This is a genomic window from Algoriphagus ornithinivorans, from assembly GCF_900115305.1.
GTDB classification, from domain to species: domain Bacteria; phylum Bacteroidota; class Bacteroidia; order Cytophagales; family Cyclobacteriaceae; genus Algoriphagus; species Algoriphagus ornithinivorans.
Genome location: NZ_FOVW01000008.1, coordinates 115,344 through 172,108, shown reverse-complemented (window position 1 = coordinate 172,108; position 56,765 = coordinate 115,344). Strand labels below are relative to the sequence as shown.

General features: G+C 39.6%; 60 protein-coding genes, 1 tRNA gene and 2 pseudogenes (2 of these 63 cut by a window edge). 42 read left to right on the top strand and 21 right to left on the bottom strand.

Annotated features, from left to right (window positions below):
• From BM073_RS13850 to BM073_RS13845, 3 genes are all read left to right on the top strand, one after another.
• Nucleotides 1-911, top strand: partial view of a hypothetical protein gene (locus tag BM073_RS13850; RefSeq protein WP_091654915.1) — the 3' portion only. Its footprint begins 253 nt before the window's first position; the window shows 911 of its 1,164 coding nt (coding positions 254-1,164); its start codon lies off the left edge, out of view; the stop codon is at nucleotides 909-911.
• Nucleotides 886-1,080: a hypothetical protein gene (locus BM073_RS17975; RefSeq protein ID WP_139217500.1), complete on the top strand. Its 195-nt coding sequence runs from the start codon at nucleotides 886-888 to the stop codon at nucleotides 1,078-1,080. The genes BM073_RS13850 and BM073_RS17975 overlap by 26 nt, the downstream gene beginning before the upstream one ends.
• Before the next feature lie 224 nt (nucleotides 1,081-1,304).
• Nucleotides 1,305-2,300, top strand: a complete 996-nt coding sequence (locus BM073_RS13845) for an adenosine kinase (RefSeq protein ID WP_091654914.1) — start codon at nucleotides 1,305-1,307, stop codon at nucleotides 2,298-2,300.
• 83 nt (nucleotides 2,301-2,383) lie between these two features.
• Here BM073_RS13845 and BM073_RS13840 read toward each other — a convergent pair whose 3' ends face one another.
• A complete protein-coding gene (locus BM073_RS13840) occupies nucleotides 2,384-3,115 on the bottom strand; it encodes a nitroreductase family protein (RefSeq protein WP_091654913.1) in 732 nt (243 codons plus the stop codon).
• A 91-nt stretch (nucleotides 3,116-3,206) separates the two neighbouring features.
• Between BM073_RS13840 and BM073_RS13835 the strand changes: the two genes are divergently transcribed.
• From BM073_RS13835 to tnpA, 3 genes are all read left to right on the top strand, one after another.
• Nucleotides 3,207-4,694 carry a DUF5687 family protein gene (locus BM073_RS13835; RefSeq protein WP_091654912.1) on the top strand — a complete coding sequence of 496 codons (1,488 nt, stop codon included), beginning with the start codon at nucleotides 3,207-3,209 and terminating at the stop codon, nucleotides 4,692-4,694.
• Nucleotides 4,691-5,386: an ABC transporter ATP-binding protein gene (locus tag BM073_RS13830; RefSeq protein ID WP_091654911.1), complete on the top strand. Its 696-nt coding sequence runs from the start codon at nucleotides 4,691-4,693 to the stop codon at nucleotides 5,384-5,386. Before BM073_RS13835 ends, BM073_RS13830 begins: the two co-directional genes overlap by 4 nt.
• Nucleotides 5,387-5,547: 161 nt before the next feature.
• A complete protein-coding gene (tnpA, locus tag BM073_RS13825) occupies nucleotides 5,548-5,985 on the top strand; it encodes an IS200/IS605 family transposase (RefSeq protein WP_091654910.1) in 438 nt (145 codons plus the stop codon).
• 414 nt (nucleotides 5,986-6,399) lie between these two features.
• Here tnpA and BM073_RS13820 read toward each other — a convergent pair.
• The 3 genes from BM073_RS13820 to BM073_RS13810 all read right to left on the bottom strand — a co-directional run bounded on the left by BM073_RS13820 (nucleotide 6,400) and on the right by BM073_RS13810 (nucleotide 7,713).
• Nucleotides 6,400-6,483, bottom strand: a tRNA-Leu gene (locus BM073_RS13820).
• A gap of 156 nt (nucleotides 6,484-6,639) precedes the next feature.
• Nucleotides 6,640-6,939 carry a putative quinol monooxygenase gene (locus BM073_RS13815; protein ID WP_091654909.1) on the bottom strand — a complete coding sequence of 100 codons (300 nt, stop codon included), beginning with the start codon at nucleotides 6,937-6,939 and terminating at the stop codon, nucleotides 6,640-6,642.
• 3 nt (nucleotides 6,940-6,942) lie between these two features.
• On the bottom strand, nucleotides 6,943-7,713 hold the full coding sequence (locus BM073_RS13810) for an SAM hydrolase/SAM-dependent halogenase family protein (RefSeq protein ID WP_091654908.1): 771 nt from the start codon (nucleotides 7,711-7,713) through the stop codon (nucleotides 6,943-6,945).
• A gap of 103 nt (nucleotides 7,714-7,816) precedes the next feature.
• Between BM073_RS13810 and BM073_RS13805 the strand changes: the two genes are divergently transcribed.
• From BM073_RS13805 to BM073_RS13740, 15 genes are all read left to right on the top strand, one after another.
• A complete protein-coding gene (locus BM073_RS13805; RefSeq protein WP_091654907.1) occupies nucleotides 7,817-8,806 on the top strand; it encodes a PhoH family protein in 990 nt (329 codons plus the stop codon).
• A complete protein-coding gene (locus BM073_RS13800; RefSeq protein WP_091654906.1) occupies nucleotides 8,775-9,209 on the top strand; it encodes a GNAT family N-acetyltransferase in 435 nt (144 codons plus the stop codon). The genes BM073_RS13805 and BM073_RS13800 overlap by 32 nt, the downstream gene beginning before the upstream one ends.
• Nucleotides 9,210-9,237: 28 nt before the next feature.
• A complete protein-coding gene (locus BM073_RS13795) occupies nucleotides 9,238-9,807 on the top strand; it encodes a DUF3575 domain-containing protein (protein WP_091654905.1) in 570 nt (189 codons plus the stop codon).
• An 83-nt stretch (nucleotides 9,808-9,890) separates the two neighbouring features.
• A complete protein-coding gene (locus BM073_RS13790) occupies nucleotides 9,891-11,816 on the top strand; it encodes a ComEC/Rec2 family competence protein (RefSeq protein WP_091654904.1) in 1,926 nt (641 codons plus the stop codon).
• Nucleotides 11,817-11,881: 65 nt separating this feature from the next.
• The gene (locus BM073_RS13785; RefSeq protein ID WP_091654995.1) at nucleotides 11,882-12,658 is read left to right on the top strand and encodes an enoyl-CoA hydratase/isomerase family protein; all 777 of its coding nucleotides are present in this window, start codon (nucleotides 11,882-11,884) and stop codon (nucleotides 12,656-12,658) included.
• A complete protein-coding gene (locus BM073_RS13780) occupies nucleotides 12,659-14,572 on the top strand; it encodes a RecQ family ATP-dependent DNA helicase (RefSeq protein ID WP_091654903.1) in 1,914 nt (637 codons plus the stop codon).
• A gap of 1 nt (nucleotide 14,573) precedes the next feature.
• Complete coding sequence (locus tag BM073_RS13775) at nucleotides 14,574-15,167, top strand: hypothetical protein (protein WP_091654902.1); 594 nt, start codon at nucleotides 14,574-14,576, stop codon at nucleotides 15,165-15,167.
• Nucleotides 15,167-15,718: an NUDIX hydrolase gene (locus BM073_RS13770; protein WP_091654901.1), complete on the top strand. Its 552-nt coding sequence runs from the start codon at nucleotides 15,167-15,169 to the stop codon at nucleotides 15,716-15,718. The genes BM073_RS13775 and BM073_RS13770 overlap by 1 nt, the downstream gene beginning before the upstream one ends.
• Nucleotides 15,719-15,722: 4 nt before the next feature.
• Nucleotides 15,723-16,163 carry an acyl-CoA thioesterase gene (locus BM073_RS13765; protein ID WP_091654900.1) on the top strand — a complete coding sequence of 147 codons (441 nt, stop codon included), beginning with the start codon at nucleotides 15,723-15,725 and terminating at the stop codon, nucleotides 16,161-16,163.
• A 32-nt stretch (nucleotides 16,164-16,195) separates the two neighbouring features.
• Nucleotides 16,196-16,909 (top strand): tetratricopeptide repeat protein, encoded by a 714-nt coding sequence (locus tag BM073_RS13760; protein WP_245756427.1) that lies wholly within the window; start codon nucleotides 16,196-16,198, stop codon nucleotides 16,907-16,909.
• Nucleotides 16,910-17,872: an L-threonylcarbamoyladenylate synthase gene (locus BM073_RS13755; protein ID WP_091654899.1), complete on the top strand. Its 963-nt coding sequence runs from the start codon at nucleotides 16,910-16,912 to the stop codon at nucleotides 17,870-17,872. It begins immediately after the preceding gene.
• A 111-nt stretch (nucleotides 17,873-17,983) separates the two neighbouring features.
• A complete protein-coding gene (locus BM073_RS13750; protein WP_091654898.1) occupies nucleotides 17,984-19,183 on the top strand; it encodes a phosphoglycerate kinase in 1,200 nt (399 codons plus the stop codon).
• Nucleotides 19,184-19,610: 427 nt separating this feature from the next.
• On the top strand, nucleotides 19,611-19,754 hold the full coding sequence (locus tag BM073_RS18135) for a hypothetical protein (protein ID WP_175557920.1): 144 nt from the start codon (nucleotides 19,611-19,613) through the stop codon (nucleotides 19,752-19,754).
• Nucleotides 19,751-20,209 carry a hypothetical protein gene (locus tag BM073_RS13745; protein ID WP_091654897.1) on the top strand — a complete coding sequence of 153 codons (459 nt, stop codon included), beginning with the start codon at nucleotides 19,751-19,753 and terminating at the stop codon, nucleotides 20,207-20,209. Before BM073_RS18135 ends, BM073_RS13745 begins: the two co-directional genes overlap by 4 nt.
• A complete protein-coding gene (locus tag BM073_RS13740) occupies nucleotides 20,209-20,763 on the top strand; it encodes a hypothetical protein (RefSeq protein ID WP_091654896.1) in 555 nt (184 codons plus the stop codon). Before BM073_RS13745 ends, BM073_RS13740 begins: the two co-directional genes overlap by 1 nt.
• 68 nt (nucleotides 20,764-20,831) lie before the next feature.
• Here BM073_RS13740 and BM073_RS13735 read toward each other — a convergent pair.
• A pseudogene (locus BM073_RS13735) lies at nucleotides 20,832-20,984 on the bottom strand (translation elongation factor Ts); the annotation flags it as partial.
• On the opposite strand from BM073_RS13735, the pseudogene pgk reads away from it, so the two are divergent.
• Together pgk and BM073_RS13725 are read left to right on the top strand one after the other, a co-directional pair.
• A pseudogene (gene pgk, locus BM073_RS13730) lies at nucleotides 20,983-21,171 on the top strand (phosphoglycerate kinase); the annotation flags it as partial. The pseudogenes BM073_RS13735 and pgk sit on opposite strands and share 2 nt — an antisense overlap.
• 527 nt (nucleotides 21,172-21,698) lie before the next feature.
• Nucleotides 21,699-22,316 (top strand): hypothetical protein, encoded by a 618-nt coding sequence (locus BM073_RS13725; RefSeq protein ID WP_091654894.1) that lies wholly within the window; start codon nucleotides 21,699-21,701, stop codon nucleotides 22,314-22,316.
• Nucleotides 22,317-22,400: 84 nt separating this feature from the next.
• Here the strand turns inward: BM073_RS13725 and tsf are convergent, their stop codons facing one another.
• The 9 genes from tsf to BM073_RS13680 form a co-directional block, all read right to left on the bottom strand.
• On the bottom strand, nucleotides 22,401-23,231 hold the full coding sequence (gene tsf, locus BM073_RS13720) for a translation elongation factor Ts (RefSeq protein WP_091654893.1): 831 nt from the start codon (nucleotides 23,229-23,231) through the stop codon (nucleotides 22,401-22,403).
• A 179-nt stretch (nucleotides 23,232-23,410) separates the two neighbouring features.
• Nucleotides 23,411-24,172: a 30S ribosomal protein S2 gene (rpsB, locus tag BM073_RS13715; protein ID WP_091654892.1), complete on the bottom strand. Its 762-nt coding sequence runs from the start codon at nucleotides 24,170-24,172 to the stop codon at nucleotides 23,411-23,413.
• Between the two features lie 39 nt (nucleotides 24,173-24,211).
• The gene (gene rpsI / locus BM073_RS13710) at nucleotides 24,212-24,598 is read right to left on the bottom strand and encodes a 30S ribosomal protein S9 (protein ID WP_091654891.1); all 387 of its coding nucleotides are present in this window, start codon (nucleotides 24,596-24,598) and stop codon (nucleotides 24,212-24,214) included.
• 11 nt (nucleotides 24,599-24,609) lie between these two features.
• Entirely contained in the window at nucleotides 24,610-25,053 is a 444-nt protein-coding gene (gene rplM, locus BM073_RS13705; RefSeq protein ID WP_091654890.1) for a 50S ribosomal protein L13, read from the bottom strand.
• Nucleotides 25,054-25,220: 167 nt separating this feature from the next.
• Nucleotides 25,221-25,931, bottom strand: a complete 711-nt coding sequence (locus tag BM073_RS13700; protein WP_091654889.1) for an RluA family pseudouridine synthase — start codon at nucleotides 25,929-25,931, stop codon at nucleotides 25,221-25,223.
• Between the two features lie 103 nt (nucleotides 25,932-26,034).
• Entirely contained in the window at nucleotides 26,035-26,526 is a 492-nt protein-coding gene (locus BM073_RS13695; RefSeq protein ID WP_091654888.1) for a hypothetical protein, read from the bottom strand.
• A 151-nt stretch (nucleotides 26,527-26,677) separates the two neighbouring features.
• Nucleotides 26,678-27,748, bottom strand: a complete 1,071-nt coding sequence (locus tag BM073_RS13690; RefSeq protein WP_091654887.1) for a sensor histidine kinase — start codon at nucleotides 27,746-27,748, stop codon at nucleotides 26,678-26,680.
• Nucleotides 27,749-27,751: 3 nt separating this feature from the next.
• On the bottom strand, nucleotides 27,752-28,444 hold the full coding sequence (locus BM073_RS13685; RefSeq protein ID WP_091654886.1) for a response regulator transcription factor: 693 nt from the start codon (nucleotides 28,442-28,444) through the stop codon (nucleotides 27,752-27,754).
• Nucleotides 28,445-28,591: 147 nt separating this feature from the next.
• On the bottom strand, nucleotides 28,592-29,380 hold the full coding sequence (locus tag BM073_RS13680; RefSeq protein ID WP_091654885.1) for a DUF3108 domain-containing protein: 789 nt from the start codon (nucleotides 29,378-29,380) through the stop codon (nucleotides 28,592-28,594).
• A gap of 173 nt (nucleotides 29,381-29,553) precedes the next feature.
• Here BM073_RS13680 and recA point away from each other — a divergent pair, with 173 nt between their 5' ends.
• Entirely contained in the window at nucleotides 29,554-30,582 is a 1,029-nt protein-coding gene (recA, locus tag BM073_RS13675; RefSeq protein ID WP_091654884.1) for a recombinase RecA, read from the top strand.
• 342 nt (nucleotides 30,583-30,924) lie between these two features.
• Here the strand turns inward: recA and BM073_RS13670 are convergent, their stop codons facing one another.
• Complete coding sequence (locus BM073_RS13670; protein ID WP_091654883.1) at nucleotides 30,925-32,172, bottom strand: ABC transporter permease; 1,248 nt, start codon at nucleotides 32,170-32,172, stop codon at nucleotides 30,925-30,927.
• 125 nt (nucleotides 32,173-32,297) lie between these two features.
• Between BM073_RS13670 and queA the strand changes: the two genes are divergently transcribed.
• The 5 genes from queA (at nucleotide 32,298) to BM073_RS13645 (ending at nucleotide 37,064) form a co-directional block, all read left to right on the top strand.
• Nucleotides 32,298-33,347: a tRNA preQ1(34) S-adenosylmethionine ribosyltransferase-isomerase QueA gene (gene queA, locus BM073_RS13665; RefSeq protein ID WP_091654882.1), complete on the top strand. Its 1,050-nt coding sequence runs from the start codon at nucleotides 32,298-32,300 to the stop codon at nucleotides 33,345-33,347.
• Nucleotides 33,348-33,454: 107 nt separating this feature from the next.
• Nucleotides 33,455-34,129: a 2-C-methyl-D-erythritol 4-phosphate cytidylyltransferase gene (locus tag BM073_RS13660; RefSeq protein WP_091654881.1), complete on the top strand. Its 675-nt coding sequence runs from the start codon at nucleotides 33,455-33,457 to the stop codon at nucleotides 34,127-34,129.
• A gap of 303 nt (nucleotides 34,130-34,432) precedes the next feature.
• Nucleotides 34,433-35,272: a LiaF transmembrane domain-containing protein gene (locus tag BM073_RS13655; RefSeq protein WP_091654880.1), complete on the top strand. Its 840-nt coding sequence runs from the start codon at nucleotides 34,433-34,435 to the stop codon at nucleotides 35,270-35,272.
• Nucleotides 35,273-35,298: 26 nt separating this feature from the next.
• Nucleotides 35,299-36,339, top strand: a complete 1,041-nt coding sequence (locus BM073_RS13650) for a sensor histidine kinase (RefSeq protein WP_091654879.1) — start codon at nucleotides 35,299-35,301, stop codon at nucleotides 36,337-36,339.
• A complete protein-coding gene (locus tag BM073_RS13645; RefSeq protein WP_091654878.1) occupies nucleotides 36,336-37,064 on the top strand; it encodes a LytR/AlgR family response regulator transcription factor in 729 nt (242 codons plus the stop codon). Before BM073_RS13650 ends, BM073_RS13645 begins: the two co-directional genes overlap by 4 nt.
• Before the next feature lie 79 nt (nucleotides 37,065-37,143).
• On the opposite strand, the gene BM073_RS13640 is transcribed toward BM073_RS13645, so the two are convergent.
• Together BM073_RS13640 and BM073_RS13635 are read right to left on the bottom strand one after the other, a co-directional pair.
• Nucleotides 37,144-37,365: a DUF2795 domain-containing protein gene (locus BM073_RS13640; RefSeq protein WP_026952747.1), complete on the bottom strand. Its 222-nt coding sequence runs from the start codon at nucleotides 37,363-37,365 to the stop codon at nucleotides 37,144-37,146.
• A gap of 77 nt (nucleotides 37,366-37,442) precedes the next feature.
• The gene (locus BM073_RS13635; protein WP_091654993.1) at nucleotides 37,443-38,690 is read right to left on the bottom strand and encodes a DUF349 domain-containing protein; all 1,248 of its coding nucleotides are present in this window, start codon (nucleotides 38,688-38,690) and stop codon (nucleotides 37,443-37,445) included.
• Between the two features lie 130 nt (nucleotides 38,691-38,820).
• Here BM073_RS13635 and ettA point away from each other — a divergent pair, with 130 nt between their 5' ends.
• The 5 genes from ettA (at nucleotide 38,821) to BM073_RS18130 (ending at nucleotide 43,276) form a co-directional block, all read left to right on the top strand.
• On the top strand, nucleotides 38,821-40,500 hold the full coding sequence (ettA, locus tag BM073_RS13630) for an energy-dependent translational throttle protein EttA (RefSeq protein WP_091654877.1): 1,680 nt from the start codon (nucleotides 38,821-38,823) through the stop codon (nucleotides 40,498-40,500).
• 1,242 nt (nucleotides 40,501-41,742) lie between these two features.
• Entirely contained in the window at nucleotides 41,743-42,396 is a 654-nt protein-coding gene (locus BM073_RS13620) for a CPBP family intramembrane glutamic endopeptidase (RefSeq protein WP_091654875.1), read from the top strand.
• A gap of 91 nt (nucleotides 42,397-42,487) precedes the next feature.
• Nucleotides 42,488-42,682 (top strand): hypothetical protein, encoded by a 195-nt coding sequence (locus BM073_RS17970; RefSeq protein WP_139217499.1) that lies wholly within the window; start codon nucleotides 42,488-42,490, stop codon nucleotides 42,680-42,682.
• 10 nt (nucleotides 42,683-42,692) lie between these two features.
• Entirely contained in the window at nucleotides 42,693-43,106 is a 414-nt protein-coding gene (locus tag BM073_RS13615; RefSeq protein ID WP_091654874.1) for a hypothetical protein, read from the top strand.
• On the top strand, nucleotides 43,103-43,276 hold the full coding sequence (locus tag BM073_RS18130) for a hypothetical protein (RefSeq protein WP_175557919.1): 174 nt from the start codon (nucleotides 43,103-43,105) through the stop codon (nucleotides 43,274-43,276). Before BM073_RS13615 ends, BM073_RS18130 begins: the two co-directional genes overlap by 4 nt.
• 99 nt (nucleotides 43,277-43,375) lie before the next feature.
• On the opposite strand, the gene BM073_RS13610 is transcribed toward BM073_RS18130, so the two are convergent.
• Both BM073_RS13610 and BM073_RS13605 read right to left on the bottom strand, forming a co-directional pair.
• A complete protein-coding gene (locus tag BM073_RS13610; protein ID WP_091654873.1) occupies nucleotides 43,376-44,620 on the bottom strand; it encodes a metallophosphoesterase in 1,245 nt (414 codons plus the stop codon).
• Between the two features lie 228 nt (nucleotides 44,621-44,848).
• The gene (locus tag BM073_RS13605) at nucleotides 44,849-48,061 is read right to left on the bottom strand and encodes a T9SS type A sorting domain-containing protein (RefSeq protein WP_091654872.1); all 3,213 of its coding nucleotides are present in this window, start codon (nucleotides 48,059-48,061) and stop codon (nucleotides 44,849-44,851) included.
• Between the two features lie 293 nt (nucleotides 48,062-48,354).
• On the opposite strand from BM073_RS13605, the gene BM073_RS13600 reads away from it, so the two are divergent.
• The gene (locus BM073_RS13600) at nucleotides 48,355-49,665 is read left to right on the top strand and encodes a pyridoxal phosphate-dependent aminotransferase (protein WP_091654871.1); all 1,311 of its coding nucleotides are present in this window, start codon (nucleotides 48,355-48,357) and stop codon (nucleotides 49,663-49,665) included.
• Nucleotides 49,666-49,741: 76 nt separating this feature from the next.
• Here BM073_RS13600 and BM073_RS13595 read toward each other — a convergent pair whose 3' ends face one another.
• Nucleotides 49,742-50,092: a four helix bundle protein gene (locus BM073_RS13595; RefSeq protein ID WP_091654870.1), complete on the bottom strand. Its 351-nt coding sequence runs from the start codon at nucleotides 50,090-50,092 to the stop codon at nucleotides 49,742-49,744.
• 48 nt (nucleotides 50,093-50,140) lie between these two features.
• Complete coding sequence (locus BM073_RS13590; RefSeq protein ID WP_245756426.1) at nucleotides 50,141-51,076, bottom strand: zinc dependent phospholipase C family protein; 936 nt, start codon at nucleotides 51,074-51,076, stop codon at nucleotides 50,141-50,143.
• 212 nt (nucleotides 51,077-51,288) lie between these two features.
• Here BM073_RS13590 and rpsT point away from each other — a divergent pair, with 212 nt between their 5' ends.
• The 7 genes from rpsT to rny all read left to right on the top strand — a co-directional run.
• A complete protein-coding gene (rpsT, locus tag BM073_RS13585) occupies nucleotides 51,289-51,543 on the top strand; it encodes a 30S ribosomal protein S20 (protein ID WP_091654991.1) in 255 nt (84 codons plus the stop codon).
• Between the two features lie 97 nt (nucleotides 51,544-51,640).
• Nucleotides 51,641-52,336, top strand: a complete 696-nt coding sequence (gene radC, locus BM073_RS13580) for a RadC family protein (protein ID WP_091654869.1) — start codon at nucleotides 51,641-51,643, stop codon at nucleotides 52,334-52,336.
• A 178-nt stretch (nucleotides 52,337-52,514) separates the two neighbouring features.
• Nucleotides 52,515-53,132, top strand: coding sequence for a DUF1684 domain-containing protein (locus tag BM073_RS13575; protein WP_091654990.1), 618 nt, complete (start codon nucleotides 52,515-52,517; stop codon nucleotides 53,130-53,132).
• A gap of 111 nt (nucleotides 53,133-53,243) precedes the next feature.
• Nucleotides 53,244-55,658: a phenylalanine--tRNA ligase subunit beta gene (gene pheT, locus BM073_RS13570; RefSeq protein ID WP_091654989.1), complete on the top strand. Its 2,415-nt coding sequence runs from the start codon at nucleotides 53,244-53,246 to the stop codon at nucleotides 55,656-55,658.
• A 4-nt stretch (nucleotides 55,659-55,662) separates the two neighbouring features.
• The gene (locus BM073_RS13565; RefSeq protein WP_091654868.1) at nucleotides 55,663-55,947 is read left to right on the top strand and encodes a hypothetical protein; all 285 of its coding nucleotides are present in this window, start codon (nucleotides 55,663-55,665) and stop codon (nucleotides 55,945-55,947) included.
• Nucleotide 55,948: 1 nt separating this feature from the next.
• Complete coding sequence (locus tag BM073_RS13560) at nucleotides 55,949-56,233, top strand: cell division protein ZapA (RefSeq protein ID WP_091654867.1); 285 nt, start codon at nucleotides 55,949-55,951, stop codon at nucleotides 56,231-56,233.
• A gap of 73 nt (nucleotides 56,234-56,306) precedes the next feature.
• On the top strand, nucleotides 56,307-56,765 hold the start of the coding sequence (gene rny / locus BM073_RS13555; RefSeq protein ID WP_091654866.1) for a ribonuclease Y. The gene runs 1,107 nt beyond the window's last position; only the first 459 of its 1,566 coding nucleotides appear in the window; it begins with the start codon at nucleotides 56,307-56,309; its stop codon lies beyond the right edge, outside the window.

The window sequence follows — 56,765 nt, the reverse complement described above, 5'->3', positions numbered from 1 at the left end:
CGGGTGGAGTAGGTTTTTTCGAATGCATAGAAGATCAGAATGCGGCTTTTTTGTTGTTTGATACAGCCAAAGAATGGCTTCAAAGCGAAGGGATGGAGGCGATGGATGGACCTATCAACTTTGGAGAGCGGGACAAATGGTGGGGATTGTTGATAGATGGCTTTTCTGAGCCTAATTACAATATGCCTTGGAATTTCAGCTATTATCAGAAGTTTTTCGAAGATTATGGGTTTAAGCTTTATTTCAAGCAATTCACCTATATGCGACCTGTTCAGAATGTGGGTTTTGATGAAAAAATGATCAAACGAGCCAATCAGGTCATTGCAAACCCTGATTACAGCTTCCGGTATATCAAAGGAAAGGAACTCCAAGAGAAAGCCCCCGAGTACTTTATGACGGTCTACAACAAAGCTTGGGCTCGCCATATGGGGAAATCTATTGCATTGAAAGAGGCTCAGTTGATGTTTGGAAAAATGAAACCAATCATTGATCCAAGATTAATCTACTTTGCTTTTTACAAGGAAGAACCTGTCGGTTTCTTTATCCAAATCCCTGAAATCAATCAGATTTTCAAGCATGTGAATGGAAAAATGGACTTGCTTGGTAAGCTGAAGTTTCTTTGGTATAAAACCTTTTCTCCGCCTAATAAAATGTTGGGTTTGGTCTTTGGTGTAGTGCCAGAACATCAAGGCAAAGGTGTTGAAAGCGCGATGATTATCAGCTATGATAAAATGAGTGGAAAAGCTTCCTTCCCGTATAAAACCATAGAGATGAATTGGATAGGAGATTTTAATCCAAAAATGATGCGTGTTTGCGAGCAACTATTAGCGGATATATACAAAACACATCACACTTATAGATACTTGTTTGACAGAGAAAAGCCATTTGAGAGACATCCTATATTTGATTGAAAAAAAGTCCGATGCTGGATGTCTGATGACCGATGTCAGGCTGAGCGGAGTCGAAGCCTTTTCTACTTTGAAAAAAGATTTAAGAAATACGATTTACGAGGTTTCCTTGAACTTCAATTCAGATTTTCAGCTTAAGCTTGAAAAGTATGATTATCGAATGTCAGGCTGAGCGCCTGCCTGACGTCAAGTCAGGGAGTCGAATGTCAGGCTGAGCGCCTGTCTGACGGCTAGTCAGGGAGTCGAAGCCTTGTCTTCCTTGAAAATACGATTTACAAATTACGAGGCTTGTGAGAACCTCAATCGTTATCTTTAGGACTTGAGGTTTTAATATCGAATAATGAATTAAACCAACATTATAACCTTTAAACATTACAACTTACCAACTAATTATAAATGAAAAAATACGATGTAACTGGCATTGGAAATGCCCTAGTAGATATTGAATTTAAAGTAACAGATCAGTTTTTTACAGATAATAGCGTAGAAAAAGGCTTGATGACTTTGGTGGATGAAGAGCGTCAAAACCACTTGATGAAAGTGATCAATCATGCAGAAGCAAAAAAGCAAGCCGGAGGTTCTGCTGCCAATACAGTCGTAGCAGTTAGCCAATTTGGAGGAAAATCTTATTATAATTTCCGAGTAGCAGCTGATGAATTGGGGCTTTTTTATTTGAAGGATTTAATTGACTCCGGAGTAGAGATTGCTTTGTCAGAGGACAAATTGGAGGCTGGCGTGACCGGAAAATGCTTGGTGATGGTAACTGAAGATTCTGAACGGACCATGAATACTTTTTTGGGAATTACTCAGAATTTTTCAACCAATGACATCAATGATTCGGCGATTCGGGAATCCAAATATCTATTTATCGAAGGATATCTGGTGACCTCACCCAATGGGAAAGAAGCCATGATGCATGCCAAAAAGGTTGCAGAAGAAGCCGGCACCAAAGTGGCTTTGACCTTTTCTGATCCTGCCATGGTGAAGTATTTCAAAGATAATTTTGATGATGTGATCGGGCCAAGTGTTGATCTCCTTTTTGCCAATGAGGAAGAAGCCATGCTTTACACAGGTAAGGATAACCTGATGGAAGCAAGAGAGGAAATGAAAAAGTCAGCTAAGCATTTTGTCATCACGCAGGGTAAAAACGGTGCGATGATCTTTGATGGGGATACCTTTATCGATATCGAGCCTTACAAGACTACGGCGATTGATTCAAATGGTGCTGGGGATATGTTTGCCGGGGCCTTTTTGTATGGAATCACTAATGGGCACAGCTACGCATCCAGCGGAAAATTAGCCTCTATGGCAAGTTCTCAGATTGTAAGTCAGTTCGGCCCTAGATTAAAGTGGCATCAAGCCAAAGAGATTTTGGGAAGGTTAAATCCTTAATCGAGGCTAAACTCTGTCAGTTAGAGTGGAGTCGAAGGGTCCTCGACTCCGCTCGGACTGACACATACTATCGTCTTCTAGTTTTATTTCTCTACAATCAGCTCTGAGCTAGGTACCCGGAATCTCGGGCCATAAATCCCTTCTGGAAGGCCTTTTCCACAGCCTATAATCATACAAATTTCAGCTGCATCTGGAAGATCAAGTAGCTTTTTCACACGTTTGGAGTCGAAGCCCTCCATAGGACAGGTATCATATCCTGCAGCTTTCATACCTAACATAAAAGTCATAGACGCCAAGGCAGCACTTTTATGAACGGATATCCGAACTTCAGTTTCTCCTACTTCCCGAACCATGGGTCTGCGCATTCCTACCCACCAAGCGATGAGCTTCTTGAGTAAGGACCAGCCAGGATATTTCCCAAATAGTTTTGGAATTAGGTTTTTGTAATAATTTCCGGCCTGTTTTACTTTATTTTCAGATTGGTTCTGCTGAGAATTTAGGATGAAATCATAGTTAGCTTTTGCTCTGGATTTCCAAAGGTCTCTTCGTGTGATGATGACAACCAATTCTCTTGCCGTGGTAGCGGCTTTCTGGCGCATACAAAGTTGAGCCAAAGGATCTTTGAGAGGGGAAGATTCAGGAACTCTTACAAACTGATAAAGCTGAAGATTGGAGCTATTGGGTGACAGAATAGCTGCTTCTAGGCAATGTCTGACTATGTCATGGTCAAATTCACTTTCCTGATCAAAAATCCTGACCGACCTTCTTGCTTCTACCGCCTCGAAAAATCTTAATTCCTGTATAGTATTCTTCATTTGTCCGATTTCTCTATTTTTAAAAGACTGTTTTTTTCAGCTTTATTGATAATTTCAGGCAAGTTAAAATTTTAACCCTAACCATTTACCGATGTTTTTTGAATTGATTCGATTGCAATATCTGAAAAGTGTCAGGTCGACCTCCTTTGCCAAGAGTGTCTTGACCAATATTTTTCTAGGATTCGTGGTCTTGCTGCTCTTGTTCTATGTAGTTGGAGCAGGTTTATTACTGAAGACGATTATTGAGAAATTAGCAGAGGGGCAGGACCCGTTGACTGTGCTCAATAGCTACCTTATTTATTTCTTTTTAATGGAATTTATGTACCGGTACTTTATTCAGCAATTACCGGTTGTGGAGTTAGAGAGCCTGCTTCATCTTCCCATAGGGAAATCCAAGATTATGCATATACTCTTGCTTCGGTCTTTTATTTCCCCAATTAATATCATTGCACTGTTGTTGTTTTTACCCTTTGGAGTTCAAGTAATCTTACCAGTCTCAGGTGCAATTGGGTTAATTGGCTGGATTGGTTCTATTGTATTGACCAGCTGGATTTTGCATTGGTTTATGCTTTGGTTCAAGCAGCGATTTGAGGATTCCACCATAGGATTACTCATCGTAGTAGCCGTGTTGTTTTTAGGTTCAGGCTCTAGCTATATGGGCTGGTTTAACTTGGGTGAGATCATGAAGCCTGTGTTTGATTTATCTGAAGCGACTCCAATCCCGGTAATTGTCTTGGCTTTCCTTTTTGTTGCGAGCTATTGGCTTTGTTTTAAATACTATTTCAACAATGCCTATTTGGAAGATTTATCTGCTGAGGAGAATGTAAGATTTACCGATCAATCAATTGGTTTCTTTTCCAGATTTGGATTGGCAGGTGAAATGGCCAATCTAGAGTGGAAACTGATCATTCGACATAAGAAAAGCCGGACTTATCTGATGCTTTCCGGATTCTTTTTATTGTATGGGTTGATTTTTTATACCAATCCAGTTTACGCCTCTGATGAGGGTGTTTCCACGATATTCATTTTTGTGGGAGTCTTTATCACTGGGATATTTATGATACAGTATGGGCAATTATTCCTGAGTTGGAATTCAGGTAATTTTGATTTCTTCCTCAATAGAAGAGGAGGTGTGGAGGAATTGATCCGTGGGAAATATTTGCTCTTTATTTCTGTTTCTGTGGTTTGCTTCCTTGCTTCTGTACCCTATGTATATTTTGGTTGGCAAATCCTTGCCGTTCACTTTGCTACCTTCCTTTTCAATGTGGGTATTTTGGTTCATGCCATTATTTATCTGGCATTATGGAAGCCAAAGCCTATGGATCTGAATAAAGGAGCCATGTTTAATTACGAAGGAGTAGGTGCCGCTCAATGGTTGATGGTGATTCCAATGATGGTTTTACCTTATTTGATTTACTTACCCTTCTCTTTTTTAGTAAGTGATTATGCTGGCCTGATTGCTTTGTCAGTTTGTGGGATTTTGGGAATCATTTTCTTCAAACCCTTGGCAAAACTGAATGTGCAGCGTGTCATGCAAAATAAATACGAAATCTCATCTTCATTTAGACAGGAATTATGATCAGTGTCAAAAATCTCAAAAAACAGTACAAAGAAGCAGTAGTATTAGATGTAGAAACTTTAGATATCTCAACGTCTGAGTGTTTTGGTTTGGTAGGTAATAATGGTGCAGGTAAAACCACCCTTTTTAGAATTATGCTTGACTTAGTGAGGCCTACGGATGGAACTGTGATTATCAATGGACATCAGGTCAATCAGGATGAGGAGTGGAAGAAATTTACTGGAGCTTATTTAGACGAACATATGCTCTTGGCTTATTTGACGCCGGATGAATATTTTCAGACTTTGAGAAAGATTTACGGGATGTCAGAGGCTGACTTGGAAGTTCATTTGGGGAAATTCTCCGAGCTCTTCAATGATGAAATCCGGGGCAAAAAGAAATATATCCGAGACCTTTCGAAGGGTAATCTGAAAAAGGTGGGTATAGCAGCTGCTTTGATGGGTAACCCTGAGGTGGTCTTTTTGGATGAACCCTTTGAAAATTTGGATCCAAGTTCACAGATTAGATTGAAGAAATTGATCCTGAAAGAAAAAGAAGATAGCCGAACCACTTTCTTGATTTCATCTCACGATTTGAATCATGTGACAGAGATTTGTGATCGGATTGTGTTGTTAGAAAAAGGCAAAATCATTCGTGATCTTCAGGAGAAAGAAGCGATGATGAGTGAGTTGGAAGCTTATTTTACAGGCTAAGGCCTGGGTTAAAGCCCAACTACTATAAATTTTATTCTAGAGCCACCAGCTAAAGCTGGTGGTATTTTTTTTTTATTCTTTTTGATTGTATGTGAGGCTTTAGCCAAAAAATGTTAGTTTATTTTTTATTCTCTTATTAAATTAGGTGAAAATCTATTTTTATGCCTTATATCAAAGTTTACATTCATTTCGTTTTTACTACCAAAAATAGATTCCCATTTTTGAATAATCTTGAAACCAGGTTAGCTGTATGGGACCATATACGCCAAAACTGTAAAAAGAAGGGGATTTTCATTGACAGAGTAAGCGGTCACAAAGATCATTGCCATTGTTTGATTTCCCTAGGCATCGACCAAACCATTCAAAAGGTTATGCAACTGATAAAAGGTGAGTCTTCTTTTTGGATAAATAAAAATAATTTGATCAAAGAGAGGTTTGAATGGCAAGATGAATATTTTGCTGTTTCAGTATCAGAATCTATTGTTGAAAAGGTGCGAAATTATATTTCAAATCAAGAGATTCATCATGCCAAAAAATCCTTTAAAGATGAATATGATGAGTTTTTGAATAAGTATGGATTTGAAAAATTTTCTGGTTGATTTTCTTCTTGACCCACCAGCTAAAGCTGGCGGTAATTCTTTCAGATTTTAGGTTATCTTGGAGAATAGATAAAAGAATAGGAACGGTGCTTTAGCCCGTTCAATTGGTAAGGCTAGATGATTTTGTATTGGCTTTAGCCGAAATTTCCAATAGGATTGGGCTAAAGCCCAAATCGATAAATTTATTCTAGAGCCACCAGCTGAAGCTGGTGGTAATTTTCCCCATCCTCTTTGATTGTTGTCGAGGTTTGAAACAAAAAAGTAGGAGAGGTACTCTAGCCTGTTCTAGATTGTTTTTGAAGAATGAATAAAAATAGGAGCGGCGCTTTAGCCCGCTTATAAATATTTCCACAAGAGTTTACTGGCTTTAGCCAAAAAACAAAAAAGCCCGCATTTCTGCGAGCTTTTACAATGTACCCAGGGCCGGAGTCGAACCGGCACGAGTGTAACCTCATTGGTGTTTGAGACCAACGCGTCTACCAATTCCGCCACCTGGGCATGGTGCTTTTAAGCGGAAATTTTGTTCCCAAGTTTATTTTGAAATCATTTCTGTTTTCAATTTCGGCGGACAGGTCCGCCACCTGGGCATTTCAATTTCTCCGTCCCTTGCTGAACGGGATGCAAATATGAGTACAAATTTTTTTTCCTACAACCCTATTCAGGTACTTCCTGTAATTTTTTTGAGCTAAATGCTACAGGCTTGTCAGAAAAGAGGCTTTTTGTAAAAGTCCATACTGATTTAAATAACTCAGAATCACGGTATTGATTTAGGGCTGATTCACTCTCCCAATGCGAATAGGTCATGAAAATATTTTTTTTATTTTCATCGCGCCATAGTTCCAAATGTCTGCAACCGGGAAATTTTCGAATACTTTTTTTATGACTTTCAAAATTTTCCAAAAAGGCTTCAACCTTGTCCTCCTGAAAAGTCATCCTTACTACACGAATCAACATGACTTATGGGTTGAAATTAATATACACTACACTCTCAAATTTCAATCCCAGTAAATTCCCTCCATGACCATGGTTTATCCCTATTTCCAAAAGGTCCAAGCTATTGAAGAATGCAAAGCAATCACCAGGTTCGACCTGATCACAACCTTTGTGTAATCTGTCCAAGCTTTCTCTTCCAAATTCTATGGTAAAGCTTCCTGGATTGAGTTTCTCGAAAATATCTTTCGGTATGTTGGTGATCAAATTTCCATAACGATCCACTCGCATGACATGCCCGATGATTTGCTCTCTCGTGGCTTTTGGATTGCGAGGCATCAACTTTCTGAAGTTTGACAATGGTCCACCGAAGTCGTGAATTGCAGCCCCTGAGGCAACTTTTGCAGCAATTGGAGCTAGAATATCCTTGGTTGGGAAGGAGGTGTCTTTCAGGTGTATATCTGCAAACTGAACCATGATCCCAGGATCATGATCAGCCAATAAGCTTAAGATTCCATTATTCGGTCCGATAAAAATATGCTCTTCCAATTTGACGCCGATATAACCTTGTGTCATGTTTCCGGTTGTATTGATAGCCACTAAATGAACGGTACCTTTTGGGAAATCCCGAAAAGTAGCCTTCAAAATAAAGGCAGCATGCGCCAAATCAAAGGTGTCAATATTATGAGAGATGTCGATAATATTCAATTGCGGATTTATAGCCAGCATTTTGGCTTTAACCGAAGGAACGTAATAATCTTTATCCCCAAAATCTGAGAGGAATGTCACTAATGCCATAGAAGCAAGTCAATTAAAATTATGTACTTTTGTTAGTGGGGGTAGGGACAAAAATAGAAATTTTATCGGTACCCTCTCAAGCATATTTAATCAAAGAAAAAGTTTGGTAGAAAAAGTAATTACACTGGAAAATGTGCCACTGGCCGAGTTTTTAGGCCAAGCTAATGAAAACATCCGCCAACTGGCGCAAGCATTTCCTCAATCCAAAATAATTTCCCGCGGAAATGAAATCCGTATCCAAGGGGGAGCGCCTGAAATTCTGAGGATTAACAACCTGATCAATTTATTACTAGAGCATGTAGATAGATTTGGTCATTTGACTCCGGAAAATGTCAAAGACTATCTTGACGTCGAAGGTGTGCCTTTTGAAGAAGCCAATAGAGATCAGGTGATAGTCTTTGGAAATAAAGGCTTAGTCATCAAGCCTAAATCTCCCAATCAGCGAAAACTCGTAGAAGCGGCTGTTAAAAATGATCTGGTATTTGCTTTGGGTCCGGCAGGAACCGGCAAAACTTACATAGCCGTCGCTCTTGCTGTAAGGGCTTTAAAGAATAGGGAAGTTAAAAGAATAATCATCACCCGTCCCGCTGTGGAAGCTGGAGAAAATCTAGGTTTTTTGCCCGGAGATCTACAGGAAAAGCTGGATCCATATCTTAGGCCGATTTACGATGCCCTTCAGGATATGGTGCCACCGGAAAAACTGAAATATTATCAGGAAACAAGAGTGATCGAAATTGCCCCATTAGCATATATGAGAGGAAGAACCCTCCATGACGCATTTGTCTTGCTGGATGAAGCTCAGAATACCACATCCGAGCAAATTAAGATGTTCTTAACCCGTATGGGGCCTAATTCAAAGGTGATTATTACAGGGGATCAAACACAAGTAGACTTACCTGTAAGGCAGAAATCAGGATTGTCTGAGGCTTTACGAATCCTGAAAGACGTCAAGGGAATCGGTATTGTCAATCTGAGTGGGAAAGACGTGATAAGGCATAAATTGGTGAAAGCCATTATCGAAGCTTACGAAAAAAATCAAGCAGAAAAAGATCAGATTAAAAATGAGTCTCCTGGTAGAAAAAGTGACCGGTAAAGCCGGGATGGATCTCGCTCTCAACATAAGACATACAGTTTTCGTTATAGAGCAGGGAGTCAATCCGGAAGATGAATACGATCAATTTGAAGATGAGGCTACCCACTTTCTGGCTTCTTTGAATGGAAAAGCAGTAGGGACGGCAAGGTATAGGTTTACTCCCTATGGAATTAAATTGGAGAGATTTGCTGTTTTACAAGATGCCAGAGGCAAGGGAGTTGGGCAAGCATTGGTCTCAGCAGTTTTAAGGGATCTGATGGTGAATGAGGAAGCTAAGGGGAAAATCAGATATCTCCATGCTCAACTTTCAGCAGTCCCCTTGTATGCAAAGTTTGGTTTTAAGAAGGTTGGCGATATGTTTGAAGAATGTAAGATCCAACACTTTAAGATGGAGCTGGCTTAAATTTTAATTGAATTTTAATATAAGAAATATGAGAAAGATATTATTTGGGATACTATTTACAGCCTTTTTAGCACTCAATGCTGAGGCTCAGCAAGTAATCTCCAGCAGTTCCGGTATAGGAAGCAGAACAGTCTATTCCAATGAGGTCAAGGTCAATTTCCTAAATTTGATTACGCTGGGTTCCATTGAAGTTGGATATGAAAAGTTTATTTCTGATGACCATGCTTTGGACTTACAAATCATGTTCAATGATCGCTTTGGATATAATTCCGAAGGACAGGGCAAAAATTACAAAACCAATTCCATTCAGGCGGCCATGAATTTTTATTTTGGTAATAATCTGAATGGCAGGTTCTTTATTTACCCCTTGGCAAAATTACGCTTTGGTGAATTTGAAGAACCTTCTGATGGGGGCGTAAGGGTCACAAATATGAATTCGTTCATGCTAGGTGCAGGCGCTGGATACAAATGGGAAGTGTCTGAGCATTTTGCTTTTGGACCTTATGTTAGTATTGCTCGTGGATTTAGTGACGAAGTGGCTGATCGCTTTACTAGAATTGAACTTAATGGAGGGTTTAGCCTAGGGTATAGATTCTAATTTCTCCACTCTTTAATTTTAGCTCCTTTGCGGAGCTATTTTTTTGCTGTAAATTCTTTAACTTAAGAGTTAATTTTTAGAGTATGAGATTTTCAGAATTCCCTTTTTTGAGGTATTTGATATTTTTTCTTCTAGGGATAGGTCTGGCAAATAGGGATTTTGATTTTCAGCCAATTTGGGTTGGAGGAGTCTTAGGGATACTTTGGATTTTGTATGTCCTGGCAATATTATTTTTCAAAAATCGGATTTGGATAGCGCCACTAGCATACGCCCAACTATTTCTGGCAGGAGTTTTTGTAGTCCAACTTCATCAAAAGCCAAGCACTGAGCAACCTATACTCGGTACTCCTTTGATAGCAAAAACTTTACAGTTTGACATCGAAAAGCCCAGATCCCAACAAAACTTATTACAAGTTTATGCCTACCAACGAGATGGAAAATGGATCAATTCAAAAGAAAAAATTCTGCTCTATCATCAGGATTCGATTTCATTGATTCCAGAGAGTATCCTGCTCATTGATAAAGCCCCAGAACTTGTTCAGGGTCCAAAGAATCCTGGAGAATTCGACTACAAAGCCTTTCTTCAGAAAAAGGAAATTAATTACACTCTATTTCATCCGGGAGGTTTGAAGTTGATAGATGATAATCATCCAACTTCAAATACTTGGTTTTCTCCTATTCATTGGAGGCAAGGATTGGCGAATTTGATTCAATCAAAATTAGCTGATCCACAGGCTCAAAAAGTTGCAAAGGCTTTGCTTTTGGGACAGAAAGATTCCTTGGATAAAAATATCAGAGCTGAATTTGCAGATGCAGGAGTTATGCATGTATTGGCTGTTTCAGGATTGCATGTTGGTATTTTAGTCTCGGTCTTCTTATTTCTGGTAAAGCCATTCAAGCTAAAAGAATGGAAGCTCAAAGTATATCTGATTGCGGTGGTAATCATCATTTGGCATTATGCAATGATTACGGGTTTTTCACCTTCTGTCGTTAGGGCTTCTGTTATGTTTACCCTGATTACCTTGGGACAAATGAGAGACAGAAAACCTTCAATTTTTAATGTTCTTGCATTTTCGGCCATCTTAATGATAGCAATTGATCCTGAGGTAATTTTTGAAGTTGGATTTCAGCTTTCTTATGTTGCTGTGGCAGGGATCGTTTTATTGCAACCCATGATTACCAGATTGTGGCTACCCACTTCTCCTTGGATTGAATATTTATGGCAACTGGCAGCTGTTTCGATTGCTGCTCAACTTGCTACCTTCCCTTTGACGGTCTTTTATTTTCATAACTTTCCCCTTTGGTTTTTACCGGCAAATCTTCTGATTATACCTCTAACTTTTCTGATCATGCAAATCGGGATTCCCTTTCTAATTCTAGGTTGGATTCCGCTATTGAGTGACTTTTTGGGTTGGGTACTGAATTCACTTTTTCAACTGGAGCTATGGATTTTGAATCTTTTCAAAAATCTTCCAGTCACAAAACTGGATGAGTTGACCATATTTCCTCTCACCATGTTTTGTGTTTGGAGCCTTTTGTTGATATGGGCTAGCTGGGATTTGTTTCCAAAAAAGAGGCTAGTTTATATAGCTTGTTTCCTAACATTTTTATGGGCAGGTAATCGGGTTATAAATTCCTTGATCAAATCTAATTCTCAGCTGATTATTTACTCCGGAAATAAAGGTTTCGCATTGGATTATTGGGATGGGAAGCAATTGAAATCTTGGAATCAAGGAGTAGGAGTGGAGGAATTGGATTTCAAAATCAAGCCAAATAGAATTTTGAATGGCTGGGGGAAGTGGCCTGAGTCTCTGCAAGCCTTCAGCCTCGAAAAGAATCTCTTATTCTTTCCAGAACTGGAGCTTTTAATTGATGTTGAAAGGGGAATGATTGAGCATGGATATGCTTCTTTTTCTAAAGTGGAATATTGGAAGGAAAATAAATGGATCGAGCAAGAAAAAAATGCACCTTTAGAAATTGGGAATTCCTCTGTCAGAATTCTTTTTTAACTACCTTTTTGACTTTCCCTGAATCTCCGCCTAACTTGATTGCACAGAATAGAAAACCCAAAAAAATGGATAAAGCAGTATTAACACATATTGAAAATAGATTAGGGACAATCACACTGAATCGGCCTGAAAAGCGAAATGCCATGAGCCCAGAATTGATTCAAGCTATGAAATCGGCATTAGTCAATATGGAGCATGATCCGGCGGTCAAAGTAGTTAGGATTAAGGCTGAAGGAAAAGCCTTTTGTGCTGGCGCAGACTTAAGTTATTTGCAGTCTATGCAGAATTACTCTGAAGAAGAGAATCTGCAAGACAGCGAAAACTTAATGGAGCTCTTCGATCTCATTTACAACTTTCCTAAAATCATTATAGCACAAGTTCAGGGGCATGCATTGGCAGGAGGCTGTGGCTTAGTTACAGTTTGCGATTTTGCCTTTTCTGCGCCTGACGCATTATTCGGCTACACGGAGGTAAGAATCGGTTTTGTACCTGCTTTGGTTTCTGTATTTCTACAAGAACAAATCGGGGCGGCTAAAACTCAGGAATTATTACTTTCTGGGGATTTGATTTCTGCAGAGAGGGCAGCTAGTCTTGGTTTGATTACCCAGGTGACTCCTGCAGAGCATTTGGATCAGGTGGTTTTAGATCATGCAGCCAAGCTGATTACACATAATTCGGCCAATTCTATGATGGAGACCAAGAAACTTTTGAGAAGTTTAAATCAAAAGGAAAGAAATCAGTCTCTAAAGCATGCGGCGGAAATCAATGCCAAAGCAAGAGCTCATGAAGACTGTGTCAAAGGTATTTCATCATTTTTAAGCAAAGAAAAACCTACTTGGTAAGTGGAAAACCGGGCGCAGGAAATATTAAAGCAGGTTTTTGGATGGGATGATTTCAGGCCTGTCCAGAAAGAGGTTGTTTTTTCTGTTCTTGACGGAAAAGATACACTTGCTTTGATGCCCACTGGAGGAGGAAAATCTCTTTGTTATCAAGTGCCTGGGCTGGTAAAAGACGGAGTTTGCCTGGTTGTAAGTCCATTGATCGCCTTGATGAAGGATCAAGTGGACCAATTGAAAAAACGAGGGGTGTTGGCTGCCGCGATTTTTTCAGGAATGAGTTATCGGGAGATAGACCGAACCTTGGACAATTGCATCCATGGCAATTATAAATTTCTATTTGTTTCTCCGGAAAGATTGAAGTCAGAGCTTTTCATAGAGCGGTTTCGACAAATGAATATCAATCTCATTGCAGTAGATGAAGCCCATTGCATTTCCCAATGGGGATATGATTTTAGACCTCCATATCTGGAAATCGCTGAAATTCGAAAATATCATCCGAGTATTTCAGTTTTGGCTTTGACGGCTTCTGCCACTCCGCAAGTTGAGGCAGATATTTTAGAAAAGCTGGAGATGAAAAACCCAGAAATTTTCAGGCAAAGTTTTGCTAGGGAAAACCTGAGTTACAGCGTGCGCTTGGTGGAGAATAAGCTTGAAAAGGGTTGTGAAATATTGAACCGGGTTTCTGGCTCAGCAATTTGGTATGTTAGAAATCGTCAGGCTACCCATCAAATTGCGAAAGCATTGAATCAATTGGGAATCAAGGCGGGAGCTTATCATGCAGGAATGTCCATGGCTGATCGGAGCAAGCAGCAGGAGCTTTGGATGAAGAATCAAGTAAGAGTCATGGTCAGTACCAATGCATTTGGAATGGGGATTGACAAGCCGGATGTTCGAGTAGTGATCCATTCAGACTTGCCGGAAAATCTTGAAAATTATTACCAAGAGGCTGGCAGAGCAGGCCGGGATAGAAAAAAAGCTTATGCTGTCTTACTTAGCAATGAGGCGGATTTTGAAAATGTCCTAGGCAGGGCAGCTTTGGTTTACCCTCCCATTGACTTCGTGAGGAAAGTATATCAATGTCTGGCTAACTACTTTCGAATTGCTGTTGGGAGTAACATGTTGAGTAGCTTTGATTTTGAATGGGGTGAGTTTGCAAACACCTATAATCTCGGAGTTTTGGAGACTTTTTATGCTTTAAAAGTTCTGGAAGAGGAGGGCTTTATAGGTTTAAGCGAAAGCTATTATAGCCCCTCAAAAATCCATTTTTTAGTAGGTCCTCAGCAGTTGTACGAAATACAGATTGCCCATGCCTCTCTAGATCCTGTGATTAAACTATTGTTGCGTACTTATGGGGGTAATCTCTTTTCTGAATACATGAAGATCAATGAGTCCAAACTTGCCAAGGCACTGGAAACCTCAGAAGCTAAGATCATTAAATCCTTGGAGCAATTAGGTCAAATGGAAGTGGTGGATTATGAGAAGAGAAAGGATAAGCCTCAGATTACTTTCATCACCTCCAGATACGATGCGGCCAAGTTGCCATTGAATACGAAAAGAATATCCTTACGCAGGGAGTTGACCTTGGAAAAAGCCAAAAGTATGGTTGCATACGCCCATCAAGAGGTGATTTGCCGAACACAATTCATCCAGGAATATTTTGGTGAAAAGAGCGATGCTAACTGCGGAGTTTGTGATTGGTGTGTAGAAAATAAGAAAAAGGAGGACCCTGATTGGGTCGAGAAAAAGCTTAAAAAACAAATAATCGAAACTTTGAGGAGTAATGGGGAGTTATCTCAGAGTGGTTTATTGGAAAGCCTGAGGATTTCTGCCAGTGAATTTACATTGGAACTATTGAGAAAGCTTACCGATGAGGGGGTTATAAACCAGCACGAAAACGGAACTCTGAGTATCAACTAATATGGGTAATTTTCTGGATGATTTGTTAGGAAAGGTCTTTAAAGGATCGGGTAAAACTCCGGTTAACTACAAGGAGAATTTTGCAGTCAAGACAGAAGATCTGGAGGAAATTGATGCTTGGTTGGACTCAGATGAGGGCAATACCTTGATGAATTTGATTTATAAAAATTATCATCTCAAAAGATCGCAAATCAACGCCAGTCCTCAAGTACACATATTCCAATCTCCTTATGCAAATGGCTTTGCGGTAACCTATGATTCCCCTTTGACGCAAAAATCTTTTTCCAATCTTTTCTTGGCTTTCTCCCGACGAGTCTTAGCTTTGGGATATCAGCAGGTGAGTTTGGATAGGAAATTAGAGGAAATCAATGAACAGGTGAAGTCTACCGAAAAGTTTTACCTCAAGCCTCCCTTGCAAGCTCCTGCGGAAAATGAGCTGATTTCTCAGTTATATGGGAATGTCAGCATAGAAAAGGTGACTATTGACAATCAACCCAGCTACCTAAAATTATTGGTGACTGTCTATTCGGATAGGCTATACCAAAATGCGAAACCCTTCGACCAATTGATGGATCGATTATTCAATGCTACCTGATGGACAGAATAACACTTAAAGAACAACTCGAAAAATACCGAACTCCCTACGAGGAGGAGTCGGCTTTTATTCAGGATTTTATTCAACTGACAGAAGATCCATTAGCCTTTAATAGAGAGCGATTGGCTGGTCATTTTACAGCCTCTTCCTGGATCGTAAACCCTGATCGAACCCATACCCTTTTGACGCTTCACAAAAAGCTAGGTAGATGGTTGCAGTTAGGAGGACATGCAGATGGGAATGAAAATCTAATGGAGGTTGCCCTGAAAGAAGCTGAGGAGGAGAGTGGTTTGAAAAATCTTCGCCTGGTAGAAAACAGCATTTTTGACCTTGATAAGCATATCATCCCTGAAAGACCGCATGTACCAGAGCATTTTCATTATGATGTTCGCTTTATGATTGAAGCCGACCTGACAGATAAATTGGTGATTAGCAATGAAAGTGTTTCTCTAGCTTGGTTTACTTTTGATTCTGTCGTGGATATGATCGGATACAATCCTTCCATCCTGAGAATGTTGGAAAAAACCAGTAAATCAGAAATCTTACTTTGAGTATATGGAAATTGATCATCTCTTGAAAGAGTTTGATTTTTCTACCCCAATTCAAATCCGCTTCTCGGATATTGATGGGTACATGCATGTCAATAACGGCGTATATTTTAATTATTTTGAGCATTCCAGAGCTGATTTTTTGCATAGCAGATGTGGCTGGAATATCATGGAAGTAGGTACAGTGGTTGCTAGGATTGAAATGGACTATTTCAAGCCCATTCACTTGGAAGATGAAGTTAAGGCTTTCGTGAAATGTGTAAGAATCGGGAATAGTTCTTTTGTCTTAGAGCAATATTTGGTTGGAAATGATAAATCAGGACAACAGATCCTATTTGCTAAATGTATCTGCACCATGGTTTCGGTAGACATGAAAACCATGAAACCTACCCCAGTTCCTGAAATTTATAGAGCTAAATTGGCTTTTAATCCTGAAAAACAGGCCTGATTCCCTATCTTTGCGCCTTAAATCAGAATCACGTGAGAAACTTATATTTACTAGGCTTTTTAGCTTTTATTCTAATTAGTTGCAGCCCTAGCGAAGAGGAATTGATGCAGGCTGGAATGGAAAAAATGGATGGTCAAGCTTGGGCTGAGGCCATTTCTTATTTCGATCGAGCGCTGGAACAAAACCCATCCAATGCAACTGCCCTCAACGCCAAGGGAGTCGCATTTTTTCAACAACAGAAATATCAAGAAGCTATTCCTGTTTTTACCGAAGCAATAGAAGTTGACTCCAGCTCATATAAGCCGTGGTTTAATCGGGCAAACTCCAATTTGGAATTGGGGAATTTCAAAGAGGCAGTTTCTGACTACAACATGGCAAATGGCTTAGACCCTTCTCAGACGGATATTTATTATAATAGAGGATTGGCTCTTTTGGGAATGGAGGCTTATGAAGACGCTATTTTGGATTTTGACGCTGCTCTTCAAGTGAACCCCAACCAAGCTTTAGTTTACTTCAATAGAGGTAAAGCTCAAATTGGGAATAATGATCCAATTGGTGCCATGGAGTCCCTTACCAATGCCGTCAATTTAGATGGTAGAAATGGAGCTGCGTATTACCTTTTGGGTGTAACCAGAATGAGTGCCTTGGGTGAGAGTGAAAAAGAAGAAGGCTGTGCTGACCTAAAAATGGCTCTGTCTTTGGGTTATACAGATGCTAAGTCCTGGATTGACGATTTTTGCAATTAAATGGCTGAAATCGGGAAAGATATTATTCATGCTAAGTCCTTATTGGAGGCAGGAAAGCTGGTAGGTATTCCAACTGAAACGGTTTATGGCTTAGCAGGAAATGCATTAAATCCCGATGCAGTGGCTTCCATTTTTGAAACTAAAAAAAGACCCTCCTTTGATCCTTTGATAATACACTCTGATTCAATGGAGAAGATCAAAAGATGGGTGCTCGAAATTCCTGAGAAATTAAAAATCCTAGCCGATGAGTTTTGGCCAGGGCCTTTGACTTTATTGCTCCCAAGAGAATCCATTGTTCCGGACTTAGTCACTTCGGGTTTGGATAGAGTTGCTGTTCGAATTCCTTCACACCCATTAACTTTGGAACTTTTAAAAAGCCTGGAATTTCCTTTAGCTGCTCCCAGTGCTAATCCATTTGGTTATATCAGTCCGACAAGGCCTGAGCATGTTCAAAAGCAATTGGGTGATCAGATTCCCTATATCTTGGACGGAGGTGCCTGTAGAGTAGGTTTAGAAAGTACGATCGTTGGCATAGAAGATGATCAAATATTTATCTACCGGCTAGGTGGATTGGATGTTCGGGATATCGAAGCGCTAGTCGGGTCAGTTCAAATTAAAACCCACAGTTCAAGTAATCCAGCTGCACCGGGTTTGTTAGAAAGTCATTATGCTCCAAGCAAACCTTTTATTCTTGGAGATTTGGATCAATTGATCCAAGATCACAAGCATGATAAGAAGCGAATTGGAATTCTTAGTCTTCAGCGGATCTTCTCTAACATGCCAATAGAATCCCAAATGATGTTGAGTGAAAAAGGGGATTTAAAGGAAGCTGCTCAAAATCTTTTTGCTGCAATGAGAGCTTTGGATGAGCTAGACTTGGATTTGATTTTGGCTGAAAGAATGCCAGATCAGGGACTTGGCAAGGCGATTAACGATAGACTGAATCGAGCTGCAGCCAAGTAAAAACAGTCCACTTTACAAATTCATCATTCTAGAAAGTCGCTTTTTGCCTGAAACTTTGATAAATTCAGGCCTATTTTGATGATATTTTGAAAATTAATTCAATTCAATTTTATGAATCCAAGAATCAAGAATGTAGATAACCTCAGTTTCGAAGGAAAAAAAGCATTAATCCGGGTAGATTTTAATGTGCCTTTGGATGATAATAATAATGTCACAGATGATACCCGAATTCAGGCTGCAGTGCCTACCATAAATAAGATTTTGAAAGATGGTGGAGCTGTGATTTTGATGTCTCACTTAGGCAGACCAAAGTCTGGTCCTGAGGATAAGTTTTCATTAAGACATATTGTTGTTGCTCTGGAAAAAGCTTTGGGCAGGTCCGTAAAATTTGCTCCTGATTGCATAGGGGATGAAGCTAAAAATATAGCAGAGGGATTGAAAGGGGGAGAGGTATTGCTTCTTGAAAACCTACGATTCTACAAAGAAGAAGAAAAAGGTGATGAGGAATTTGCCAAGAAACTAGCTCACTTGGGAGATATTTATGTGAATGATGCCTTTGGTACAGCCCATAGAGCGCACGCTTCCACAGCAGTAATAGCCCAGTATTTTGACATCAGAGTTTGTGGTTATTTGATGTTATCTGAATTGAAGAATGCAGATATGGTATTGGGTAATCCAGAGCGCCCATATACTGCTATAATGGGAGGAGCTAAGATCTCTGATAAGATTTTGATCATTGAGCGTTTATTGGACAAAGTAGACAACCTGATCATAGGTGGAGGCATGTCCTATACATTTGCCAAAGCTCAGGGAGGTACAATTGGTGATTCTCTATTGGAGGCAGACAAGATGGATTTTGTCTTGGAATTGATGGAAAAGGCAAAAGCTAAAGGAGTGAATTTAATCCTTCCTGTCGACACAGTGATTTCAAAAGCTTTTGCAAATGATGCAGAGCAGGGAATGGCTAGGAGTGGTGAGATTCCTGATGGATGGATGGGCTTGGATATTGGGCCTAAAACCCGTGAACTTTTTGCTGAGACTGTATTAAAGTCCAAAACTATTCTTTGGAATGGTCCTATGGGCGTATTTGAAATGGATTCTTTTGATAAGGGAACCAAAGCAATTGCAGAAGCAGTAGCTCAGGCTACTAAAAACGGAGCCTATTCATTGATTGGCGGTGGGGACTCTGCGGCTGCGGTCAATAAATTTGGTTATGGAGAATCAGTTTCCTTTGTATCCACCGGTGGAGGGGCATTGTTAGAGCATATGGAGGGGAAAGTTCTTCCGGGTGTGGCTGCATTGGAACCCTAAGATAGAATCAAGACTCCAGATTTTAGATAATAGAAAATAGTCATCTAATTTCTTTTGTTTATGAAGGTGAAAATGAAAAAAGGTCTCTGGAAACAGGGACCTTTTTCTATGAGAATCTAAAGAAAACCCTTCTAGAGGAATCAAGAAGGGTTTGTAATCATTTAATTCGGAATTATTACCTTATAGAAATACTATGTAACGGAGAGATAGTTAAACTATTCTAGTCCTTTTCGTATGCTGGGGGATAAATAGAAGAAGTGATTTTTGGAACAGGTAGTGTTTTTAATTCTGAAATATCTAAACAAATTTTTTAAATAAATAAGAATTAGATATAAAACTAAGATAAAAGTAAGTTTTCAACGAAAATATTTGTTTTAGTTTATTTCGGTTCTTATTATTGATTACTTAATCTTTTAATCAAACTTTTATGAAAAAATCTATCTTCTTTTGTAGGATTGGGATTAGTTCCTGTCAAGAGCATGGGCAAGAAATCACCGGTACGGATCTCACCAATACCCTTGAAATCTTAGATCCGGAGTTTTGTGAGCATGGCCTCATCCAGACCGAATGACAGTTGTTGTAGTTTTAGGGACTAATCCAGGAGGTAGCGCATATGAAAATAGACCCTTTTTTGAAGCTGAAGTTACTAGAGGGGCAGCGAAGGACCAGCGATGGATTACAAGTCCTTCATCTTTTTTGGTTAATAATTGGCAAAACCGACAGGTAGATTTGGCTTTTGTGGTGTTTAATAGGAGACCTTGGTCAGGAAAGGAGGAATACAATGCAGTCGTTAAAATAAAAACTGATGAATCGGGGAATACTAATACAGAAATAACTCAAGAGTTAACAATTGGAGGGTGGCAAAGATCTCAAGTTCATGGTAACGCAACATTTAATAGGTGTGGTACTATTATTGATCCTTTTCGGGATAAAGGCTTTGGATCAGAGACTCATCAAAATAAATCCTATGGAATAGAAAAACTAAATAAGTTTGAGTTTTTGTTAGTTCCTGAAATTACTATCTAATGAAAACAGTTATTTTTACAGCAATTGCATTCATGATTGTCGGAAGTCTATTTTCTCAAAATCTGCCTTCATTCAACCTGCAAGCCCGTTTTGGAGTACAATCAGACCTTCCAAATGGCGAGTCTGTTTTTGGAGGAGGATTAGGGGGAGTTTTTAGGTTTGCTTCTATTGATAATCCATGGCAGATTGGTTTGTATGTTGATAAGTTTTCTAACGATGAATTATCAGAGTTGAATTATCATAGCTATAAACGCTGGTCTGCAATGATTTCTGCTGGAAAGATGTGGAAGACTGAGTGGAGAATCGCCAAAAAGCCATTAAGGATTGGAGGAGGGGTTTTGTTGATTTCAACTCTCCATCTTCGTGCAGCCCCTGGAGGAGATTATGCGACTGTTTCAGCACCAAGTTTCGGTGTTTATACTCGAATAAACTATCCATTAATAGAATTTGGGAATTCGGAGGTATTATTGTTCACTGATCATAGCCTTTTCGGTGATGGTTTTATGCGTAACCTCCTTGGACTTTCTTATCCCTTGGGGAAAAAGTTAAATTGAATTAGGTAAAATTAATAAGGCTGACTCTTTATGTCAGCTATATTTTTGTTAGATAACTGGGTTTGGGATTACCCGATAGAGATCCGGTTGAATGCGGAGACAGGCGTTCCTTTACTTACTCCGTCAAGGTATTTAGCGATGGTTTGAGAGTTATCTTTTACAAAAGATTGGCTGAGTAAAGTGTTCTCTTTATACAACTTGTTCAATTTACCCATGATAATTGCAGAAGCGGTGGCTCAGGCTACTAAAAATGGAGCTTACTCTTTGATTGGCGGAGGGGACTCTGCGGCTGCGGTCAATAAATTTGGTTATGGAGAATCAGTTTCCTTTGTATCCACCGGTGGAGGGGCATTGTTAGAGCATATGGAGGGGAAAGTTCTTCCGGGTGTGGCAGCTCTAGAGCCATAAAAAACCTGAAGTTATTTGAAACGGCTGGATAACCTCAGCCGTTTTTTTTTATTCCCATTAAATCAGGATTTGCTCCTTTTGGACGGTGAGTTCAATTATTCTTAAATAAAAAATTTGTGCTAATTTGCGAATCCAATCCGCGCTGATCTGCGGGAAAATTATTGAACCACATAAGCCGCATAGTCCACATAGTCTTTATTGTTATAACCACAAATTGAATAATGCACAGCTTGGTTTAGGTCTTGAATTAAGCCTCTATTATAATTCCTGTTGAGAACTGTTGTTGCTATTTGAATATGTGTTGCTAATCTAATTAATCCCTAAAGCATCAGAATTACCATTTTTACTTGATGAATCAAAAAATTAAGGGTGTTTTTAAATTGAGTTTTATATAAATAAAAGAATATAAAATATAAATAAATACTGTTTACATGTGTATGTTTTTTATAACTAAGAAAAAGTATGAATTAATATGTCAAAAGAATCTTTGATTAGTTACCTTTACTAAAGATTTAAATTACAGATTCATGTTTCAGAAAAAAATTTTGGTAGCCTTGGTTATGACTCTTCTGTCTTTTAAGGCTTTTAGTCAGGAAGAGAAAGGTAATAAGTTGATTTATCGAGTTGGGGCTGGGCCTTCCATAGAAGGGAATCAGGGTCAATGGGCAATTAATTTCATCAACGAATTGAGTTTTTATCCTTCTGAAAGATTTTCTATCAATCCCTCGCTTACATATTTTACTGTAGTAGGTGAGTTTGATGGAAGTGGTAGATTTTGGAATCCTCAATTGGACGGTCAAAACATAAATGCATTTTCCTCCAGTCTTTTCACCGATGTTAGATTGAATTATGATGTGATTCGAACCGCAAAGGATTTTAGAGTCGGCTTGGGATTTGGTCCCTCCTTTCAATATGGGGGAGAATCCTCATTTGGTGGCTGGTTTCAGAATGAACAGGGAGAAATGGAAGGAATTATTAGTGTGGAGAGGTTTGCCCGCTTAGGGTATGTCACACAGGTTGTGTTTGATTGGCAAAGTAAAAATGAAAGCAGGAGAAATACCTTAGGGGTAAGTATGTCTTCCTTTTCTGGGTATTGGCCCTATTACCTGATGGTCAATTATAGGCTTGGTTTCAAGCTGAAGTAATTTGACAGTAAGACAAAGCAAGTCGAACAAAAAAAGCTGACTCTATTCAAGTCAGCTTTTTTTATGTTAAATCGGTTAATTCAATTATCCGATAGAGATTCTTTTGAAAGCAGAAACAGTCATGCCTTTGCTTACATTGTTTAGGTACTGAGCGATAGTCAAGCTGCTGTCTTTCACAAACTGCTGGCTTAACAAAGTGTTCTCTTTGTAGAACTTGTTCAATTTACCCAAAGCAATTTTTTCCAACATTTCTTCTGGCTTGCCTTCTGCTCTAGCTTGCTCCTTACCTACTTCGATTTCACGCTCTACAGTAGAAGAATCTACTCCGTCTTTGTCAACGGCTACAGGGTTCATAGCAGCAATTTGCATCGCTACATCTTTACCTGCTTCTTCTACATCAGCACCTGAAGTATTGGTCAATCCTACCAAAACACCCAATTTACCGTTGGAGTGAATGTAAGGAACTACAGCTTCAGCTTTAACTACTTCGTAGTGAGAGATCTCGATTTTCTCACCGATTTTACCGGTCATTTCTACGATTTTCTCAGCTACAGTGATGTTTTCGAATGGAAGAGCCATGATTTCTTCGATAGAAGAAGCTCCTTTTTCTACTGCTAAGTTCAAAAGAGTAGTTGCGAATGCACCGAATTCTTCATTTTTAGCAACGAAGTCAGTTTCGCAAGTCAAAGAAAGGATAGTACCAGTAGCACCATTGTCAGATACGTTAGTTACCACTACGCCTTCTTTGGTTTCTCTGTCAGCTCTGGAAGCGGATACTTTTTGTCCTTTTTTTCTGAGGATGTCTACAGCTTTTTCGAAGTCACCTTCTGCTTCTGTCAAAGCCTTTTTGCAGTCCATCATACCGGCACCGGTCATTTGTCTCAGTTTGTTTACTTCTTGTGCAGTAATTGCCATTGTGTGATCTGTTTGTATGATTAAACGATTTTTTATTCTTGGTTTCGACCTCTAAAAAGGGTCGGGAAATTATGGCCTTGCTTAAAAAAGCTGTTCAAAGGCCGAGTAGAAACAAAAAATTGAACATCGACCGAAGCCTGATGTTCAATTTTTGTTAGTATATCAAATCAAGTGAGATATTACTCTTTAGTTTCAGCGTCAACAGCTCTTTTTGCTTCTTCCTCTTCAGAAAGTTTAGCATCTTCTTTGTCTTTCTTACGCTCAGAAAGACCTTCTTCGATAGCTGCTCCGAAAGCTTTAACCAATAAGTTTACTGACTTGAATGCATCATCATTGGCAGGGATAGGGAAATCCACCTCATTTGGGTTGGAGTTTGTATCTACCAATGCAAAAACAGGGATACCAAGCTTTTGTGCTTCGGCAATCGCAATGTGTTCTCTTTTGATATCCACTACAAAAAGAGCCGCAGGAAGTCTGCTTAGGTCAGCGATACCGCCTAATACTGATTCCATTTTCTCCTTCTGACGGGAAACCATCAGTCTTTCTTTCTTTGCCATGTTCTTGAAAGAGTCTTCCTTCATCATTTTCTCAAGGCCAGACATTTTCTTCAAGGATTTGCGGATAGTGGCAAAGTTAGTCAACATACCGCCCAACCATCTTTCGGTTACGTATGGCATGTTAAGACGACGAGCTTCTTCTGCTACCAAGTCTTTAGCTTGCTTCTTAGTAGCGACAAACATTACTTTTTTGCCTGAGCGTACGATTTGCTTGATTGCTGCGGATGCTTCTTCGAGGCAAGCAAGCGTTTTGTTAAGGTCGATAATATGGATTCCGTTCTTCTCCATGAAAATATATGGAGCCATTCTGGGATCCCACTTTCTCGTCAAGTGTCCGAAGTGAACACCAGCATCCAGTAAGTCTTTGTATTCGATTTTTGACATGAATAAAATTGTTTTCTATTGATTGAAGAATAAATCCGATTAACGCTTGGAGAACTGGAATCTTCTTCTTGCTTTTCTACGTCCTGGCTTCTTACGCTCAACCATTCTAGGGTCACGAGTCAAGAATCCTTCTTTTTTCAATGGACCTCTATGCTCTTCGTTGAATTCGCACAAAGCTCTGGAGATAGCCATTCTAGCTGCCTCAGCTTGTCCTTTGATACCACCTCCGTCTACATTGATTTGGATGTCGTAGTTTCCGTCTTCCCCTACTAGCGCAAGAGGCTGCTTTACTACAATCTGGTGCAAATCAAATGGGAAGTAAACTTCTAGTGTCTGATTGTTTACGGTAATGTTGCCTTTTCCCGGAGCCATGTAAATTCTGGCTACAGAGGTCTTTCTTCTACCGATTTTGTTGATCATTTCCATGAATTAGTCGATTAAAGAGTGATGGTTTTTGGCTGCTGCGCTGCATGTGGATGCTCAGATCCTTCATACACGTACAGATTTCCGTACAATTTTCTACCTAATCTGTTTTTTGGCAACATGCCTCTGACAGCTTTCTCTACCAAAATCGCTGAAGATTTGTCTTTCAACATTCTAGGTGTAGAGATTCGCTGACCACCTGGGTAACCTGTGTGACGCACATATACTTTGGCATCCCACTTGTCACCAGTCAATCTGACTTTGTCTGCGTTGATTACAATGACATTGTCACCGCAATCCACATGAGGAGTGAAGCTAGGCTTCGTCTTTCCTCTTAAGATTTTCGCTACCTCACTGGCTAATCTACCCAATACTGCTGCTTGGGCATCCACAATCACCCATTGCTTTTCTACAGTCGAGTTGTTAGCCGATACGGTCTTATAGCTTAAAGTATCCACTGTGTAACTGTTTAATTTTTAGCTTGTTAAATATATTCGACCCCCAAAAAGGGACACAAAGATAGAAGTATTTTATTTTCCATGCAAAATATTTCCAAGGCTAATCCTGATTTTCACAGGTTTAGCATAAAAACACCGAATTTTTTACTGCTTTTCCAGACTGATAATCAGGCTGTTTTTTCCAATTGATGGACCAAAACCTGAAAATCTTTGGGATAAGGAGCATTGACGGTGATTCTTTTTCCGTCCAATCCTTCAAACCCGATCGAAAAAGCGTGCAAAGAAACCCGCTGCATGATAGGTAATTCTTCTGTCTCTTTTTTCAAATTGAAGCGGCGCTTAAGCGAAGAAAGGTATAAATGCTTTCCTCCGTAAAGCTCATCTCCGCAAATCGGAGATTGTAGGTAGGCCAAGTGTACACGGATCTGGTGCAATCTACCCGTAATGGGTTTGCATTCGATCAGTGAATGTGCTCTGTAAGTCTGTATCGTATGAAAGACCGTTTGAGCAGGCTTGCCCTCCTTGCTGACTTTGGCTACACCTTTGGCGGAAGCAAGAAGATTACGATCCACCATCAGGCGTTCGTATTCCCGGATGCCTTCTACCACAGCATGATAGATTTTGTCCACTTTTCTATTTTCAAACTGGATGGCCGTGTGCCTGTAGGCCTCTGGATTCTTGGCAATCACCAGACATCCGGATGTCTCCTTATCCAAACGATGGCACAGCTGGGCATCTGCTGTGTGCATCTTGGCAAGGTCCAGGATGTTCTGCGCCTCATGTCTATCGTCTAAGCTCGACAGGTAAGGCGGCTTGTTGATTACCAGGTAATCCTCGTTTTCAAACAGAATAAGTTTTTGAAAATCTATTTTTTTCATGGATTCGCCTGTGCCTCTTCAAAGAGGCTGCAAAGGTAGGGAAATGATCGCTCAAAAAAAATCCTTCCGAGGGTAAGGAATTCTGCTTTCTATTCAAGGATGATTAGCGCTCTTTGGTGATTATAAAACCAGCTTTGATATGTGAAGGATCATTACTGTATTTTAACTCACCTTTATGAAAGACTTTTTGAATGTGTTTCTGGTTGAATTCTTTATCGTATACAATTTCTGAGTAAAGCGTGTCTGCCTCGTTTTCATTCCATTGAATCACTGTCACTTCGGAATCAATGATTAATCTCATTTGATGGTATTTTTCATCCACATGCGGAGAAATAATCCAAAAATTCCTTCTCATGTTGGAGTGCCCTCCATTAAAATACTCTTCCAGCTCTCCCGCTCGCTCATAAAAGATTTTGATGACATTTTCCCTGAAGGACTCAGCTCGTTTTTGATCCAAAAGGTCATTGCCTTCCCTGTCTTGGACTTTAAGGTTAATCGCATTATTGCCAATTGGGCAACAAGGATCCATATGCTTATCGCAGGAAAAAGTAGCGAAAGCAAAAATAATTAAAATTAGTTGGGTAAGATGTTTCATCAGTTCTAAAAGTTAAAACGCAAGAACTAATATACTAATTTTAATTAATTAATCCGTTGGACAATGAGATACAAAGTACTATTGATATTTATCGCTGGTTTCATGTATTGAGAACACATTTATATCAATGGGGAAAATCAAGGTTGAGCTATTAGTCAACTTCGATATTTTTTTCCAATTCCTTCTCCTTCACCAATGGCAAAGAAAAACTAAAAATTGATCCTTTACCCACGGTCGAACTTACGGAGATCTTACTTTTATGACCTTCCAATATGTGCTTGACAATAGCCAGTCCGAGTCCGGTTCCGCCTTCTTTTTTGTTCCGGCTTTTTTCTACTCGATAAAATCGTTCAAAGATTCGTTTTAGGTCTTCTGGTGGGATTCCTTGTCCATCGTCTTTGATATCTACTTGAATGTGGTTTTTCTGCGTTTTCAGAGAAATTTTGACCTCACCTTCATCATGATTGTATTTGACGGCATTGAAAATTAGGTTTTGACAAACTCTATAGATTTTCTGCCGATCGGCATGGGTCACATAGCTTTTATCAGAGTCGTATTTAAAGGAGATATTAACCTTTCTCTTGGATGCTTTATGCTCCAATTCCTCAATTACTTCATCTATCACTTCTTTTAAATCAAAATCTGTGTACACAAACTTGATTACTCCGCTTTCCATTTGATTCAGGGTCAATAAATCCTGCACCAGATTATCAAGAGAATCCAAACTTTTGGCTGCCCGCTTGAGGAATTTCATCCGAACTTGCTTATCATCAATTGCTCCGTCCAATAGCGTGTGGATATAGCCTTGGGTTGCAAAAATTGGAGTTTTCAGCTCGTGGGAAATGTCGGCTATAAACTCCCTCCTGAACTCTGCATTTTTCTGCAAAGCATCAATCTCTTTTTGTCTGGCTATCGCGTAGGAGTTAATGACATTATTGATTTTTCTTAAAGGAGAAATAGAAGACTTGGAGCTTTTATCAGAGATTTCGGAAAGGTCCTTTTTCTGGATTTTTTCCAAGAGGGAGTAAATATTTCCGATCTCACGAAAAACCAGAAACTCCAAGGTAATATTGATCAATAAATAAGAAGCAGAGAAAGAAAGCCCGAAAGCCACTAATATCAATACAGGAGTGGAATCTTGTAATAGAGATAAAAATGCTGACACCATGACCGAAATGGCCACAGCTAAGATCAAAGAAATACCTCGGGAGCTTGCAAGCATGAATTAGGAACCCAAATCGAATTTATATCCTACACCTTTTACAGTAGTGATGTAGTCATCTCCGATTTTTTCCCGAACCTTCCGTATATGCACATCCACCGTTCTGGCAAGTACAAATACATCAGATCCCCAGATATTCTGAAGCAACTCATCTCTACTGAATACCATATTAGGGTTTTTGGCTAGGAAATACAATAATTCAAATTCCTTCTTAGGTAGGGTGATGGTTTTACCGGATTTTTCAATGGTATAGCTACCCCGATCGATCAATAAATCCCTGATTTTTATCTGAGCCAGATCCTGATCTTTTTTCGATTCTCTTCTAAAAAGAGCGGCAATTCTACTCATCAAAGCCCTAGGCTTAATAGGCTTGGTGATATAATCATCTGCTCCTACATCAAAGGCTGCTACCTCTGAATATTCTTCCATTCTGGCGGTAAGGAAAATGACAAAAGTATTTTTCAGCTCTGGGATTTCCCGGATTTGACGGCAGGTTTCCACCCCATCCTGGTGAGGCATCATGATATCCAAAAGTATCACATCCGGTTTGAACTTTGAAGCAGTTTTTACTGCTTTGATCCCGTCTTCAGCAGTAGCTACTTCATAGCCTTCTTTTTGTAGGTTGTACTTTAGAATCTCAACTATGTCTGGCTCGTCATCTACGACCAGGACTTTGATTTTCTGTTTGTCGCCCATGGAGTGTTTCTGTTAATTCTTTCAAATTAAAGAATATTTGGAGATTGCTGCCAATTTTATTCAGGGATAGGAAAAACTACGGGGTATTTTTAAGCCAGAACTGGCCAAATTCCAATCCGAATGTTAAGTAAATATTAAATCTTTGGATTAATTGTAACGTAATCCCTTGGCAGATTTGATGTCCAAATTGATAGAGCCGAGGAATAAGTTAGCCTTGATTTTAACAGGGATTTTATTTTGATCCTGTGTCACCCACACTTTTACCGGGTACTCACCTCGAAAAAGGTTGTTTTTAGGTAGCTGGGGAGAAAAAATATAAGTGTCCTTAGTACCGATCTCTGTTTCGAGTTTTTCAGTGCCCTCGTAAATTAATTTTATGTTATATATTTCTTTATCAAAGAATCCACGAATGACCAATTGGTCTCCTGGTTTCAGGTTTTTTAGGTTTAAGGTTCTTAAGTAATAAAAACCACTGACCAAATCCTGCACCTGTCCAGGTAGCTTAAACTCTCTTTCTTCCTTCAAAGACTTATTTTCCCGGTCATAGAGTTGCATGAAGGCTTTTTGATTTTTTTGATCAAAAGTTACTTTTTCATGCTTCCTGTATTTGCCTTCTTCAATATGTCTATAGGATAGGGATGGAAGTTTGGAGTCCATGTCTATCAATGTTCCCCAATTGTCATTTACTTTTCCGAAAATAGTTGCAGCTCCTTTCGTCTTGCCATACACATCAATTTTGTAATGAGGCTTGCTATCCTGTAAATGAGGCTTTCTGGCTATTTCCATTTTTGCATCTGCCAGGTTAAACCAGCCATAGCTCACTTCAAAATTCAACTCCTCACCAAAGGTATATGGCTCCGTTGCGGAATTTTGTGAAAAAACCGGTTGAACGAAGAAAAAGAGGAGAGAGAAGTATAGGATTTTTGGGTTGAGCATAAATTTTTTGACAATACCTGACAAAAACAGTGTAATTTCAGATTATATACGAAAAAGCGTGCCGTTTGGGACTTAAAATTACGAATTTGTCAGAGATTTTAAGAGTTCGACAGTTTTTGGCGGAGGACTTAGCAATCTTTAACTTCATACTTTGATTCTATACTAATAAACACATGAGTAATAACGCAGAAAAATTAAAAGCACTTCAACTCACCATCGATAAACTCGAAAAAACCTACGGTAAAGGGGCAGTGATGAAGCTGAGTGATAATAAGGTGCAGGATGTGCCGGCAATTTCCACCGGATCATTGGGTTTGGATATGGCTTTGGGTGTAGGAGGTATTCCTAGAGGTAGAGTAATTGAGATTTATGGACCTGAATCATCCGGTAAGACGACTTTGACTATGCATTGTATTGCAGAGGCTCAAAAGGCAGGTGGTTTGGCAGCTTTCATCGATGCTGAACATGCTTTTGATAAGAGCTATGCAGAAAAGTTGGGAATTGATACCGAAAATTTATTGATATCTCAGCCAGATAATGGAGAGCAGGCATTGGAAATTGCTGAACACTTGATTCGTTCCGGAGCTATTGACATCATTGTTATAGACTCAGTGGCAGCATTGGTGCCTAAGGGTGAACTCGAAGGCGAAATGGGAGAGAGTAAAATGGGCTTGCAAGCTCGTTTGATGTCTCAAGCCTTGAGAAAACTGACCGGAGCTATTAACAAGACTGGCTGTGCATGTATTTTTATCAACCAGTTGAGAGAAAAGATCGGAGTCATGTTCGGAAACCCGGAGACTACAACAGGTGGTAATGCCTTGAAATTCTATGCTTCAGTTCGTCTGGATATCAGAAGAATCGGTCAGATCAAAGAAAGTGCTGATAATATTTTGGGTAATAGAACCCGAGTAAAAGTGGTGAAAAACAAAGTTGCGCCTCCTTTCAAAGTGGTGGAGTTTGACATCATGTATGGTCAGGGTATATCCAAAGTTGGAGAGATTATTGATTTGGGAGTAGAGTTTGACATTATCAAAAAGGCTGGATCTTGGTTCTCCTACAATGGAGAGAAATTGGGTCAAGGCAGGGATGCAGTCAAAAATCTATTGCTTGACAATCCGGAGTTGATGGAAGAGCTGGAAGGAAAAATCAAATCAGCTTCAGGGCTTTTGCCAACTGAGCCGGTTGCGGATATGGAGGAATAGAAATTAAATTTTCTGAATATTCGCAATTATGCCAATTGCCATATTTTCCATGCTTTTCGAAGTGGAAGACCGATGACCGAGGCTTGCAGATTCTGATCCATCTGGCTAATTCTAAGCCGTATTTTTCTCTTCCTGCCGAGAAAGAGGATATACATATTAGATAGGTCAAATATTATGATCGGAAAGGTTGGGATTATCTTAAGGTTATTGAGCAATAAGACCGAAGCTTGAATCAATTCAACCTTTGGCAGTCATATGTGCCGCATAGAATAATTATGGAGAGAAAGATGATACTTTCAAAACAAAAAAGGAGAGCCGTTTAAGCTCTCCTTTTTTTTATGTTTAGTTGGATCGAATTGCTTCTACAGGATCTAATCTTGCAGCGAGTGTTGCGGGAACAATTCCCGATACAATACCAATCACTGAGGAAACGCCTAGTCCAAGAATGATATTGGAGAATGAAAGGACTAAGTCCAAGCTCCCCAACTGCACAAAGCTGAGGAAATAAACTAGGATAATTCCTGTACCTCCTCCGATTAAGCTGAGGCAAACAGCTTCAAATAGAAACTGAAAAAGAATGAAATAATTTTTTGCTCCCAGAGACTTTTGAATACCGATGATATTGGTTCTCTCCCGTACGGATACAAACATGATATTGGCGATACCAAATCCACCAACCAGAATAGAAAATCCACCAATGACCCAGCCTGCGGCTGAAATTACATCGAAAATTGACCCAATGGCATTTTGAATAAATTCGGTTTTATTGAGGGCAAAATTGTTTTCCTCTACTGGTTTAAGGCCTCTTTTGGCGCGGAGGAGTCCGGTCATTTCATTTTCCAGAGCAACCAACCCAATGTCTTCTTCTCTGCCTTTTGCTGCAATCGTAGGCTCAATTCCATTTCTTCCGGTGTAGAAAAGTTTGGTAAAAGCTCCATAAGGGATCAAAGCAGCCTCATCTTTTGATGGTAAATCAAATAAGCCTTCTCCCTCTTCCTCAAATATTCCCACCACGATGAATTTCATTCCTTTCATCTTTATCTCCTTGCCAATGGCAGTTTGATTGGGGTAAAGTGTTTTGGCAATGGTTTTTCCAATGATTGCCAAGTTACGGGAGGCATTAATTTCCATTTCTGAAAAGTAGCGACCTTCTTCAAGAGCAATCTCATAGACATCCTGATAGGTATAGGCTACTCCAGTGAGCTGAGTTCCCTGAAAGGCATTGCTTCCGGCTTGAACAGTGGTGGTGGCAGAAGCTGAAATGGTTACTGCTTCAGCTGAACCTAGGCGTTGTTCCAGAAATCTATACTCAGCAACAGTGGCGCTTGGGCGTCTGAAATATTTCCACCAAGGATAATCCTGAGGACCAGATGCAAAAGGGAATCTATCCACTCGCATCACATTGGTACCAAGAAATGAAAAGGAAGATTTGATGTTGTTTTCCAAAGAATCCACCAATGTGAATACTGCGATGATGGCGAAAATCCCCACTGTAACCCCTAGGAGGGATAATATGGTACGGGTCAAATTGGATTTGAGCGCACTGATTGCGAAGCGGAAACTTTCCCAGGTGAGTTGGAAAAAGAGCATGCTTTTGGGTTTTGATTAAAACAATTCGTCAAGTTAGCGGATTTTGCCTATTATGTTATTATCTTTGCATTTTTTAGAGTAATTCTAAATCAAAATAATCAAGCTCTTACATCTAAAGCTTCTCTATGAAATTATCAGATTTCAAATTTGACGTACCAAAGAAACTTATCGCCCTTTATCCGACAGATAACCGAGATGAATCCCGGTTAATGGTGGTTCACCGGAAAACAGGAGAAATTGAGCACAGATCATTCAAAGATATCATCGAGTACTTCGGTGAAGGAGATGTATTTGTAACCAATGACACCAAGGTTTTCCCGGCAAGACTTTACGGAAACAAAGAAAAAACGGGGGCAGAAATTGAAGTTTTTTTGCTCAGAGAATTAAATCCTGAGTTAAGACTTTGGGATGTTTTGGTAGACCCTGCCAGAAAAATCCGTGTAGGTAATAAATTGTATTTCGGAGATTCCGACCTAGTGGCCGAAGTAATCGACAACACCACATCAAGAGGACGTACTATCCGTTTCTTATTTGATGGAACAGAAGAAGAATTCCACAAGACGATTGATACTTTGGGAGAAACTCCTCTTTTGAAGGAGATCATCGACCGAAAAATTGAGCCAGAAGATAGAGAAAGATATCAGACTGTTTTTGCTAAAAATGTAGGAGCAGTAGCCGCACCTACAGCTGGATTGCACTTCACTCCGCATTTGTTGAAAAGACTGGAATTGCAGGGAGTAGAAGTAAGCCCAATCACTTTGCATGTTGGCTTAGGTACCTTCCGTCAAGTAGATGTGGAGGATTTGACTAAGCATAAAATGGACTCTGAAAACTATGATATTCCAGAAAAGACCGTGGGATTGGTCAATGAGGCCTTGGATAACAAAAAGCGAGTGGTTGCGGTAGGTACTACATCCTTGAAAACCATAGAATCTTCTGTGACTGCCAATGGCAGGTTGAAAGCCTCTAGCGGCTGGACTGATAAATTCATCATTCCTCCTTACGAGTTTAAAATCGCCAATGCTTTGATCACTAATTTCCACCTGCCAGAGTCAACGCTGTTAATGACAGCTTCTGCATTTGGTGGATATGATTTGATCATGAAAGCATACAAAGAAGCAATCAAAGAGAAATACCGCTTCTTCTCTTACGGGGATGCGATGTTGATCCTTTAAAATATAAAGCTCCCTTCATGGGAGCTTTTTTTGTATTTTCATTTTTTGATAATCTAAGGTTAAACTTGCTAAGCATCATACTGCCTACATTTGCCCAAAATTAGAATATGAAGAAAGCTGCTATTTTGGTTGCCGGAGGGAAAGGAACCCGGATGGGAGGTCCTGTTTCCAAACAATATTTACCAATTGCGGGAAAGCCTATTTTGATGCATACGCTGGAAGTTTTTTCAAAAGCCGAACCAGAGATAGAGTTGATCTTAGTCTTACCTGAAATGGATTTTGGGCTTTGGCAAGAATTGGTAGAAAAGCATCATTTTTCAATTGCACATCATATAGTAGCAGGAGGGAACTCCAGATTCCAATCTGTGAAAAATGGATTAAAGGCAGTTTCTTTCAACTCTGGACTGGTTGCCATTCATGATGGAGTCAGACCTTTCGTTAAGGAATCTGTAATTCAAGATAGTTTTCAGGAGGCTGCTCGAAATGGAAGTGCCATAGCAGTAGTTTCCTTGAAAGACTCGATTAGAAAGCTAACCGATAATGGAAAATCATTCTATCAGGAGAGGCAGTATTTTCGCTTGGTACAGACTCCTCAAACTTTTCAGTTGGAAAAAATCCGCAAAGCTTTCGAAACCACAGAACTTCCTCAGTTTACGGATGATGCTACAGTTTATGAGCATCAGGGTTGGCAGGTAAGTTTAATTCCAGGAAATCCTGAGAATATCAAAATCACCACCCCGGAGGATATGGATTATGCGGAATTTTTAGCCAGCAAAAAGTAAAGCTTAGAAACTATCTCCAAAGCTTTTATAGTACCAGAAATCCTTCAAATAGAAGAATAAACCTTTGCTCTAGCGGAAGCCAATCCCCCTTTCAAAGGGAGCAAAGGGGATTTAAGTCAAAATATTTCTACCCAATCCTAATCCATACTAGGATCTGGATTTTTCTACCGACAAGCCAAATCCCCAAGCATTTTCACCGACTTTTTGTATGTGTTCACCGACTTTTTGCGGACTTTGCCTATTTGAGATTGGGCATATTGGCTTCTCAGGATAGTTTTGAGCATCATTTTAAATAAAAAAGCAATGGCAAAATATTCTAACCCTAAGTCCAGCAACGATGGAGGATTGGTTTTCGGATTTGTAATCCTCGGTATAGGCTTATTACTCCTTTTAAGGAAGCTTGGAATTTTTTACCCGGGATGGTTACTTTCCTGGCCAATGATCCTAATCGTGATTGGTACGGTCGTATTAATCAAGCATAAATTCGAGTCATTCTTTGGCTCAATTATGCTCGGTTTTGGTCTCTATTTCTTGCTCGAAAGAGAGTTTGGATTTGATTTCGGAATCGAAAATTACATTTTCCCGGTAGCCTTAATTCTACTTGGTCTGTATTTGATTACTCAAAAGCAGAAGGAGAAAAGGATCTTGGATAATGTACAGGAGCAAATCCGAAATAAATCATTCAAGTCCAGTTCTGGAAGTTCTTTTTCTTCCTCGGATGTGGAAGATGCTCAGGTAGAGTCTGACAAGGATGACTATGGGACTTCTGCAACCGGAATGGGCGGAGTTTCAGGAATTTCCTACTCTGACCGCGTCAATATCGATGCGATTTTCAGCGGGGTGAATAAGAGAGTTCTTTCCAAAAACTTCCAAGGAGGTAAACTGACAGCAGCTTTTGGAGGCATAGATTTAAATCTTAGCCAAGCAGATCTAAATGGTGTGGTAACTATGCAGGTAGATGTGATTTTTGGAGGGATGAAGCTGATTGTTCCGCCTCATTGGGATGTGCGTACAGAAGTAACCAACATAGCCGCAGGGGTAGAGGATAAGCGTATCTACAGACAATCGGAAGTAGATCCTGATAAGGTGCTAGTTTTGCGTGGAACCATTCTATTTGGAGGTTTGGAAATCAAATCATTTTAACGAACTTTCTTCAAAACTTTTAGATTTTGTTTTCCAAAGCATTTTCTTCCCCTTCCAAAGCCAATTGGGTCATTCAAGGAGCCGGAGTAATCTGGCTCCTTGCCTGTATCCTCATTCTCCTTCATTATCAAGTTTCCTTCAAAATTGCATTGACCGATGCCGCAGTGTATACCGGCTTATTCATGGGTGCGGTTTTGATATTGGATCGTGTTTTTAGCTTTTATTCTCCAAAAGGGAGAAACGTCATCTTACTGTTAATCTTACCTCTCTTCCTCAGTTTAATCGGTGCTGTAATTCATCGCTTTGGACTGCAGTGGTTTTTCCAAAATGAAGAGGAATATTATTCATTTCTCCAGCAACATTTTTATCTCAGATGGGCCATCTTGGCCTTGGCTGAGGTCATGGTGACTTTGCTGGCAATTGTAGTCGCAAGATTAGAGCAGCAGGAGGATTCACAAAAGCGGGAAATTCACATGATGGAATTATCCCGAGAGGCTGAATTGTCCCAGTTACGACAGCAGTTGCAACCTCATTTTCTATTCAATAGTCTCAATTCCATCAATGCATTGGTTGTCTCTCAGCCGCAAAAGGCAAGACAAATGGTTTTGCAACTTTCAGATTTTTTGCGTGGAACTATTCGCAAGGACTTAAAGGCTTGGCTTAGTTTGGAAGAAGAGCTTTCATTTCTCAAACTCTATTTGGAAATTGAAAAAGTGAGGTTTGGACATAGACTTCAGGTAGAAATTGATGTGCCTGATGAGATATTTCAAATGAAAATCCCTCAGTTACTTATTCAGCCTTTATTGGAAAACTCCATTAAGCATGGACTGTATGGTGTGACGGGAGAGGTGATGATCAGTCTGAAGGCTTTTAAAGAACAGAATTACTTGATTTTAAAACTTACAAACCCCTTCGATCCAGAATCGCCCTCACCGGGAGGAACCGGTTTTGGACTGAGTTCGGTCGAACGCAGACTCTATCTTTTATTTGGAAGAAATGATCTCTTAGAAAAGTCCAGTGAAAACTCCCTGTTTTCCATTCAACTCAAAATACCCCAGCTGAAATGATCCGTACTTTAATCATAGATGATGAACCCTTGGCTGCTTCGGTAGTGGAGGAATACCTGCAAAACTATCCTCAATTTGAGATTCTGGAAATTTGTCAAGATGGCTTTCAGGCCATGAAAGCTATTCAAAAGCATGAACCTGATTTAATTTTTTTAGATGTTCAAATGCCGAAAATCACGGGCTTTGAATTATTGGAGCTCTTGGATGAACCACCTTCTGTAATCTTTACCACGGCTTTTGACCAGTACGCTTTGAAGGCCTTTGATGCAAAGGCAGTGGATTATTTACTCAAACCCTTTTCACAAAGCAGGTTTGAGCAGGCAATAAATAAATTTCTGGAAAGCCGGAATGGAGGGGAGCCTACCAGTACCGAAAGAATTTCAGATATGGCTGAGAAAAGCAATCGTTTAGTCGTTCGAGTAAAGAATGAAATTAAGATCATTCCAGTTGCTGAAGTCCAGTATTTCGAGGCTCAGGATGATTACATCGCCATTCACACAGACTCAGGGAAGTATTTGAAGAAAATGACGATGAAGTCCCTCGAGGATGCTTTGGATCCAGATAGGTTTGCGAGAATTCATCGGTCTTTTATGCTCAATTTGAATTCTATCACCCGAATCGAACCCTATGAGCGGGATAGCTATTTGGTTTATTTGAAAAATGGAGAGAAGCTTCCGGTCAGTAAGTCCGGCTATGCCAGATTGAGGCAAGTTTTAGGTTTATAGACCCATAAAGAGGCTGATTAAAAACCTCAGTTTTAGTAAAATTCAGAAAAAAGCCCCGAAAAAATCCGGGGCTTTGGTATTAATATTCGTCCTCGTTGAAGAAGAAATCATCTTTGGTCGGGTAATCCGGCCAAATTTCTTCGATAGTTTCATAAGGCTCTCCGTCATCCTCCAGTTCTTGGAGGTTTTCCACTACTTCTAGTGGCGCACCAGATCGGATGGCGTAATCAATCAACTCATCCTTGGTTGCTGGCCAGGGAGCGTCCTCAAGGTAGGATGCTAATTCAAGTGTCCAGTACATAGTGTTTATTTTAAAGGTGTTCCGGATTTTAAGGTTGCAAAATTATCTTTTTTTTCTAATATGTAATCGTGTACTGATTATTTGTAAGAAAGTTGCTTCAAAATATAATTTTTTACGTCAACTTTTCTCTTTAATCCTGACAGTTTCTTCTTCATCATAATCTCGAAATCACTGCTTCTAACCTGGAAATTATCCGTATTTCCCTGAGCTGTATTGTATTCCGTTTGATCTCTATGAAGTAAGTCTTTCAGTAAAGCAGTTTTGATCTGATTTTGTTCCTGAGCAGATTTATTATCAAAATCAGGATATTTTCCATGGACCAGTTTTTCCAGAAATGCTTTTTCAAAGACTATATCCGAAAAGAACTGAAATGATCTTGCCAGCAAGTTGGCATCTTTAGGTTTTCTAGGAGGAAGTTTTCTCCATTCCTGCTGAATCTCCTTAGCCTGATTGATTAATTCTGGAGTGGTAGGTTGACCTGCCAGCTTTTTGATCTCCTCGGTCAAGGTTTCAACTTTTTTCATCACCTCACGGGGATGCATCTGAGGGCCAGGGTTGAGCGTACGCTTATATCTGGAGAAAATTCTGTTGTTCAAGCGAGAAAACTCATCCCACAGAGGCTGCCTTTTTTCTGCAGGTACCTTTCCGGCTGATTTCCATTCTTTCTGAATTTTCTTGCTGATTTCAAAAGCCATTTTGGCGTCGGGAAGATCATGTGCTTCTCTTGCCTGAACAACCAAGGCTTCATAGACTTTGATGTTTTCTTCTGCCTGAAGAGCCATTCCTTCAAAGAAATGCCTTCTGTTTTCGAAGAAATGCTGTACAGCATCATTGAATTGAGTTTCAATTTCTTCCTGAATCTCCTTTTCTACTGGACCGGTTTTGATCCAGCGCATTTTCAAGTCTTTATAAAATTCGGTCGTGGCTTTCCAGTCAGTATCGTCCTTCATAGACTCTGCTTCCAGAATCAAGGCTTTTTTTACTTCCAGGTTTTTAGCCCGATTAGCCTGTATAATTTCATTCAGGTATTCTTCCTGCTGATTGAGTTCTTCGATTAAAGGGATAAAATCTCCCAAGGCATCTGATTCATACAATGAATCTCTCAGGTGAATCAATTTCATTAAAAAGGATCCCTTATTCTGGTTTTCCTGAATATCGGATTTCAGTTTTTCTACCTTTTCTTTGATTTGCTCAAATCGATCCTCGAAATAAGCGATGGTAGAGGCTTCATCTTCTTTTACTTCACCGATCTCCCTATCTGCTTTTCCAAGAAATCCCTTCAAATAAACTTTATTGTCCTTAATGTATCCATACGGATGCTCCATTGTTCTACAGTAGGTTAGGTGGTCGTTTTCAATTTTCCGCAAATTAATTAATTCAAAAGCACTTATCCTAAGAAAGGGCTTTTTTTGCATCTTTGCTGTTTAACGCAATTTCTCAAGAAAAATTCATCGCATGAGCGCAGAAAAAATCATCTTTTCCATGGCTGGAGTCTCCAAAGTCTATCCGCCACAGAAAAAAGTACTCAAAGATATTTATCTCTCATTTTTTTACGGAGCCAAAATCGGTGTCCTTGGTTTGAACGGTTCCGGTAAATCTTCCTTGTTGCGGATTATTGCCGGAATTGATAAAGACTACATCGGAGAAGTAGTATTCTCTCCGGGGTACACCGTTGGGATGCTGGAGCAGGAACCCAAATTGGACCCAAATAAAACCGTCAAAGAAATCGTAGAGGAAGCGGTAGCTGACACGGTCAATTTGCTGAAGGAGTTTGAAGAAATCAATGAAAAATTCATGGACCCGGCTCTAATGGAAGATCCGGATGCGATGGATAAATTGATTACCCGACAGGGAGAGGTTCAGGAGAAGCTAGACGCTGCCAATGCCTGGGAACTGGACGTGATTCTGGACAAGGCAATGGATGCTCTTAGACTGCCTCCTAGTGACGCCAACGTGGCCAACCTTTCCGGTGGAGAAAAAAGAAGAGTGGCACTCTGTAGGTTGCTGCTTCAGGAGCCAGATGTGTTACTACTTGATGAACCTACCAACCACCTGGATGCAGAATCTGTGCATTGGTTGGAGCAACATTTGAAAAACTACAAAGGAACTGTCATCGCCGTAACTCACGACCGTTATTTCTTGGATAACGTGGCAGGTTGGATTTTGGAATTGGATAGAGGAGAAGGGATTCCTTGGAAAGGAAACTATTCTTCCTGGCTGGATCAAAAGCAACAGCGATTGAAGCAAGAAGAAAAGACTGAATCCAAACGTCAAAAAACCTTGGAGCGAGAATTGGAATGGATTCGCATGTCTCCTAAAGCAAGGCAGTCTAAAGGAAAGGCACGTTTGAATGCCTACGATAAGCTAGTTGGAGAAGAAGTAAAGGAGAAAGAAGCCAAGCTGGAATTATTTATTCCTCCAGGGCCAAGATTGGGTGCCAAGGTGATTGAGGCTAATAATGTTTCAAAAGCCTATGGTGATAAATTATTATTTGAAAACCTCAGCTTTGCATTGCCTCAGGGTGGTATTGTTGGGATTATTGGGCCTAATGGTGCAGGTAAATCCACCTTGTTTAAACTGATTACAGGGCAGGAAAAACCGGATGCGGGGAATTTTGAGGTAGGGGAGACGGTGAAATTGGCATATGTGGACCAAGAGCACGATTCATTAGATGCCAATAAAACCGTTTATCAGACGATTTCGGAAGGAAATGAACTGATGAAGCTAGGGAATAAGGAAGTGAATTCCAGAGCTTATGTGTCCAAATTCAACTTTGCAGGATCGGATCAGGAGAAAAAAGTAGGAGTATTGTCTGGCGGAGAGCGAAACCGAGTTCACTTGGCTTTGACTTTGAAAGAAGGAGGCAACCTTTTGCTTTTGGATGAACCTACCAACGACTTGGATGTGAATACTCTTCGGGCTTTGGAGGAAGCTTTGGAAAACTTCGGTGGCTGTGCGGTGATCATTTCTCACGACCGTTGGTTCCTGGATAGAATCTGTACGCACATCTTGGCATTTGAAGGAGATTCTCAAGTTTACTGGTTTGAAGGAAACTTCTCCGATTATGAAGAGAATAAGAAGAAAAGGCTGGGCGATGTGATACCGAAACGAATTCGATATAAAAATCTGAAGTAAGCTTTGAAGTCAGAAGGCTAAAATCAGAAAGCTGAAACAATGCCCCTCGAGGAGAAATCTTCGATGGGTTTTGTTTTTTCAAATCAATTTTATTTTGTTAGTTTAAAAATACTCAATCAATTTACCAACGCCTATTTTATCTTGGTAAATTTTCAATAATATCAGAGTTTTTGTTCTTAGTTTATCAAGTTGATCTATGCTAAAAATTATTCGGTTTTCTTTCCTGTGGTACGATTTGGGGACTTAATTCATGATATGGTTTTTTTAAACTCTTCAAATGAATCTCGTGTAATCGGATTGATTGAAACCAATCAACAAATGCAGGAATTATCTTCTTGGGATTTTTGGCTTTAGCCTTTTTAATTGACTTGATGGAAAGAAAATGAAAGATGAATCAACTTAATTAATTATGAACCCACTAATTTTTCTTTTCCCTGCTTTACTGATTTCTCAGCTTATCTTCATCCGATTTCAAAAATTGAGATTATTGGGTAAAGTACTTTATCTACTAATTGGGTGTATCAGCCTTGGATTTTGCATTTATATAATTCTTTTTCCATTTTATTTTAGATTTGAATGAAGCTAGAGAATCAAGCAACTAAAAAAAAAATTAAATCCATATCTCGGGATTTTATTTTTTCGTTAGGTATAGCCTTCATTACGAAATTTCTAATTGAGGGGATATCCTCTACCGAAGAGGTTACGTCTATTCACCTTTCTGTTATGACTACATCAAGTTTTATTCTAATAAGAACATTCCCTTTTCAAAAGTCGACAAAATGAACAGGTGAAACATTTAGTGCGAAAAGCGAATTTAGGCCTTCATTCCTTACTGGCTATGAAATAAAAATTAATGGCTTACCTAAATTGAATAAACCTTTGTGGTATTGGGTTTTGATTTTTTTTAAAAGAGCTCAAATTTTTTTGTTCTGATTTTTTACTGATCAAGAGCTTTTTTCTCCAGAATTATTCGTGATCTGCTGGAGTTTTGGAATAAAATTTTGAAAAAATAAGATTTGGGTTATAATTGAATTTAAAGAGTAAAAAATTGAACTAATTCTCTTTTTGAAAAATAAAATCTTTTTTAGTTTTTAGTATCTTCTTACAATCATTATTTCAATTGAAATGATTTTTCTGATTCTTTTTGACTCAAAATAAGGCGCTGAATTTTTCGAAGAGCGTAATTATAATTTGATCAATGAGAATTCATGAATCATGAATTAAAATTCTTTTTAAATCTTTATGGAACTGCTGTCCTATCTAAAGTCCTTTTTCAAAAACCCTACAATCAACGAGCCTTACACTCCTTTACCATGGAAAGATTTTGTTGTTTTATTGGTTTTAGTTTTGATTACCATTATACCGTATTCTTTTTTCCTAGAATTTTTGGGTATAGATCAATTTGATCATAAGCTATTAGATCTTCTAAAGAAGAATAAATGGCTATTTGCTTTTTTGGGGGTTTTCTTGGCACCATTAATTGAGGAACCAATTTTCAGATTGCATCTAGATTTAAAAAAATCTTCACTTTGGTGGAGTTTGGGGCTTTCTATTTTGGTGATTAGTGAACTTTGGTATCCAGCGGCATTACTAATGATCTATCTGATCCTATTATTAATAATGGTTTATCGTGGTGTTCAACCAAACAGAAAATATGTGATTTTTATTTCAGCCGCCTTATTTGGCCTAGTCCATATGATCAATTACACTGGTTTTGACTTTGGTAAATATTTTTATTGGGTTCCTTTTTTAGTGGCTATTCAATTTTTTCTGGGATTGATTTTAAGTTATATCCGCCTCAAAAACGGGATCAAATGGGCGATTATATTTCATGGTACTTACAATGCAATACTAGTGATTCCAGCTGTTTACTTTTTAGATCCGAGTAATTTGTGAGTAATTCTGGAAAAGAATGGAGAATGGGAGAAAAATAAATGGATGGAGAAATGATCAACTCAAAGAGCTTTAGTTTTTAAATTTATCAATTATGAGCAAGCGTCGACTCTATTTCCATCTTTCCATGATTTTGATTGCCTTATTGATTGGTGATCTATCTCTTTGGCAATCTGGCTTTTGGATGGAGGGACGGAATAAGGTTCCTAATTTTACAGCAATTGGGATGGTGTTTCTAGTTTTTTCTCAGGGAATACTCCTTCGTGTTGGATTCAAAGTAAACAAATAACCTAGGCTTTATGAAAACGAGATTTTTTTTATTAATCCTACTGATCAGTTCTACAGCACTTATTCAAAAAGCAGAAAGAGATCCGCGCTTGGTTGGGAAATGGACGATACTTTTCTCCAAAGATGGAAATGGAGATATTATCAAAGATGAATTTTACGGGAAGAGCTATGTGGAAACCTTTACAAAGGATGGGAAGTGGATCATAGATCCGCAGTTCTTTCGAGATGATGCAAAAAGGTTGGGGATAAATGCTCCCATTGACTATTCCGCCATTCCAACTTTCCAATGGAAGACAAAGGATGATCAAATCCTGGAAATGAACACCAGTGAAGGGAGTCAGACTATTCGCTATGGCTTTTTAGGCGACACGCTGATTTTTGGCTATCCCAACGCACATACGAGATATCTTTTGAAAAGAAAATGAGTAAGAAAATTATCGATCGACTTTACGGGATACCTTTCGGATTGTTCCTAATGATCCTCTTGGTAAAATACTTGGACCTTTTTCCGATGCCAAATTGGGTTTTGGGAGTGGTGATAGCCTGGGGAGCGATCGCTTTTTTTGTGGAGGGGATGAGGAAAAGGAAGAAATAATTTTATCTATACTATTGATAATCAAATGGTTTGAAAAGCTTGTATTAGTAATACAAGATATTGTGTATTATCAATACAAGCTTTTGATTTGATGATTTTTTAAAACTTTGGATTAACCTTTTTCCTCCTCAACTCCAGCACCGTAATCTCCGGCCAAATCCCTACCCGCCCAGGAAAGGCTAAAAATCCAAATCCCCGATTGACGTGGAGGTATCTGCCTAGTTCTTCGTAGAGACCAGCCCATTTGGGGTAGCGGAGGGAAGCGGGACTCCATTTGACCCAGCCGGGAATCTCGATTCCAAATTGCATCCCATGCGTATGCCCACTTAGTGTCAAATGAATAAACTGAGAGAAATTTTTCACTTGTTCATCGAAATGGGATGGATCATGACTCATCAGGATTTTGAAGCTTTTTTCTTTAAGACTGCTCGCAGCTTTGGCTAGATCGCCATACTGTGCAAAACCTTTCCCCCAGTTTTCTACTCCGATCAGATCGATGCTAGCATTCCCTCTTTTGATAGGAAGACTTTCATTTCGAAGTAATTTGAAACCCAATTCTTCATGGACTTGGAAAAGCCGATTCATATTCTGCCCCTTTGCTTCTCGACTCGGCCATGTCATGTAATCACCATAGTCATGATTGCCTAGGATAGAATATTTACCCATTGGAGCCTTCAGCTTTTTAAAGGTCTCGATCCAAGGTTCCATTTCAGACGCTTGGTTGTTGACTAAATCTCCGGTAAACAGGATAACATCCGAATTCTGCTCATTGATTAGCTCTATGCCGTATTCCAGTTTCTTTTTATTGTCAAAACTACCTGAATGAATATCTGAAATCTGAGTCAGGGTGAACCCATCAAACTCCTCAGGAAGATCATCAAATTCCAAGGTATGCTTCATCACCCGATAGCGGTATTTTCCAATCAGCACTCCATGGAGAATCCCTAAAAAAGGAATAGCGGCAATTGCTAAGGCTGCTTGGCTGATAAATTTTCTTCGATCAGGTAAAAAATCTCCTTCCCTGTTTTCAGCCAAGGAATAATATCCGCCAGTAATAAACCGAAGTATATCTTCCCCAAAAAGAAAGGCGATAATAATCAGCTTTGGAATCAAAGACAGAAATAGGAGTGAAATCATTTTTCCAAAAGCGGGGCTGAGAGCACCTCTTTCGAATGTCAGGAAACTATAGATGACAAATAGGTAAATGAAGATTGAAAAAGCCCAATACCCAATTTTTACCCAAGTTTGAGAAGGGAAAAGCGTCTTAAAGGCTTGGAAAGAGTACCAGTCAATTAGGCCAATAAATAGGATGAAAAGAGAGATTCGAATAAGGATTGAAAGCACGTTGCGAAAATATTTTTGATCAATCTAAATGAGTGACATCATTCACTCTGAATTTACCTGAACGTACTGCAATATAGCAAGTTGGGTATTAACAAACTGAAGTCCTGAAAAAGGCTGCGAATTTTCAAATCACTTTTGTTGGAGAAATTCAGGAATAACTTTTTTAAGGTTAAAAAAACAAAGCCGGACATGTGCCCGGCTTTGTTGAAATTAAGGTTTAATCAGGTTTTAGTTTTTAATAATTCTATGCAGTGTACCTAAATTTCCAACCCGGATAAAGTATAAACCATTTGCCAAGTCCTGCATAGCGAATTGAACATCTGTGCTGGTTGCTATCAATGATTTCACTAAGCGGAAATTACTGTCATAGATATATACCTGTGCAGGTAGAATTTCCGGATGAATTCCATCTATCGTCAAGATATTGGAAGTCGGATTAGGATACATTCGAATCTGTTCATCTTTTCTGTCAAGTTCTGTTGCTACTTCCTGAACTTCTTCCTCCAGCTTTCTTGCTGCCTCATCCAAAGGTTGACATTCAGGGCTTGCATTTAGAGGTGCCAGATATTTCGGTCCTATGAAAGTAGATCCATCAGTAAACTGAACCTTATTTGCATAAAGGGTTCCTTCCAATAAAGAGTTTTCTGCAAAATCCACCGAAGCAAAAGGAGCAAGGATATTTCCTTGGAAGAAAGTGTTTTTGAATCTGACAGGTTCATTTCCTGAATAATGAATGCTCACCATACTTTGTGCTCCATCGCTTCCAGCGAGGTACTGCTGATCGGCATGAGGCAACCATTTTCTCACTTGAATCAAAATTGGTCCATTGCTCACATTGAAATTTATAGTCGCATTTTTGCCTGAAATTTTCCAGCTGTCAAAATTGTACACTCCGCTTTCCAGATTCAGTATAGTGCCTTCCAGCATATCAATGGATCGATAAGTGCCCGGTGCAAGGTCCAAGGAATTCCCTTTTTTCAATTGAATTTTCTCTTTGGAATTGTTGTCTGGCACTTCAAAAATCGGCTGGTCAAATGAAACTACACAGTCAGACTCTCTACTAATCGCACCCAATGGAAGAAGGGCCGACTTCTTTTGACTATCTACTTCTTTACCTAGTTGCATGTAATCAAAGACGACTCTTGACTCACCTCTTAAGATAAGCTCATTGGCCACATAGATATCGCCGACGATTGTTACAGGAACTCCACCCTGCATGGATACATTTTCAAAAATCATGTCACCAGCAGATCCGACTGAACCTTGTGACTCAGTGAAGTTTTTGCTGAAGTATACCTGCTCGAATCCATAAATACTGAAGTCACTCAATTCATCTATGACTTCCGCGCCCAAGTCTACGGTGTTAATAATGTCTGGGCCCGTTATCTCCTGCGTACATTGGTTGAAATTATTTTCTACAAAAGTTCCTATTGGACTTACCCCAGTCGCTTTTGCAAAGACATCATATTCCACAGTTTCAAAGCATCCGGATTCAGAAATAGATGCGATTTCAGGAGTAACGATAACCAATACTTCAATGGTGAATGAATCGCCTACTCCGATTTGATTTCCATTGGCTAATAAGTTTTTATCGATTTCCCCATCAAACTCAGAATTGACGATCAATCCATTACTGCTGATGCAATTGACGAAGAAATTCGATGCATCTTGAAAGCTTTCAGAAAGGTCAAAAGTGGACTGTACTTCGCTGAGCAGAACATCACCTTCGTTGCTTAGCGTTATTTCATAAACCACCTGTCTTTTACCACCGCCGATATTCAGGATATCCTTTGTGATTACATCTTTGACCTCAATTACTGGATTTTCGGGATCAAGTAAAAAGCCTGGAAGGTCAAGAATTTGTGTTCCTTGAAGGTTAAAGGTATGATCGATAATAGTATTGGTTCCAATTCTTTCTCTAGTAGTTTCTTCGTTAATCAGAGTAATATCTACTGCATTTCCGATTTTTAATTCCCCAAAGGTGATTTTAGTGCTTTCAAAAATTTCCTGCTTGGATAAGCTTTTGAAATCCCCATTAATAAAAGACTGTCCATTAATAGAGACTGGAGAACTTAATTCTTGAGGAAACTGGGCTTCTATATATTGTCCAGCGAATAGAGAAACGGTCGATCCAAAACCTGAATGGGAAAAACTTCCATCATTATTAAATACAGTATAATTCATTTCTCTCCCTAAACTGATGGTCAAATTTACTTTTGGATCATATTCGAAATCCATTTCTTGATCCATCGTAAGTGTAGGGGCGACATCACCAGCGTCTATACTTCCTAAATTATTGCCCAAGCTAAAGGAGGTTGTCAACCCCGCATAGTCTAGTAGGGAAACTAGATCATAATTCATTTGAGTCACAGAGTTTTTATTGCCCGAAACTTTCAGTTTTGTGCCTCCATTTAAGGAAAATGAATTTAATTCAGTACTTGCTGTATTTCTGAATGAAGCTTCAAATTCTGGAATAGTCGGACCATTGGGTGGTAGATCTGGAGGAGCAATGAGTACGGTATTTTGATTAGGAAAAGTTGCCAATGAATAACTGGTCCCTTGTTGTCGGTTGTAAGCATCCAGAGCACTTTGACCAAGATTAAATAGTGGGCTTAAGCCAGACCATCTGCATGCTAAAATATCAGCCTGAGTCGCATTTGGACCAAATGCTTTATCACAGATATTGATTAAAGCAGGGAGACTTGGTAAAGATTGGCTGAGTTTAAACTCCTTACTTTGATCAAAATATAATTTGTCCGAACAGATCTCTTCAGAGCAAATGCCGCTTAAACAAGGATAATAAATGGTAACTCCAAAACCGACCTCAGCATCTATTCCAATAGAAGCGCTTAAGCTCAGGTCATCAATCAAAGGTCCTATTTCCTGATTGATAAAAGGAGGACTTACCCGTAGTTTATTTCCATTTCCTGGGTCTTGTATCTGATAGGAAGTATTGATTCTAACTGTTTCTCCGCAAGCGAAGGTATTGGCTTCTGGATATTCAATAAAGACTTCCACAGGGTAGTCTAAGTTAATGTTAGATGAACCAACAGAATGCACTTGGTAATATCCGCCAGCGTCTACAGATGCATTGGCAGAGAATGTTGGCGAAATACTGGAGCAAAAGAAACCCGAACCTCCCAAGTCAGCAAGCTCCGTTAACCAACCTGGAATATTGATCCCGTTTTGTGCCAGGATATCTTTTGCTATAGATGCTCCTAAGCTTGATCCTGAATTATTAGAAAACTTGTGACTGAAATTTACACGAGTTCCACCTCCTACATTCGGATTAGGGTCTAGGCTTACATTATTAAACTCTTCCTGAAAGCGGAGATTTTGTTGCACCGAAGATGTGCTTCCTCTGGTTTGCCCAAAGGTAGTGAGGGGAAAGACTAGAAGGCAGATTAGCCCAATTAGCCCTGATAAGTAAAATTGTTTCATCTTATAAAATGATATTTGGTTAGTACTTGATTAAATGGTCAGGGCGATCATTTTTCAATAACTAATAATCCAAATACATTTTACTGCATATGAAATATGTATAAATATATATGAAAATTATTTACTGCCAAAGAAAATTCTGTTTTTAAAATTCTCTAAATATGACCCTTCCTTAAATAGTCGATTTTTGAAAGGAATTAGGGCTTTACCAAAAGAAAACCAATTCTCTTTTCTATTATAAGCATTGAATATGATTTACTTTGTAGAGGAATTTTCCACCAGCCTATTGACCTATGAGACAGTTGCTACTCCGCCCGGGAGCTGAGGAATTGAATTATGAAATCCGTGGAATCGTAAAGAAAGCACGGCAAATTGAATCCTTGGGATTTCCCATTACTTGGGAGAATATCGGTGATCCCATCCAAAAAAGTAATCAGGTACCTTCTTGGATGAAGGAAATCATTTCAGACTTACTCAAAGAAAATAAAACCTATGGATATGCTGATTCCAAAGGAATGCCTGAGACTAGAGCGTTTTTGGCAGACTTGACCAATCAGCAGGGAGGTGTTAAATTAAGTGCTGATGATATCCTCTTTTTCAATGGACTCGGAGATGCTATTGCCAAACTCTACCAGTTTTTGATCCCCACCGCGAGGATAATCGGCCCATCTCCGGCCTACTCAACTCATAGCTCAGCGGAGGCTGCCCATGCCAATACAGCTCCTATCACTTACAAACTGGACCCGGATAATCAATGGCTTCCGGATATGGATGATTTGTACATGAAGGTGAAGTACAATCCCTCCATTGTCGGAATTTTGATCATCAATCCGGACAATCCTACCGGTATGGTTTATCCCAAAGTGGTATTGGAAGGATTTGTGAAAATTGCTGAAGAGTTTAACCTCTTATTAATAGCTGATGAGATTTATCAAAACATCACCTACAATGGAGTTAGAGCAGTGGCTCTGGCAGAAGTAATCGGAGATAGGCCGGCCATTTCTTTGAAAGGCATATCCAAGGAGTTTCCATGGCCGGGAGCACGCTGTGGATGGATGGAGTTTTATAATCGGGAGGCCTCAAAGGAATTTTCCAAGCTTTGTCAAACCCTGGAAAATGCCAAGATGATTGAGGTATGTTCCACCATCCTACCCCAACTGGCAATTCCTAAGATTATGAGTCATCCTGAATACAAAGCGTACAGGGAGAAAGCCAATGAAGCTATTGGTAAAAGAAGTGATTGGATGGCAGAGATTCTTGGCGAAATACCTGGAATTAAATTCAACCCTACCCAAGGAGCATTTTACAATACAATCGTTTTCGAAGAGGGAGTTCTAAAATCTGATCAGTTTTTAGAAATTGAGGACGCTAGGGTGAAAACCTTGGTGGAAGCATGGGTTGCAGATGAGCAAATGCCACTGGATAAGCGCTTTGTTTACTACTTGCTTGGTTCCGAAAGAATCTGTGTGGTTCCTATTTCCTCTTTTTGTTCTGACCTCCGGGGCTTCCGCGTAACGCTATTGGAAGAAAAAGAAGAAACCTTTAGAGATACTTTTGAGAGATTGGGGAAAGCGATTCGGTGTTATTTAAAGTCAGAAAGCTGAAATAAGTCTGAAGTCTGAAATTAAAAAGCTGAAAAAAAATCCCAATTCTTTAGTGGTAAATCTGAAATCAAGTCCATTAAGAATTTCTTTTGGCATTGATCACCATGGATGTGAAAATGGCAGTGAGTTCATTTGACTCTTTGAGTAAAGGGAGAATCCTTTCTGAACCGAGTAGCTCGCTATCCATAATCAGTTCAAGCCAAAATACAGTTTCGTCTGCCTCTTCTTGAACTACGGATAGTTTCGAGATAAACTCAGCTCTGGACCTGCCTCTTTGTGAAGATCTATAGTTGGCACCCACTGAGGTTCCAGACTTAATCAACTGTCTTCCTAATTCAAAGCCTGCCGTATTTTTTGGTAACTCGGAAACAAGTTTGATTACTTCTAAGGCAAATTTTTTCGTTCTTTCTTTCAGATCTCTATCCATGATGTTTTTTTGAAAAAGTTTCAGCTTTCATACTTGATACTTCTGATTTTAATGATCTCTCACCTTCAATAGCCGATCCGGATTGATTTCTTCCTCCTCCACCTCTAAAGATGGCAAACTCTTCAGGTCTGGTTGCCCGGCATTGATCCAGGCGGAATACCAAAAATCAGCAATGGCTTTGATGCTTTTTTTCATCTGCCTTTGTACCATCCCGTTTAGTTTTTCAGCATAGGCTTCAGAAAATTCTTTGGAATAAACCCGTACGGTTAATTTATTCCGCTCCTCAAAACTGTACTTCCTATCCGAAGGGAACTCCCGGCTTAACTCTTTTTCAAAAAGTAAGACTGAATCAACCTGGCTGTGTGTTTGAGCTACTATTTCCCAGATAGCATGCTGCGGTTTAGCAATATAATCTGCCTTTCCTACCCAAAGGCTGTAATCAGTTGCCTGTAATTCAGGAATTCTACTTTCCCAAAAACCGTGAATGCCTTCCTGACCCGTTAATTGCCCATTGTAATTTTTTGTAGTGTGAAGCGGTACATGCAGATCTCCTATATAATGTCCCAGATCCGCAGAGATCCTGAGAATGGCGGAATGATTCCTTTCAGAAAACGCTTTAGTCAGATTTAAAAAAGTAAAATAGGCTGCCCAAGGTCCTATGCCATTGGCGCGTAAACTGTCTTCCCCAAATTTCTCCACCGCCTCATTCCAATAAATTGGCAAAATAAAAAGTGCAGAATCTCCGTAATGGTCCAAATCTATGTAATGCTTTTCTGCCTCACCCTTTACAGCGTACCTTCTGCGATCAGGATTGACTGCTTTCTCCGTGATGAACTGAATATGAGGCTTGTACAAAACCATCATTTCCGGTGGTAAAGAATATACCGCCATTCTGTTGATTAAGCTGTGCGCATAAAAGCCCCAGTAAAATGGGCTAATTATGAAAAATGTCCCATAAAAAATGGAAAGGATAAAAATCTTCATACATAAAATTAATCAGAATTTTCTAGGAGCAAAAGTTAAAAAATACAGTATATTTGCGCTTCAAAGCAGGTTTATTGTAGAATTTTCAATTCTGTAAAAACCCGGCTAGCAAAGGAATGTTTGAATTTCCTTTGGCAGAATTAATTATTTACAATAACTTTGCACTCCAATTCGGTATAGGGGAACGTAAAGAACTTTATTTAAATCAAGATATGGCAAATCACAAATCAGCTCTTAAGAGAATTCGTGCCAACGAAGCGAAGCGTTTGAGAAACAGATATCAGGCCAAGACCACCAGAACTTTCATCAAAAGACTGAAGGCTGCTACTGATAAAGTAGAAGCATTGGAGTTATACAAGAAAGTATCTTCCATGTTGGACAAATTGGCTAAGAAGAATGTGATTCACAAGAACAACGCGAACAACAAAAAATCAAGATTGGCTAAGTTCGTGAATGCTCTTGGTTAATACCTGATAAAAAATCTAAGAGAACCCTGCTAGTCAGGGTTTTTTTTATGCCTGAAAATAGATAGATTTAGTTTTCAAACTTTTTAATTGATCAGGCATGGAAAATTACTCCTCCCTCAAAATCTCTCAATTAGCGGAAGAAGACCGCCCTCGGGAAAAATTGTTGCTCAAGGGTAAATCGGCCTTAACTGATGCCGAACTCATCGCAATTCTGATTGGTTCAGGCACACCTTCTGTTAGTGCTGTTGATTTATCCAGACATATTTTGGCCTCGGTCAACCATGACTTGGCGTCATTGGCTAGGCTGAGTATTCAGGATCTAAAAAAATTCAAAGGTATTGGAGAGGCCAAAGCTATCAGTATAGTCAGTGCCATGGAGCTAGGCCGAAGAAGAAAAGAAAATGAGCCACAGCGGAAAGTTAAAATTGGCAGTTCCCGCGATATCTATGAGCTCATGAAGCCAGATTTACTGGATGAGCACGTAGAGCATTTTTATCTTGTCTTGCTTTCCCGCTCTAATCAGGTGATCAAAAAACACCTGATTTCTTCAGGTGGTACGGCGGGTACAGTCGTTGATGCAAAAATCATTTTTAAAATTGCATTGGAGCACCTGGCTCAATCTGTGATTTTGGTGCATAATCATCCCTCAGGAAGTCTTACGCCATCGGAGCAGGACAAAAGATTGACAGACCGATTAGTCCGGATCGGTCGGGATATGGACTTGCCTGTTTTGGACCATGTGATTTTTACCGATTCGGGATATTTTAGTTTTGCGGATGAAGGGATTCTTTAGGGTAAAGAATTAAGAGACGAGAGGCGAGAAGCGAGACCCTTCATTTTATATCCAAGTGGAGATCTTACAGAGATTTGGTCAAATCCTGAAAAGGTTTCAGGATAGATTGTAATTTTGAGCAACATTTGAAATGTACTGCTGTTGGTAAAAGGGAGTGCAGGAAAATCGAAATAGATCCATGAAGACAAATCATATACTTCTCATCTTAATATCCTTAGTAGTAATTGCTGCGGTAGCCTATATGCTAACCAGTGCAGAAAGTCCGGAAGCCTATCGGGAAAAAATTGAAGCGGAAAGAGAACGTCAGTACAAGTTTATCCGGTTTAATGTGGAATCCCCTTTGACAGAAGAGCAGAAGCGTGATTTTAAGGAGTTGAATTTTTATCCGATTGACCCTGCTTATAAGGTCAAAGCAAGACTAATTCCTGTGGAAAACAGAAAAGTAAGAGAGGTTCCGATGACAGATGGTTCGGTGGAGCGTTATATAGAACATTCCTATGCAGAATTTGAGTTGGGAGGAAAAACCAATCGGCTTTTACTTCTGCAGTCCGTCAGTGAATCTGATATGCGTAATTTCTTCCTAGCTTTTGCAGACGAAACTAGTGGAAGAGAAACCTACGGTGGAGGGCGCTATATCAATGCCCGTCAAGATGGGAAAAACTCCATTACCATTGATTTCAACCTAGCTTATAATCCTTATTGTGCATATAATCCGGATTATGCCTGCCCTTTGCCTCCCAAGGAAAATATTTTGAATATTTCCATCCAGGCAGGCGAGAAAAATTACAAAGAATAGGCTGTTAGGCTACTTCAAATCTCTTAAATTTGTGTTCATTTAAAATAAATGGGGTCTTTGAACCCCTTTTGTTTATCTGGTAAATTTGGTTTTACCGAAGCCCATAAATCCATGAGAATTTCAATCAATCGATTAAAAAAATACATTGCTTTAACCCAATCACCGGAGGAAATTGCAGCACTTTTGACCCAGTCCGGATTGGAAGTAGAAGGGGTCGAAGAGTTTGTATCCATCCCTGGTGGCCTTGAAGGGATCGTAATAGGGGAGGTACTGACTTGTATCAAGCATCCGGATGCCGATAAACTGAGTTTGACCACAGTGGATATCGGAGCGGACGAACCCTCCCAAATTGTATGTGGAGCTCCCAATGTGGAAGCTGGACAGAAAGTATTGGTTGCCACTGTAGGCGCCACACTTTACCCAACTGAAGGTGATGCATTCACCATCAAAAAGGCCAAAATCAGAGGTCAAGCTTCAGAAGGAATGATTTGCGCTGAGGATGAATTGGGGATAGGAACCAGCCATGCAGGGATTATGGTCTTAGATACGGACTTGCCTAATGGCACACCTGCATCTCAAATCATCCCTGTCACCCATGACCATATTCTTGAAATAGGGCTTACGCCCAATAGAGCCGATGCGGCCTCTCACCTGGGAGTTGCTAGAGATCTGAAAGCACTTTTGGGCAAAGAATTATGCATTGACTCCAGCCCTGAAGTCAAAAAGGAGGCTGAAGGACCAAAAATTTCTGTCAACGTAGAAAATTCAACAGATTGTCCGCGCTATGCCGGTGTTACCATCACAGATTTGAAAGTAGGACCTTCTCCTCAATGGCTACAGGATTTCTTGCGTTCTTTGGATTTGGAACCTATTAATAATGTGGTCGATATCACGAATTACATCCTTCATGATTTGGGACAGCCCCTTCATGCCTTTGATGCAGCTCAGATTTCTGATGGGAAAGTGATTGTCAAAAAGCTTCCTAAGGATAGCAAATTTGTGACTTTGGATGAAAAAGAGCGTAAACTTTCCGGAGAGGAATTGATGATTTGTGATTCAAAAGGAGGGATGTGTATTGCTGGAATATTTGGAGGAATTGGTTCAGGCGTAACAGAAAATACGACTTCTATTTTCTTGGAATCCGCTTATTTTTCACCGGATGTGATCCGAAAGGGAGCTCAATATCATGGCTTAAAAACGGATGCTTCTTTCCGCTTTGAAAGAGGAACTGATCCCAATATGCCGGTTTATGCATTGAAGCAGGCGGTAAAATTATTGCAGGAAGTCGCAGGGGGAAAAGTGGCTTCTGACATCGTTGATATCTATCCACAGCCAGTCGCAGATTTTGAAATAGAAGTGGAGTATGGTCATATCAATCGTCTGATTGGTAAAAAAATAGCCCCATCTGAAGTGAAATCTATTTTGGAGTCTTTGGATATCCAAGTACAAAATGAGACTGAGCAGGGATTCAAGGCCATTGTAAAACCTTATCGGGTGGATGTTACCCGTGAGGCAGATATCATTGAGGAGATTTTGCGAATTTATGGTTTCCAACAAGTAGCCCTTTCAGAAAATTTACGAACAGATTATTTGGCCGAGCATCCTGCGAAGGACCTAAATAAGCTGCAATATCGATTATCAGAAATTCTTTCGGGTCAAGGATATTTTGAGATTATTACCAATAGTTTGACCAAGCCTTCCTATGCCGAGAAGTCTGGATTTTTGGATGCTTCTCAAAATGTAGAAATCTACAATAAGCTGAGTGAAGACTTAGGGGTAATGCGTCAAACGCTACTTTTCAGCGGTTTGGAAGTATTGGCCCATAACATCAATCGACGTCAGACAGATGTCAAGGTATTTGAATTTGGCACAGTGTATCAAAAAGGTGAATCAGGCTATGAGGAAGGAAAGAGACTGGCCATTTTCCATACAGGAAACCGATCTGCTGAAAGTTGGCTGGAAGAGGCTAAGCCATTTGGTTTCGCAGATGTTTACAGCACCGTTGAGCGAATTTTGGAGAAACTAGGAATCCAGATCGGAGATGTTTCCATGATCGAGTCTCAGCCCTTCACCTATGGGCTTCGCCTGATGTTAGGTCAAAAGGAATTGGGGATAATCGGATTGGTAGATGATAAGATGCTCAAATTAGCCGAGGTAAGACAGGAGGTTTGGTTTGCCGAGTTGAATTGGGATTTGATCTGCAAGAAGGCGAGTGGTCTGAAGCGATATCAGGAGATCTCCAAATTCCCAGAAGTGAGGAGAGATTTATCTTTGGTAATCGACAAAACGGTGAATTACGATCAGGTAAAATCTGTAGCTTTAAAGGCGGGAGGAAAATTATTGCAGCGAATTGGCGTTTTTGATGTATATCAGGGTGATAAGATTGAGTCCGGTAAAAAGGCTTATGCATTGAGTTTTTACCTACAGGATCAGGAAAATACACTAACGGATAAGGTTATTGATAAAACAATGAGTAAATTGATTCAAGCCTTTCAAAATGAGGTTGGAGCTGTAATACGAAGCTGACAAAATGATTCACGAGGAACTGCAAAAACTGGAAAAACTTGCCCATCAAGCGGGGCAGCGATTGCAACTGCTTTCGGAAGAAAATGCACAGTTGAAACAAAAATTAGCCGAAGTCTCCGCTACTTTAGAAGAAAAAGAGCAGGAAATCGATCATTTTAAAAATAAAATTAAAATTAGTAACATTGTGGACAACCGACCGGTGAATCCTGAGGATTCGGCCGAAATGAGTGACTTAATCAATAATTATATACAAGAGATCGATCAATTGATCACCTACTTATCCGAGTGATATGGAGACACTTGCCATACGTATTAAAATCGGGGATAGAGAATATCCCATGAGAGTGAAGGTAGAGGATGAAGCAAAAATCCGACATGCCGGCAAGTTGATTAATGAAAAATTGAGAAAATATAAAGCAGAATTTGGTTTGGATGATAATCAGGACCTCTTGGCCATGGTGGCCTTTGACTGTATGGTGGAATCTTTAGAAACCAACGAGGTCAATGCAGAGGATAGCGAACATATCCGTAGCAGTATAGCAAACATCAATTCCCTGCTTTCTAAAGTTTTATAATTGTTGAATTCCCACTGATTTTCCGAGTTTTTTAGGATTACCCGCAGGTACAATTTATATATCCAAAATACCTATGGGAGAAGTTTTATATATCATCCTGGCCGGCCTGGTAGGTCTGGGTGCAGGAGCCGCGCTAGCGGGAGTATTTATTAAAAATAAACACAAACAATTAGAGGAGGAGACCAAAGACAAAGTCAAATCCATGTTGCGCGAAGCAGAGATTTCTGCAGAATCTCTGAAAAAAGATAAGATGCTTGAAGCCAAAGAGCATTATCTCAAATTGAAGTCTGAGTTTGATGAGGAGATGTCCAATAAAAAGAGCATCATCATCACCAATGAAAACAAGGTTAAGCAAAGAGAACAGCATTTGGCTAAGGAATTGGAGCAATTGAAGCGAAAAGAAGCGGAATTGGACTCCAAAAAGGAAAACCTCAGCGCACAGCTTCATGCAGTGCAGGTGAAAAAGGAAGAACTTGACAAAATTACTAATCAGCGAATTGCTGACTTGGAGAAGATTGCAGGTTTGACCAGA

Bases quoted from the DNA above. Each gene is read 5' to 3' on its own strand.
- BM073_RS13615 (WP_091654874.1), top strand. From the start codon at position 42,693: ATGAAAACGAGATTTTTTTTATTAATCCTACTGATCAGTTCTACAGCA.
- BM073_RS13750 (WP_091654898.1), top strand. From the start codon at position 17,984: ATGAATCCAAGAATCAAGAATGTAGATAACCTCAGTTTCGAAGGAAAA.
- BM073_RS13755 (WP_091654899.1), top strand. From the start codon at position 16,910: ATGGCTGAAATCGGGAAAGATATTATTCATGCTAAGTCCTTATTGGAG.
- BM073_RS13845 (WP_091654914.1), top strand. From the start codon at position 1,305: ATGAAAAAATACGATGTAACTGGCATTGGAAATGCCCTAGTAGATATT.
- tnpA (WP_091654910.1), top strand. From the start codon at position 5,548: ATGCCTTATATCAAAGTTTACATTCATTTCGTTTTTACTACCAAAAAT.
- radC (WP_091654869.1), top strand. From the start codon at position 51,641: ATGGAAAATTACTCCTCCCTCAAAATCTCTCAATTAGCGGAAGAAGAC.
- recA (WP_091654884.1), top strand. From the start codon at position 29,554: ATGAGTAATAACGCAGAAAAATTAAAAGCACTTCAACTCACCATCGAT.
- BM073_RS13565 (WP_091654868.1), top strand. From the start codon at position 55,663: ATGATTCACGAGGAACTGCAAAAACTGGAAAAACTTGCCCATCAAGCG.
- BM073_RS13765 (WP_091654900.1), top strand. From the start codon at position 15,723: ATGGAAATTGATCATCTCTTGAAAGAGTTTGATTTTTCTACCCCAATT.
- BM073_RS13635 (WP_091654993.1), bottom strand. From the start codon at position 38,690: ATGGAGCATCCGTATGGATACATTAAGGACAATAAAGTTTATTTGAAG.
- BM073_RS13800 (WP_091654906.1), top strand. From the start codon at position 8,775: ATGAGTCTCCTGGTAGAAAAAGTGACCGGTAAAGCCGGGATGGATCTC.
- BM073_RS13785 (WP_091654995.1), top strand. From the start codon at position 11,882: ATGGATAAAGCAGTATTAACACATATTGAAAATAGATTAGGGACAATC.
- rpsB (WP_091654892.1), bottom strand. From the start codon at position 24,172: ATGTCAAAAATCGAATACAAAGACTTACTGGATGCTGGTGTTCACTTC.
- BM073_RS13590 (WP_245756426.1), bottom strand. From the start codon at position 51,076: ATGAAGATTTTTATCCTTTCCATTTTTTATGGGACATTTTTCATAATT.
- BM073_RS13815 (WP_091654909.1), bottom strand. From the start codon at position 6,939: ATGTTGATTCGTGTAGTAAGGATGACTTTTCAGGAGGACAAGGTTGAA.
- BM073_RS17970 (WP_139217499.1), top strand. From the start codon at position 42,488: ATGAGCAAGCGTCGACTCTATTTCCATCTTTCCATGATTTTGATTGCC.
- BM073_RS13740 (WP_091654896.1), top strand. From the start codon at position 20,209: ATGAAAACAGTTATTTTTACAGCAATTGCATTCATGATTGTCGGAAGT.
- BM073_RS13560 (WP_091654867.1), top strand. From the start codon at position 55,949: ATGGAGACACTTGCCATACGTATTAAAATCGGGGATAGAGAATATCCC.
- BM073_RS13775 (WP_091654902.1), top strand. From the start codon at position 14,574: ATGGGTAATTTTCTGGATGATTTGTTAGGAAAGGTCTTTAAAGGATCG.
- rpsT (WP_091654991.1), top strand. From the start codon at position 51,289: ATGGCAAATCACAAATCAGCTCTTAAGAGAATTCGTGCCAACGAAGCG.
- BM073_RS18135 (WP_175557920.1), top strand. From the start codon at position 19,611: ATGAAAAAATCTATCTTCTTTTGTAGGATTGGGATTAGTTCCTGTCAA.
- BM073_RS13685 (WP_091654886.1), bottom strand. From the start codon at position 28,444: ATGGGCGACAAACAGAAAATCAAAGTCCTGGTCGTAGATGACGAGCCA.
- BM073_RS13605 (WP_091654872.1), bottom strand. From the start codon at position 48,061: ATGAAACAATTTTACTTATCAGGGCTAATTGGGCTAATCTGCCTTCTA.
- BM073_RS13680 (WP_091654885.1), bottom strand. From the start codon at position 29,380: ATGCTCAACCCAAAAATCCTATACTTCTCTCTCCTCTTTTTCTTCGTT.
- BM073_RS13835 (WP_091654912.1), top strand. From the start codon at position 3,207: ATGTTTTTTGAATTGATTCGATTGCAATATCTGAAAAGTGTCAGGTCG.
- rpsI (WP_091654891.1), bottom strand. From the start codon at position 24,598: ATGGAAATGATCAACAAAATCGGTAGAAGAAAGACCTCTGTAGCCAGA.
- BM073_RS13670 (WP_091654883.1), bottom strand. From the start codon at position 32,172: ATGCTCTTTTTCCAACTCACCTGGGAAAGTTTCCGCTTCGCAATCAGT.
- BM073_RS13575 (WP_091654990.1), top strand. From the start codon at position 52,515: ATGAAGACAAATCATATACTTCTCATCTTAATATCCTTAGTAGTAATT.
- BM073_RS13790 (WP_091654904.1), top strand. From the start codon at position 9,891: ATGAGATTTTCAGAATTCCCTTTTTTGAGGTATTTGATATTTTTTCTT.
- pheT (WP_091654989.1), top strand. From the start codon at position 53,244: ATGAGAATTTCAATCAATCGATTAAAAAAATACATTGCTTTAACCCAA.
- BM073_RS13695 (WP_091654888.1), bottom strand. From the start codon at position 26,526: ATGAAACATCTTACCCAACTAATTTTAATTATTTTTGCTTTCGCTACT.
- BM073_RS13660 (WP_091654881.1), top strand. From the start codon at position 33,455: ATGAAGAAAGCTGCTATTTTGGTTGCCGGAGGGAAAGGAACCCGGATG.
- BM073_RS18130 (WP_175557919.1), top strand. From the start codon at position 43,103: ATGAGTAAGAAAATTATCGATCGACTTTACGGGATACCTTTCGGATTG.
- BM073_RS13600 (WP_091654871.1), top strand. From the start codon at position 48,355: ATGAGACAGTTGCTACTCCGCCCGGGAGCTGAGGAATTGAATTATGAA.
- BM073_RS13725 (WP_091654894.1), top strand. From the start codon at position 21,699: ATGTTTCAGAAAAAAATTTTGGTAGCCTTGGTTATGACTCTTCTGTCT.
- BM073_RS13810 (WP_091654908.1), bottom strand. From the start codon at position 7,713: ATGGCATTAGTGACATTCCTCTCAGATTTTGGGGATAAAGATTATTAC.
- BM073_RS13745 (WP_091654897.1), top strand. From the start codon at position 19,751: ATGACAGTTGTTGTAGTTTTAGGGACTAATCCAGGAGGTAGCGCATAT.
- BM073_RS13620 (WP_091654875.1), top strand. From the start codon at position 41,743: ATGGAACTGCTGTCCTATCTAAAGTCCTTTTTCAAAAACCCTACAATC.
- ettA (WP_091654877.1), top strand. From the start codon at position 38,821: ATGAGCGCAGAAAAAATCATCTTTTCCATGGCTGGAGTCTCCAAAGTC.
- BM073_RS13655 (WP_091654880.1), top strand. From the start codon at position 34,433: ATGGCAAAATATTCTAACCCTAAGTCCAGCAACGATGGAGGATTGGTT.
- queA (WP_091654882.1), top strand. From the start codon at position 32,298: ATGAAATTATCAGATTTCAAATTTGACGTACCAAAGAAACTTATCGCC.
- tsf (WP_091654893.1), bottom strand. From the start codon at position 23,231: ATGGCAATTACTGCACAAGAAGTAAACAAACTGAGACAAATGACCGGT.
- BM073_RS13690 (WP_091654887.1), bottom strand. From the start codon at position 27,748: ATGCTTGCAAGCTCCCGAGGTATTTCTTTGATCTTAGCTGTGGCCATT.
- BM073_RS13770 (WP_091654901.1), top strand. From the start codon at position 15,167: ATGGACAGAATAACACTTAAAGAACAACTCGAAAAATACCGAACTCCC.
- BM073_RS13795 (WP_091654905.1), top strand. From the start codon at position 9,238: ATGAGAAAGATATTATTTGGGATACTATTTACAGCCTTTTTAGCACTC.
- BM073_RS13595 (WP_091654870.1), bottom strand. From the start codon at position 50,092: ATGGATAGAGATCTGAAAGAAAGAACGAAAAAATTTGCCTTAGAAGTA.
- BM073_RS13700 (WP_091654889.1), bottom strand. From the start codon at position 25,931: ATGAAAAAAATAGATTTTCAAAAACTTATTCTGTTTGAAAACGAGGAT.
- BM073_RS13645 (WP_091654878.1), top strand. From the start codon at position 36,336: ATGATCCGTACTTTAATCATAGATGATGAACCCTTGGCTGCTTCGGTA.
- BM073_RS13840 (WP_091654913.1), bottom strand. From the start codon at position 3,115: ATGAAGAATACTATACAGGAATTAAGATTTTTCGAGGCGGTAGAAGCA.
- BM073_RS13640 (WP_026952747.1), bottom strand. From the start codon at position 37,365: ATGTACTGGACACTTGAATTAGCATCCTACCTTGAGGACGCTCCCTGG.
- BM073_RS13830 (WP_091654911.1), top strand. From the start codon at position 4,691: ATGATCAGTGTCAAAAATCTCAAAAAACAGTACAAAGAAGCAGTAGTA.